At 72.6% G+C, this 55,919-nt stretch carries 54 protein-coding genes (1 of these 54 cut by a window edge); 27 read left to right on the top strand and 27 right to left on the bottom strand.

Annotated features, from left to right (window positions below; genetic code table 11):
• Both recQ and ACGFI1_RS39045 read right to left on the bottom strand, forming a co-directional pair.
• A protein-coding gene (recQ, locus tag ACGFI1_RS39050) for a DNA helicase RecQ (protein WP_387076637.1) crosses the window boundary here: on the bottom strand, positions 1-1,511 show its 5' portion. Its footprint begins 319 nt before the window's first position; only the first 1,511 of its 1,830 coding nucleotides appear in the window; it begins with the start codon at positions 1,509-1,511; its stop codon lies off the left edge, out of view.
• Positions 1,512-1,555: 44 nt separating this feature from the next.
• A complete protein-coding gene (locus tag ACGFI1_RS39045; RefSeq protein ID WP_387076641.1) occupies positions 1,556-2,215 on the bottom strand; it encodes an HAD family hydrolase in 660 nt (219 codons plus the stop codon).
• Positions 2,216-2,403: 188 nt separating this feature from the next.
• Here ACGFI1_RS39045 and ACGFI1_RS39040 point away from each other — a divergent pair, with 188 nt between their 5' ends.
• The 4 genes from ACGFI1_RS39040 to ACGFI1_RS39025 all read left to right on the top strand — a co-directional run bounded on the left by ACGFI1_RS39040 (position 2,404) and on the right by ACGFI1_RS39025 (position 4,111).
• Positions 2,404-2,880 (top strand): hypothetical protein, encoded by a 477-nt coding sequence (locus ACGFI1_RS39040; protein WP_301173724.1) that lies wholly within the window; start codon positions 2,404-2,406, stop codon positions 2,878-2,880.
• A gap of 93 nt (positions 2,881-2,973) precedes the next feature.
• A complete protein-coding gene (locus tag ACGFI1_RS39035) occupies positions 2,974-3,351 on the top strand; it encodes a phage holin family protein (protein ID WP_138639033.1) in 378 nt (125 codons plus the stop codon).
• Positions 3,352-3,383: 32 nt separating this feature from the next.
• Positions 3,384-3,701 carry a hypothetical protein gene (locus tag ACGFI1_RS39030; RefSeq protein ID WP_392792719.1) on the top strand — a complete coding sequence of 106 codons (318 nt, stop codon included), beginning with the start codon at positions 3,384-3,386 and terminating at the stop codon, positions 3,699-3,701.
• On the top strand, positions 3,698-4,111 hold the full coding sequence (locus ACGFI1_RS39025) for a helix-turn-helix domain-containing protein (protein WP_392792718.1): 414 nt from the start codon (positions 3,698-3,700) through the stop codon (positions 4,109-4,111). Before ACGFI1_RS39030 ends, ACGFI1_RS39025 begins: the two co-directional genes overlap by 4 nt.
• On the opposite strand, the gene ACGFI1_RS39020 is transcribed toward ACGFI1_RS39025, so the two are convergent.
• The 5 genes from ACGFI1_RS39020 to ACGFI1_RS39000 all read right to left on the bottom strand — a co-directional run bounded on the left by ACGFI1_RS39020 (position 4,064) and on the right by ACGFI1_RS39000 (position 11,332).
• Positions 4,064-4,711, bottom strand: a complete 648-nt coding sequence (locus ACGFI1_RS39020) for a class I SAM-dependent methyltransferase (protein WP_392792717.1) — start codon at positions 4,709-4,711, stop codon at positions 4,064-4,066. The genes ACGFI1_RS39025 and ACGFI1_RS39020 overlap by 48 nt on opposite strands.
• A gap of 58 nt (positions 4,712-4,769) precedes the next feature.
• Positions 4,770-7,772: a hypothetical protein gene (locus ACGFI1_RS39015; protein WP_392792715.1), complete on the bottom strand. Its 3,003-nt coding sequence runs from the start codon at positions 7,770-7,772 to the stop codon at positions 4,770-4,772.
• A 79-nt stretch (positions 7,773-7,851) separates the two neighbouring features.
• The gene (locus tag ACGFI1_RS39010; protein ID WP_392792714.1) at positions 7,852-8,799 is read right to left on the bottom strand and encodes a cation diffusion facilitator family transporter; all 948 of its coding nucleotides are present in this window, start codon (positions 8,797-8,799) and stop codon (positions 7,852-7,854) included.
• Positions 8,800-8,984: 185 nt separating this feature from the next.
• Positions 8,985-10,001 carry a hemolysin family protein gene (locus ACGFI1_RS39005; RefSeq protein WP_138639028.1) on the bottom strand — a complete coding sequence of 339 codons (1,017 nt, stop codon included), beginning with the start codon at positions 9,999-10,001 and terminating at the stop codon, positions 8,985-8,987.
• Positions 9,998-11,332 (bottom strand): hemolysin family protein, encoded by a 1,335-nt coding sequence (locus ACGFI1_RS39000; protein ID WP_387076655.1) that lies wholly within the window; start codon positions 11,330-11,332, stop codon positions 9,998-10,000. Before ACGFI1_RS39000 ends, ACGFI1_RS39005 begins: the two co-directional genes overlap by 4 nt.
• Positions 11,333-11,689: 357 nt before the next feature.
• On the opposite strand from ACGFI1_RS39000, the gene ACGFI1_RS38995 reads away from it, so the two are divergent.
• Together ACGFI1_RS38995 and ACGFI1_RS38990 are read left to right on the top strand one after the other, a co-directional pair.
• A complete protein-coding gene (locus ACGFI1_RS38995) occupies positions 11,690-12,904 on the top strand; it encodes a hypothetical protein (RefSeq protein WP_301173732.1) in 1,215 nt (404 codons plus the stop codon).
• Positions 12,901-15,399, top strand: a complete 2,499-nt coding sequence (locus ACGFI1_RS38990) for a serine/threonine-protein kinase (protein ID WP_392792713.1) — start codon at positions 12,901-12,903, stop codon at positions 15,397-15,399. The genes ACGFI1_RS38995 and ACGFI1_RS38990 overlap by 4 nt, the downstream gene beginning before the upstream one ends.
• A 45-nt stretch (positions 15,400-15,444) precedes the next feature.
• On the opposite strand, the gene ACGFI1_RS38985 is transcribed toward ACGFI1_RS38990, so the two are convergent.
• A complete protein-coding gene (locus ACGFI1_RS38985; RefSeq protein ID WP_392792711.1) occupies positions 15,445-15,789 on the bottom strand; it encodes a zinc ribbon domain-containing protein in 345 nt (114 codons plus the stop codon).
• Positions 15,790-15,899: 110 nt separating this feature from the next.
• Here ACGFI1_RS38985 and ACGFI1_RS38980 point away from each other — a divergent pair, with 110 nt between their 5' ends.
• The 5 genes from ACGFI1_RS38980 to ACGFI1_RS38960 are packed head-to-tail and all read left to right on the top strand — an operon-like array spanning position 15,900 to position 20,506.
• A complete protein-coding gene (locus ACGFI1_RS38980) occupies positions 15,900-16,154 on the top strand; it encodes a hypothetical protein (RefSeq protein WP_392792709.1) in 255 nt (84 codons plus the stop codon).
• Entirely contained in the window at positions 16,151-17,437 is a 1,287-nt protein-coding gene (locus ACGFI1_RS38975) for a VWA domain-containing protein (RefSeq protein ID WP_392792707.1), read from the top strand. Before ACGFI1_RS38980 ends, ACGFI1_RS38975 begins: the two co-directional genes overlap by 4 nt.
• 5 nt (positions 17,438-17,442) lie before the next feature.
• Positions 17,443-18,129: an FHA domain-containing protein gene (locus tag ACGFI1_RS38970; RefSeq protein WP_392792706.1), complete on the top strand. Its 687-nt coding sequence runs from the start codon at positions 17,443-17,445 to the stop codon at positions 18,127-18,129.
• Positions 18,126-19,655, top strand: coding sequence for a hypothetical protein (locus tag ACGFI1_RS38965; protein WP_392792704.1), 1,530 nt, complete (start codon positions 18,126-18,128; stop codon positions 19,653-19,655). Before ACGFI1_RS38970 ends, ACGFI1_RS38965 begins: the two co-directional genes overlap by 4 nt.
• A 20-nt stretch (positions 19,656-19,675) precedes the next feature.
• Complete coding sequence (locus ACGFI1_RS38960) at positions 19,676-20,506, top strand: glutamate ABC transporter substrate-binding protein (protein ID WP_138636171.1); 831 nt, start codon at positions 19,676-19,678, stop codon at positions 20,504-20,506.
• 21 nt (positions 20,507-20,527) lie between these two features.
• On the opposite strand, the gene ACGFI1_RS38955 is transcribed toward ACGFI1_RS38960, so the two are convergent.
• Positions 20,528-20,881: an STAS domain-containing protein gene (locus ACGFI1_RS38955; protein ID WP_138636170.1), complete on the bottom strand. Its 354-nt coding sequence runs from the start codon at positions 20,879-20,881 to the stop codon at positions 20,528-20,530.
• Between the two features lie 410 nt (positions 20,882-21,291).
• Between ACGFI1_RS38955 and ACGFI1_RS38950 the strand changes: the two genes are divergently transcribed.
• The 7 genes from ACGFI1_RS38950 (at position 21,292) to hisC (ending at position 26,697) form a co-directional block, all read left to right on the top strand.
• Entirely contained in the window at positions 21,292-21,963 is a 672-nt protein-coding gene (locus ACGFI1_RS38950; RefSeq protein WP_171068965.1) for a lysophospholipid acyltransferase family protein, read from the top strand.
• A gap of 53 nt (positions 21,964-22,016) precedes the next feature.
• Positions 22,017-22,712 (top strand): hypothetical protein, encoded by a 696-nt coding sequence (locus ACGFI1_RS38945; RefSeq protein WP_138636169.1) that lies wholly within the window; start codon positions 22,017-22,019, stop codon positions 22,710-22,712.
• Between the two features lie 90 nt (positions 22,713-22,802).
• Positions 22,803-23,006 (top strand): hypothetical protein, encoded by a 204-nt coding sequence (locus ACGFI1_RS38940; RefSeq protein WP_138636168.1) that lies wholly within the window; start codon positions 22,803-22,805, stop codon positions 23,004-23,006.
• A 148-nt stretch (positions 23,007-23,154) separates the two neighbouring features.
• Positions 23,155-24,492: an SPFH domain-containing protein gene (locus ACGFI1_RS38935; protein WP_138636167.1), complete on the top strand. Its 1,338-nt coding sequence runs from the start codon at positions 23,155-23,157 to the stop codon at positions 24,490-24,492.
• Positions 24,493-24,577: 85 nt separating this feature from the next.
• Complete coding sequence (locus tag ACGFI1_RS38930; protein ID WP_301173742.1) at positions 24,578-25,252, top strand: NUDIX hydrolase; 675 nt, start codon at positions 24,578-24,580, stop codon at positions 25,250-25,252.
• 50 nt (positions 25,253-25,302) lie between these two features.
• Complete coding sequence (locus tag ACGFI1_RS38925) at positions 25,303-25,578, top strand: DUF6401 family natural product biosynthesis protein (protein WP_392792703.1); 276 nt, start codon at positions 25,303-25,305, stop codon at positions 25,576-25,578.
• Positions 25,579-25,617: 39 nt separating this feature from the next.
• Entirely contained in the window at positions 25,618-26,697 is a 1,080-nt protein-coding gene (hisC, locus tag ACGFI1_RS38920) for a histidinol-phosphate transaminase (RefSeq protein WP_138636165.1), read from the top strand.
• Here the strand turns inward: hisC and ACGFI1_RS38915 are convergent.
• Positions 26,694-28,097: a DHA2 family efflux MFS transporter permease subunit gene (locus tag ACGFI1_RS38915; protein ID WP_392792701.1), complete on the bottom strand. Its 1,404-nt coding sequence runs from the start codon at positions 28,095-28,097 to the stop codon at positions 26,694-26,696. The two genes, hisC and ACGFI1_RS38915, sit on opposite strands and share 4 nt — an antisense overlap.
• A 96-nt stretch (positions 28,098-28,193) precedes the next feature.
• Here ACGFI1_RS38915 and ACGFI1_RS38910 point away from each other — a divergent pair, with 96 nt between their 5' ends.
• The 3 genes from ACGFI1_RS38910 (at position 28,194) to ACGFI1_RS38900 (ending at position 30,909) form a co-directional block, all read left to right on the top strand.
• Positions 28,194-29,141, top strand: coding sequence for a sigma-70 family RNA polymerase sigma factor (locus ACGFI1_RS38910; RefSeq protein ID WP_392792700.1), 948 nt, complete (start codon positions 28,194-28,196; stop codon positions 29,139-29,141).
• Between the two features lie 130 nt (positions 29,142-29,271).
• Complete coding sequence (locus tag ACGFI1_RS38905) at positions 29,272-29,745, top strand: MarR family winged helix-turn-helix transcriptional regulator (protein ID WP_392792699.1); 474 nt, start codon at positions 29,272-29,274, stop codon at positions 29,743-29,745.
• 249 nt (positions 29,746-29,994) lie between these two features.
• Entirely contained in the window at positions 29,995-30,909 is a 915-nt protein-coding gene (locus ACGFI1_RS38900) for an LLM class flavin-dependent oxidoreductase (RefSeq protein WP_392792697.1), read from the top strand.
• Between the two features lie 60 nt (positions 30,910-30,969).
• On the opposite strand, the gene ACGFI1_RS38895 is transcribed toward ACGFI1_RS38900, so the two are convergent.
• The gene (locus tag ACGFI1_RS38895) at positions 30,970-32,298 is read right to left on the bottom strand and encodes a transcriptional regulator (protein WP_138636161.1); all 1,329 of its coding nucleotides are present in this window, start codon (positions 32,296-32,298) and stop codon (positions 30,970-30,972) included.
• Positions 32,299-33,073: 775 nt separating this feature from the next.
• A complete protein-coding gene (gene murA / locus ACGFI1_RS38890; protein WP_138636172.1) occupies positions 33,074-34,360 on the bottom strand; it encodes a UDP-N-acetylglucosamine 1-carboxyvinyltransferase in 1,287 nt (428 codons plus the stop codon).
• A gap of 276 nt (positions 34,361-34,636) precedes the next feature.
• Here murA and ACGFI1_RS38885 point away from each other — a divergent pair, with 276 nt between their 5' ends.
• Positions 34,637-35,680 carry a suppressor of fused domain protein gene (locus tag ACGFI1_RS38885; protein ID WP_392792695.1) on the top strand — a complete coding sequence of 348 codons (1,044 nt, stop codon included), beginning with the start codon at positions 34,637-34,639 and terminating at the stop codon, positions 35,678-35,680.
• Between the two features lie 35 nt (positions 35,681-35,715).
• Here ACGFI1_RS38885 and ACGFI1_RS38880 read toward each other — a convergent pair whose 3' ends face one another.
• From ACGFI1_RS38880 to purD, 3 genes are read right to left on the bottom strand one after another with little or no spacing between them, the layout of a single operon-like run.
• On the bottom strand, positions 35,716-36,498 hold the full coding sequence (locus ACGFI1_RS38880) for an MOSC domain-containing protein (RefSeq protein WP_392792694.1): 783 nt from the start codon (positions 36,496-36,498) through the stop codon (positions 35,716-35,718).
• Between the two features lie 16 nt (positions 36,499-36,514).
• Positions 36,515-37,825, bottom strand: coding sequence for an adenylosuccinate lyase (gene purB, locus ACGFI1_RS38875; protein WP_392792692.1), 1,311 nt, complete (start codon positions 37,823-37,825; stop codon positions 36,515-36,517).
• A gap of 15 nt (positions 37,826-37,840) precedes the next feature.
• Positions 37,841-39,100 carry a phosphoribosylamine--glycine ligase gene (purD, locus tag ACGFI1_RS38870; RefSeq protein WP_392792691.1) on the bottom strand — a complete coding sequence of 420 codons (1,260 nt, stop codon included), beginning with the start codon at positions 39,098-39,100 and terminating at the stop codon, positions 37,841-37,843.
• A 374-nt stretch (positions 39,101-39,474) separates the two neighbouring features.
• Here purD and ACGFI1_RS38865 point away from each other — a divergent pair, with 374 nt between their 5' ends.
• On the top strand, positions 39,475-40,560 hold the full coding sequence (locus ACGFI1_RS38865) for a magnesium and cobalt transport protein CorA (RefSeq protein ID WP_392792689.1): 1,086 nt from the start codon (positions 39,475-39,477) through the stop codon (positions 40,558-40,560).
• Positions 40,561-40,586: 26 nt separating this feature from the next.
• Here the strand turns inward: ACGFI1_RS38865 and ACGFI1_RS38860 are convergent, their stop codons facing one another.
• From ACGFI1_RS38860 to ACGFI1_RS38850, 3 genes are all read right to left on the bottom strand, one after another.
• Entirely contained in the window at positions 40,587-41,414 is an 828-nt protein-coding gene (locus ACGFI1_RS38860) for a glycerophosphodiester phosphodiesterase family protein (RefSeq protein WP_392792688.1), read from the bottom strand.
• Between the two features lie 44 nt (positions 41,415-41,458).
• Positions 41,459-42,742: an adenylosuccinate synthase gene (locus ACGFI1_RS38855; RefSeq protein ID WP_386874338.1), complete on the bottom strand. Its 1,284-nt coding sequence runs from the start codon at positions 42,740-42,742 to the stop codon at positions 41,459-41,461.
• A 119-nt stretch (positions 42,743-42,861) separates the two neighbouring features.
• Complete coding sequence (locus ACGFI1_RS38850; RefSeq protein ID WP_386874339.1) at positions 42,862-43,983, bottom strand: helix-turn-helix transcriptional regulator; 1,122 nt, start codon at positions 43,981-43,983, stop codon at positions 42,862-42,864.
• 120 nt (positions 43,984-44,103) lie between these two features.
• Between ACGFI1_RS38850 and ACGFI1_RS38845 the strand changes: the two genes are divergently transcribed.
• Entirely contained in the window at positions 44,104-45,537 is a 1,434-nt protein-coding gene (locus ACGFI1_RS38845; RefSeq protein ID WP_392792686.1) for an FAD/NAD(P)-binding protein, read from the top strand.
• Here the strand turns inward: ACGFI1_RS38845 and ACGFI1_RS38840 are convergent.
• From ACGFI1_RS38840 to fbaA, 5 genes are all read right to left on the bottom strand, one after another.
• Entirely contained in the window at positions 45,524-45,946 is a 423-nt protein-coding gene (locus ACGFI1_RS38840; RefSeq protein WP_138636151.1) for a DUF3151 domain-containing protein, read from the bottom strand. The genes ACGFI1_RS38845 and ACGFI1_RS38840 overlap by 14 nt on opposite strands.
• 124 nt (positions 45,947-46,070) lie before the next feature.
• On the bottom strand, positions 46,071-46,934 hold the full coding sequence (locus tag ACGFI1_RS38835; protein WP_392792682.1) for a hypothetical protein: 864 nt from the start codon (positions 46,932-46,934) through the stop codon (positions 46,071-46,073).
• 152 nt (positions 46,935-47,086) lie between these two features.
• The gene (locus ACGFI1_RS38830; RefSeq protein ID WP_392792680.1) at positions 47,087-47,602 is read right to left on the bottom strand and encodes a GNAT family N-acetyltransferase; all 516 of its coding nucleotides are present in this window, start codon (positions 47,600-47,602) and stop codon (positions 47,087-47,089) included.
• A gap of 48 nt (positions 47,603-47,650) precedes the next feature.
• Positions 47,651-48,100 carry a winged helix-turn-helix transcriptional regulator gene (locus ACGFI1_RS38825; protein WP_301173755.1) on the bottom strand — a complete coding sequence of 150 codons (450 nt, stop codon included), beginning with the start codon at positions 48,098-48,100 and terminating at the stop codon, positions 47,651-47,653.
• Positions 48,101-48,180: 80 nt separating this feature from the next.
• Positions 48,181-49,203, bottom strand: coding sequence for a class II fructose-bisphosphate aldolase (fbaA, locus tag ACGFI1_RS38820; protein WP_392740984.1), 1,023 nt, complete (start codon positions 49,201-49,203; stop codon positions 48,181-48,183).
• 171 nt (positions 49,204-49,374) lie between these two features.
• On the opposite strand from fbaA, the gene ACGFI1_RS38815 reads away from it, so the two are divergent.
• On the top strand, positions 49,375-50,100 hold the full coding sequence (locus ACGFI1_RS38815; RefSeq protein WP_386874343.1) for a DedA family protein: 726 nt from the start codon (positions 49,375-49,377) through the stop codon (positions 50,098-50,100).
• Between the two features lie 72 nt (positions 50,101-50,172).
• Positions 50,173-50,571 carry a RodZ domain-containing protein gene (locus ACGFI1_RS38810; protein ID WP_386874502.1) on the top strand — a complete coding sequence of 133 codons (399 nt, stop codon included), beginning with the start codon at positions 50,173-50,175 and terminating at the stop codon, positions 50,569-50,571.
• Positions 50,572-50,578: 7 nt separating this feature from the next.
• Here the strand turns inward: ACGFI1_RS38810 and pyrE are convergent, their stop codons facing one another.
• Positions 50,579-51,115, bottom strand: coding sequence for an orotate phosphoribosyltransferase (gene pyrE, locus ACGFI1_RS38805; protein ID WP_138641899.1), 537 nt, complete (start codon positions 51,113-51,115; stop codon positions 50,579-50,581).
• 72 nt (positions 51,116-51,187) lie between these two features.
• Between pyrE and ACGFI1_RS38800 the strand changes: the two genes are divergently transcribed.
• On the top strand, positions 51,188-51,712 hold the full coding sequence (locus ACGFI1_RS38800; RefSeq protein WP_392792678.1) for a hypothetical protein: 525 nt from the start codon (positions 51,188-51,190) through the stop codon (positions 51,710-51,712).
• Positions 51,713-51,759: 47 nt separating this feature from the next.
• On the opposite strand, the gene ACGFI1_RS38795 is transcribed toward ACGFI1_RS38800, so the two are convergent.
• The 3 genes from ACGFI1_RS38795 to ACGFI1_RS38785 form a co-directional block, all read right to left on the bottom strand.
• Complete coding sequence (locus ACGFI1_RS38795) at positions 51,760-52,407, bottom strand: tetratricopeptide repeat protein (protein ID WP_386874345.1); 648 nt, start codon at positions 52,405-52,407, stop codon at positions 51,760-51,762.
• Positions 52,408-52,487: 80 nt separating this feature from the next.
• Entirely contained in the window at positions 52,488-53,849 is a 1,362-nt protein-coding gene (locus tag ACGFI1_RS38790) for an NYN domain-containing protein (RefSeq protein ID WP_392792676.1), read from the bottom strand.
• Between the two features lie 381 nt (positions 53,850-54,230).
• Positions 54,231-55,853: an alkaline phosphatase D family protein gene (locus ACGFI1_RS38785; RefSeq protein WP_449202390.1), complete on the bottom strand. Its 1,623-nt coding sequence runs from the start codon at positions 55,851-55,853 to the stop codon at positions 54,231-54,233.
• Between the last annotated feature and the right edge of the window lie 66 nt (positions 55,854-55,919).

Below are 55,919 nucleotides of genomic sequence, written 5' to 3'. Positions count from 1 at the left end.
CCGCGCAGGACCTCGCCGCTCGTGTCGGTCTGGAGCAGGGTGCCGTGGTTGCTCTCGACGGCGATGAGGCCCTGCGCGAGGAGCTGGCGGATCACGCCGCGCCACTCGGCCTCGCGGAGGTCGGCGCCGACGCCGAAGGACTTCAGCGAGTCGTGGTCGAACTGGATGACCTTGGCGCTCTTCTTGCCGAGCAGGATGTCGATGATGTGCCCGGCGCCGAACTTCTGGCGCCGCTCCCGGTCGAGGCGCACGATCACCGACAGGACCTTCTGGGCGGCGACGGTCGCGTCCCAGGTCTCGGGCGGGGTGAGGCAGGTGTCGCAGTTGCCGCAGGGCTCGCCCGACTGGCCGAAGTAGTCGAGGAGCTGGACGCGGCGGCACTCGACCGTCTCGCAGAGGGCGAGCATGGAGTCGAGGTGCATGGCCTGCCGGCGCCGGTGGGCGGCGTCGCCCTCGCCGCCGTCGATCATCTTGCGGAGGTTGACGACGTCCTGGAGGCCGTAGGCGAGCCAGGCGGTGGACGGGAGGCCGTCGCGCCCGGCGCGGCCGGTCTCCTGGTAGTAGCCCTCGACGGACTTGGGCAGGTCGAGGTGGGCGACGAAGCGGACGTCGGGCTTGTCGATGCCCATGCCGAACGCGATCGTCGCGACGATGACGAGGCCGTCCTCGCGGAGGAAGCGCGCCTGGTTCGCGGCGCGGGTCTGCGCGTCGAGGCCCGCGTGGTACGGGAGGGCCTCGATGCCGTTCTCGGTGAGGAACGCGGCGTGCTTCTCGACCGAGTTGCGGGACAGGCAGTAGACGATGCCCGCGTCGCCCTTGTGCTCGGTCTGCAGGAGGCGCAGCAGCTGGCGCTTGGCGTCGGTCTTCGGCTCGATCCGGTACTGGATGTTCGGACGGTCGAAGCTGGCGATGAAGTGCTTGGCCTGGTCGAGCTGGAGGCGGGCCGCGATCTCCTTGCGGGTGGCCTCGGTGGCGGTGGCGGTGAGGGCGATGCGCGGGACGTCCGGCCAGCGCTCGTGCAGGCCGGACAGCATCAGGTAGTCGGGCCGGAAGTCGTGCCCCCACTGCGACACGCAGTGCGCCTCGTCGATCGCGAAGAGGGAGACGTCGCCGCGGTCGAGGAGGTCGACGGTGGCGCCGAGGCGGAGCCGCTCGGGCGCCAGGTACAGCAGGTCGAGCTCGCCCGCGACGAACTGGGCCTCGACGACGCGGCGCTCGTCGATGTCCTGGGTGGAGTTGAGGAAGCCCGCCTGGACGCCGGCGGTGCGCAGGGCGTCGACCTGGTCCTGCATGAGGGCGATGAGCGGCGAGATCACGATGCCGGTGCCCTTCCGGACCAGCGCCGGGATCTGGTAGCACAGCGACTTGCCGCCGCCGGTCGGCATCAGGACGAGCGCGTCCCCGCCGCCGACGACATGGTCGATGATCTCCCGCTGGCCGTCCCGGAACGTGTCGTAGCCGAACACGCGCCGCAGTGTCTCGAGCGTCTCCGGGATCTCGGCGGAAGTCATCGGCCCATACTATGAACCGCCGACGACACCCGCCGCCCGAACGGCTACCTGTGGATGACCTCCATCAGGTCCGGGGTGACCTCGTCCAGGTCGGACGCGACGTGCGAGGCGAGGGCCAGGGCGTCCTCGGCGGCCGGGTGCGCGGGGCGCGGGATCGCGATGACCGTCATCCCGGCGGCGTGCGCGGAGCGCAGCCCGTTGCTGGAGTCCTCGATGGCGACGCAGTTCTCCGGCGTGACGTCCATCTGGGCGGCGACGGTGAGGTACCCGTCCGGTGCGGGCTTGCCGTTCTCGACCTCCTCGGTCGACACGGTTGTGCGGAACAGGCCCTCCACGCCGAGCTTGCCGAGCACCAGGTCGATCAGCGCGCGCGGGGACGAACTAGCCAAGCCCAGAGGACGGTATTGGGCAAGCCTCCGGACGGCGTCCTCGGCACCGGGCAGCAGGGGCAGCCCCTCGTCGTACCGCTGCGACATCTGGTCGATGACCTCGTAGGCGACCTCCTCGGCGGTGACGCCGTCCACGAGGTCCGTAGCGATGTAAGACGCCCACTCCTCGGTGCTCATGCCCATCAGCCGCTCCTGGGTGTCGGGCAGCCAGCGCCCGTCGTGGGCGGCGACGTAGCTGCGGCGCACCTCCTCCCACACCGGTTCCGAGTCGATCAGGACCCCGTCCAGGTCGAACACGATGGCCTGCAGGGGCATGGCTCCTCCATGGGGGTTCTCGTCGCGATGACACGTCCACTACCCGGTACGGCAGGCCGGAACCCGCACGTCCCCCAGCAGACGGGCGTAACGGATTTATGCCGCGAATGCGACATGGTCCCGTTTCAATCTGGCATCGTGGTGAACCTCCGTCCCCCCTCCGGAGTCACTGCAGAGGAGATCCGCCCATGGTGTTCCTCGGTTTTCTCCTGGTCGCGGCCGCCATCGCAGCCGGTGCCGGCGTCGTCCTCGACAACACCGACGCAGCCGACCTCGTCGTCTTCGGCCAGAGCGTGCCGGGCGTGAACAACGAATGGCAGGTGTTCCTGACCGGCGCCGGCGTGGCCGTCGTCTTCGTCATCGGCATGATGCTCACCTTCACCGGCGCCGCCCGCCGCATCCGGAACCGGCGGGACCTGCGCGACCTGCGCGAGGAGCACCAGGAGTCGCTGACCACGCTGGAGTTGGAGAAGCGCCGCCTGGAGCGCGAGCTCGCCCGCGTCCGGCAGAGCGGCGGCCGGCGCCCCGCGCAGCCCCCGCAGGCCCCCCAGCCCCCGCACCCCGGTCGGCCCGAGCCGGCCGCCACCGCGCCGGGCGGCGTCCGCGTCGCGGGCGGCCGGCCGCGCATCTCCGCCACGTCCCCCTTCTTCGAGCGGAACGACTGAGGACGCGCTAGTACCTGGTGATGACCCGGACGCCCGTCCGAATCGTCACCGGGAGGGATGCTGTGCGCCCCGCGCCCCGGAGATCCTCGTAGTGTGCGGATTCTTCTCAAGGTGGGCATCACCGCGGTCGCCCTGTGGGCCGCCACGGTCCTGATCGCCGGCATCTCGCTCGGCGACCAGACGACCGGCCGGCGCGTCCTCACCCTCGTCGCGGTCGCCGCCATCTTCGGCCTGGTCAACGCCGTCCTCAAACCGATCATCAAGACGCTCGGCTGCGCGTTCTACATCCTCACGCTGGGGCTGATCGGCCTCGTCGTGAACGCACTGCTGCTCCTGCTGACGAGCGAGGTCGCGCAGCGCCTCGAACTGCCCTTCCACGTGGACGGCTTCTGGCCCGCGTTCTGGGGCGCCATCGTCGTCGGCGTGGTCGGCTGGCTGCTGCACCTCTTCATCCCGGACGACGACGACTAGGGCACCGGCCGCCCGTCCACCCCTGTGGAACCATGACGCGCGTGGACGGGATGGGGCGGCCGTACTTCACCATCGGCGACGGCTACGCGCTCTACCAGGGCGGCGTGACGGAGGGCAGTCTCCATCGTCACGCCGCCTTTCAGGTGGCCATCGCCGTCCAAGGTGAGGTCGCCATGGACGACGCGTCCGGAACCCGTCACAGCGATGTGGCGCTGATCGTGCCGCCCATGGTCGGTCACCGTCTCCTCCAGGCACAGGCGTTGCGCATCTTCTACGTCGAACCCCACTGCGCGTTCGCCGACGACCTACGCGCCCTCTGCGGCACCGGCATCACCCCGGCCCCGCCATGAGCGGTCTTAGCGAGGAGGACGTGCGGGCCGCCGGGGGCCGTCCGTCCAGCGAACTCGACGGACGGCTGCTGGAGGCCATGCGCACCCTGCTGGACGAGCAGACCTCAATGCCCGCCCTGGCCGCGCAAGTCGGCCTCTCCCCGCAGCGTCTACGCGCCCTGGCGCGGACGGAACTCGGCATGCCGCTCACCCGCTGGCGCATCTGGCGGCGCCTGGCCCGCTCGGCGGAGGCACTGCGTGAAGGGCGGCCGTTGAGCGTCGCCGCACTCGCGGGCGGTTTCGCCGACCAAGCCCACTTCACCCGGGAAATGCGCCGGATGATGGGCCTCACGCCTGCGGAGGCCGTCCGGGCGCTGGAGGCGTCAGCCGCGGCGAGCCGTGTAGAGCGAGATCGAGCCGGTGACCGTTGAGACCGTCCCCGCCTCCCGCACCTGGCGGAAACCGACCTCAGACATGAGCCCCGGCAGGGCGCCGTCAGCGTTGAACTGCGTGTCCTCACGGCCGTCCGTGAACTGCACCATGCGAAAGGCCAGCCGCATCGGCAGGGTGCGCTGCGCCCCGTAATCGGCGACCACGAGCCTGCCGCCGGGCCGCAGCGTTTCGAGAATCGAGACCAGGATCGCCTGCTTCACCGCCACCGGGCACTGATGCAGAACAAGGCTGGACACCACCGTGTCGACGGACCCGGCGTCCACGATGTCCGTGAGCGCGTCCCCCATGCCGGCCCGCCATTCGACCGCGTCGGCGCCGGGCTTGCCTTGGGCGATCGCCAGCACCTCCGGGTCGGGATCGACGCCGATCACGCGGGCGCCCGGCTCGATCCGGTGCAGCAGCAGGGCCAGCGACCCCGTGCCGCAGCCGACGTCCACGACGACGTCACCGTCCCGCAACGCCGCGTGCATGGCGACCATGCTCCGCCACAGCCGCTCCCGCGTCAGAGTGATCACCGAGTCGTAGAGCCGGGGCAGCGCGAAGCGCCCCAGGGCGGGCGTGAAGGTCTGTTCGGTCATGGCGGCCAGTGTCGGGCGCCGCACCGCACCCGGTCTTGAACGAACCGCTCGCGCGCCGCTAGCCCTCCGCGGCGACGGCGGCGCGCTCGAACGGGCTCAGCTCCAGCCCCCCGGACGGCCCGCCCGCGTACTCGCGGTACTCCGGCGGACGCGACCCGGGCGCGCCGACCAGCACCCAGCGGCGCGCCCGGACCGCCCCGATGAGGAACTCGGCGTCCGTCAGCGCCCCCGCGTCCGCGGCGATCAGCGCGTCGAACTCCTGGTCGGGCGCGGTGAGCGCGGCACCGAGCGGCGTCCCCACGACGACGTCGGCGGTGCGGAGCAGGACCTCGCCGTCCGCCGCCCGCGTGCCCTCCAGATACCCGGTGAGCTGCTCGATCCGGGCCATCGCCCGCCGCTGGTGCGCCGGGACGGCGTCGGGGTCCTCGCCCGGGTCGGCGCCGCAGATCTCCGCGACGTTCTCCCGCGTCCGGGCCTCGGCCTGCGCGACCGTCTCCAGATCGTCCTCCCGGACCGACATCTCCTCGGCCGCCTCCGCGCTGCGCCGGTCGAGCACCGTCGCCGTCTCCGCCGCCCGCGCCGCCGCGGCCTCCGCGTCCGCCCGCGCCCGGACCGCCGCCGCGAGCGCCGCCTCACGGGACGTCCGCGCGGCGGTCGCCCGGCCCTCGATCTCCTGCGCCGCCTGCTGCGCGGCCCGCGCCTGCACGCCCGCCTCCGTCGCCCGCTCCACGGCCTCCGACGCCCGCCGCGCGTGCTCCTGGTGCTCCGCTCCGGCCTTCTCCCGCTCGCCCGCCAGCCAGGTCAGCTCGGTGCCGAGCCGCTGCTGGGCCTCCTGTGCGTGCTTCAGCCGGGCCCCGCCCTCGGACACGAACGACGCCAGCCCGCGGCGCACCCGCTCCGCGTGCTCGGCGACGTCCTTGGCCTCGCGGGCCCGCCTGGCCGCCTCGTCCGCCTCCCTGGTCCGCGCCTTGACCTCGGCGCGCAGGCTCTTGAGGTCGGACGGCGGCGACGCCACATGGAGCTTCTGCCCCAGCGTCATCTTCCTCCGGACCGCCGACAGCGCCGACTCCGCCGACACCAGCCGGTAGTAGGCGGCATGCCCCTCGGCGGCGGCGTCCGCGTCCGCCGCCGTCAGCCGGTGCGCCTCCTCGGCCGCCCCCGGCAGCGCCTCGCGCGCCCGCGCGAGCTCATCCGTGAGTGACGCCTCAGCCTGCCGCGCCCCCTGCAACTCGGCCTGCGCCGTCTTCGCCCGCTCGTCCAACTGCGCGCACCGCGCGTAGGACGCCTCGGCCGTCCGCGTCATGGCGGTCGCCTCGTCCGCCGCCTGATCGGCCTCTGCCTGGAGCCGCTCCGCCTCCGCGCGAGGCTCCACCAACTCGGCCTCGGCCTCCGACTGGACGGTTTCGAGCCGCTCCGCCTCCGCCTCGGCCTCCACCGCCGCCTGCTCGGCCTCCACGGCCGCGGCACGCGCCTCCTCGATGGCGTCCCGCAGCGCCGCCTGCTCGACCTCCAGCTCCTCGCTCCGCCGCAGATTCTCCGCCTGGACGGCCTGGAGCGCCGCCGCGTCCCGAGGCCACTGCTCCAGCCACATCAGGCCGCGCCGCAGCATCCGCACCTCGGTGTCCCAAGCCTGCCGCCACGCCTCCCCGACCGGCCGCAACGTCGCCGCCCGCACGCGGGCCTCCGGCGCCGACGGCCCTTGCGGCGGCACCTCTGCGTGTGCAGCGCCGGACGCATCTCCGGCTTCCTCTGCCTCCACAGCGGACACGCCCTCGCCCGGCAGGACGGGCAGCGGCTCGACGCGGGTGACGTCGGACGCACTCTCGTCTGTGTCCTGGCCTTCGCTCGGCGGCACGGGCGGCGGGTCGGCCAGCGTGACATCTTCAGCCGGTAGGGCACTCGGCGTCTGGTCTTGCACGGCGGGTGCGGCCCTGTCTTCGCCCAGTTCGTCCGGGAGCGACGGCAAGGGCTCCGCACGGGTGATGGCGGAGGCGTTGTCGCCATCCTGCGGCAGTGGCTCGGCGCGGGTGATGTCGGACGCGCTGCCGTGTTCGTCCGGCTCGGGCGGTAGGGAAGGGATCGGCTCGGCGCGTGTGGCGGTGGACGCACTGTCGACTGGCGCGGACGGCCCGCGCAAGGGCTTGAACTCGACCGTGCCGTGGGAGCCCGACTCCCGCACCGGCGGCGGCTCTGCCACAGGCTCGGCGACGGGCGGCTCGACTGCTTCCTCGTCCTCGATGGGTGGCAATGCCCGCGTCTGGACCGATTGGGCTTCCGCGGTCTCCGGACGCGTCTCGATCAGCAGCGAGAAGACCTCGGGGTCGTCCTCCATGGCCCGCAGCAGGTCGGCGGCCTGCTCCGGCGTGGGGGCGATGAGCAGGGCGCGCTCGTCCGACGACGTCAGCTCCTTGATCACCTTCCGCACGGCCTCGGCTTCGCCGCCCGGCTCCACGTGGACGAGCCGCAGGTCCTCGGTCTCTTCCAGCGACGCGGGCGCGACCAGGAAGCGGGCGAGCACCTCCCAGTCGCCCGGGACTCGCTCGTCCCGCAGCGCTCGCAAAGCGGCGATGTGCGGCGCCCAGCCCACCGGAGGGGCGTCTTCGGGCGCCTCCCGGAGCCGCGCGTCGATCTGCTCGTAGAACTCGCTCAGCGGTCCGTAGACGCTCTCGACCAGTTCGGCGCCGCCCCAGTCGGCGACTTCCGTGCCCAGCAGCGGCGTGGAACCCTCGCCGTCGAGCGGCACCGTCTCCAGCGCGGCCCGGACGTCGACCTCGGGTTCGTCCTCCAGCGCGGCCTCCGCCTCCTCCGCGGGCGGCTCCTCTTCGGCCGGGAGATCGTCCGCCTCCTCGGAGGCCGGGGTGTCGGCGGCGAGGTCGGCGGGAGGCTCGTATTCGGCCGTGGGAAGGTCGCTGGCCGGCGTGGGCGGCAACTCCTCCTCGGCGGCCTGAGGCGTGTCGGATTCCGCGTCGTCGAGCGGTGGTTCGCCTGTGGCGGATGGGTCGGCCGGTGCGTCCGTCGGCTGCCGCTCGTCCGGATGGTTGGCGTCTGCCGGCTGTTTCACGACTTCATCCCGTCCCAGATCGACCCTCCGGGGCCCTTTTTCCCCTTCTGCCGAGGACTAACGTCTCACAGGTCAGGGATCAGCGGTGGCCCGCGAGGGCGGCGTGATGATCTTCACCGGGGCCCGGTTCGGGGTCGGGGTGGACGACGGCGCCGGACAGGCGCGGCAGCGCGTGCAGCAGGCTGTGCTCGGCGTCCACGGCCACCTTGTGGGCCCGCACGACGGTGTTGGCGGCGTCCACGACCACGTCGCATTCGGCGCGCAGATTGTGACCGATCCAGCGGAGGCGGACGTCGCCCACGGCGAGGACGCCGGGGGTGGCGGCGAGGGCGGCTTCGGCGCGGTCGACGAGGTCCGGGTCCACGGCGTCCATGAGGCGGCGCCACACTTCACGGGCCGTCTGCCAGAGGACGAACGAGATCGCGACCGTGATGAGCAGGCCCACCACCGGGTCGGCCCAAGGGGCACCCAACGCGATGCCCCCAGCCCCCAGGAGGACGGCCAGCGAAGCGAAGCCGTCCGTGCGGGCGTGAAGGCCGTCCGCGACGAGGGCCGCCGAGCCTATGCGGCGTCCTACACGGATGCGGTAGCGCGCCACGATTTCGTTGCCCAGGAAGCCGACCAAGGCGGCGCCGACCACGGCGGGCAGATGGTCCACAGGCTGTGGATGAGCCAGCCGGTCAATGGCCGCATAGCCCGCGATCACACAGGACGCGGCGATCGCCAGCACGATGACGACACCGGCAAGGTCCTCTGCACGCCCGTAGCCGTAGGTGTAGCGGCGTGTAGGCGGGCGCCTGCCGAGGAGGAAGGCGATCCCCAGCGGGACGGCCGTCAGTGCGTCCGCCGCGTTGTGGAGGGCGTCGCCCAGGAGCGCCACCGAGCCGGTGAGCGCGACCACCGCCGCTTGGAGGACGGTGGTCGCGCCCAGGCCCGCGAGGGAGATCCACAGGGCGCGCATGCCCTGCGCACTGGCCTCCAGCGCCGAGTCGACCTTGTCGGCCGCCTCATGGGAGTGCGGACGCAAACCGTGCCCACGCCCGTGCCCACGCCCGTGCCCACGCCCGTGCCCACGCCCGTGCCCGTGCTCATGCCCGTGCTCATGTCCGTGACCGTGGCCGTGACGGTGCTTCCTCATGGCTCCACGATGAACCACGAATCCCGTTGCAGCATCTCGACAACTGCGCTGTCATCGCAGGTACGCGGCCTGTGTCAGTGCGGATTCGTCGCCAGAAGCTCCGCCAGGAGGTCGTCCAGCGTGACGATGCCCGCGAACTCGCCGCGCTCGTCGTTCACCACGGCGAGCTGGGCCCGGTCGCGGCGCATGCGGCTGACCGCGTCCAGCACGGTCGTCTCCGCCGTCAGGACGGGCGCCGGGTGCGCCAGATCGTCGGCGCGGCGGTCCCCGTCCGGCTCGGTGATGGCGGCCCGGACGTGCACGATGCCGGTCATCGCCCCGTCCCCGGACCGGACGAGCAGCCGGTTGTGGCCGCTCGCGGTGGCGGTCCGGCGGATCTGCGCGGCGGTCGCGTCCGCGCCGATCGTCGTGACGGACGTGGCGGGCACGACGAGCCGCCCGACGGTCGCCTCCCGCGCGGAGATGGCGCGGCGGAGCAGCTCGTGGTCGTGCCGCCCGATGAGGCCGAGGCGGCGCGACTCGCCGACCAGGTGGCTGAGCCGGGCCGGGTCGGTGTGGCTGTCCAGCTCGTCCTTCGGGGTGATGCGGAACAGCCGCAGCAGCGCGTTCGTCGTCGCGTTCAGCGACGACAGGATCGGCCGCGACACCTTCGCGAACGCGCGGAACGGCAGCGCCAGGATCAGCGCCGACCGCTCCGGGTGCGCGATGGCCCACGACTTCGGCGCCATCTCCCCGATGACCATGTGCAGGAACGTCACGACGGCGAGCGCGGTGCCGAGCGCGATGGCCTTCACGCCCGCCTCGGGGACGCCGAGCGCGTGCAGCGGCGGTTCGAGGAAGTGCTCGAACGCGGGCTCGGTGACGATCGCGAGGCCCAGCGAGCACATCGTGATGCCGAACTGCGCGCCGGCGAGCATCAGCGACAGCTCCCGGACGCCCGCGACGGCGGCGACGGCGGGGCGGCTGCCCTTGGCCGCGGCGCGTTCCAGCTGCCCGCGGTTGGCGGCGACGAGTGCGAACTCGGCCGCGACGAAGAAGCCGTTCCCGAGCAGCAGCAGGACGGTGATCAGCAGTGACGGCAGCGGGCTCATGACACCTCCACCGACGGCGACCGCGGCGCCGGGACGGCCGCCGGGGCCGTCCTGATCAGGATCTTCTCGGCGACGCGGCGGGCCAGGCTGACGACCTCCAGCTCGACGGAGCCGTTGTCGAGGGCGACGGTCAGGCGGTCGCCGGCGCGCGGGAGGCGGCGCAGCTCCGCCATGACGAGCCCGCCGATCGTGTCGTAGGCGTCGCCCTCCGGCAGGCCGAGCCCGGTGAGGCGGCCGACCTCGTCGATGCGCATGCCGGCGTCGACGAGCCAGGACCCGTCCGGCCCGGACGTCGGGACGACCTCGAACCCGTCGGTCTCGTCGGTGATCTCGCCGACGAGCTCCTCGGCGACGTCCTCGAAGGTGAGGATGCCGGCGAGGCCGCCGTACTCGTCCACCACGCAGGCGAACTCCTGCCGGGACTCGCGCATGTGCTCGATGACCCCGTACAGCGGCTGGCTGCCGGGGACGAGCAGCGCCGGGCGGGCGATCCGGCCGACCGGGGTGGCCGGGTCGAGGGTGTCGTCGGCGACCTCGCGGACGCCCGCGACGCCGACGACGTCGTCGACCTCCGTCCCGTAGATCGGGTAGGCGCTGTGCCCGGTCTCCCGGATCAGCTCGATCAGCTCGCCGGCGGTCGCGGTCGAGGGCAGCGCGCGGACCTGCGGGCGCGGCACCATGACCTCGTCCGCCGTCAGGTCGCCGAAGGACAGCGCGCGGTCGAGCAGGCCGGACAGGTCGGCGGGCAGGTGCCCGGTGCTGCTCGACCTGCCGATGATGTCGCCGAGCTCCTCCAACGTCGCTCCGCTGTGCAGCTCCTCCACGGGCTCGACGCCCACGGCGCGCAGCAGCCGCGTCGCGGCGCGGTCGAACAGCCGGATGATGGGGCCCGCGACCGTCAGGTACACGAGGGTGGACGAGGCCAGAGCGCGCGCGAGCGACTCCGCGCGCGCCAGCGCGAGGTTCTTGGGGAACAGCTCGCCCAGAAGCATCTGGATGAGCGTCGCCAGGACGAAGCCCGTCGCGAGGGCGATCGCGCCAGTGGCGCCTACGGGGACGCCCAGCACCTCAAGCAGCGGCTGTATCAGCTCCGCGAGGGCGGGCTTGGCGATGAAGCCGACGACCAGAGTCGTCATCGTGATGCCGAGCTGGGCGCCCGACAGCATGAACGACACCCGGCCGATGACCTTCAGCGCTCTCTTGGCGGACGTGTCGCCGCTCTCGGCGGCCTGCTCCAGGGTCGCGCGGTCCGCGGCGACGTAGGCGAACTCCTGGGCGACGAAGTACCCGGTGGCGGCGGTGAGAAGGATCACCGCGAGCACTCCCAGCACCGCGGTCAGCATGGGGCACCGGGTCTATGACTGGGGTCCGACACTGCGGACTCACCACTCCTCTCGTAGACGGACTACCTGTCGTAACGTCACTTCGCTCAACGACGTTCCCGGTCCAAAGGGTACGGCTCGGCGCCCGCCCGCGCCTTGCCGCATGCGCACGGCTTGCGCCGCGGGCATGGGCGAAAGCACCTTGTCTGGGTTAGTGTCACGGATCACACTTGTATGCGAGCGAACGTCCGATAGTGGTCCGGTCCGTGCTCCCAGACCGGCGCCGCCGCAGGGCATGCTCGGGGGACCGGAGAAGCGAACGCGGGGCAGACGTTGGACCAGAGCGGGGCCGGGGCCGCCGCGCCCATGAGTCGTGAAGGCGTCGACCATGCCCTCCGCACGCTGCGCGACGAGCGCGAACGCATCGCCGCGTCCCTGGTCGAACTCGACCGCCACCCCGGCGTCCGGCTGCTGACGGGCGCCCGCCTCACCGGCGAGACGTGGCGCCGCTGGGAGGACGCCCAGGCCCGGCTGACCACGCTGTGGCGGCTGTTCGACGCCTACCAGAGCGTCCTGGACGAGGCGTGCGAGCTGCGCGACCGGTCGCCCCGGCCGGACGCGGCGACGCTGACGGAGCTGTCCGGGCTGCTGTCGGGATGCTCGGTGGAACTGCCCGACGGGGAGATCCCGCTGGAGCACCGCACGCTGCTCGGACCGCAGGAGGAACGGATCACCTTGGACGAGGCCGTCGCGATGATGTCGGACGCGTACGAGTTCGTCGCGGGCGAGGTCGCCGCCGCCGACGCGGCCTGGACGGCGCTGCTGGTCCCCTTGGAGGAGGCGGAGGAGAGCTGGCGGGCCGCGACGCGCCTCGCGCACACGCTGGACGGCACCCGCCACCCCGAGCTGGACCGGGTCGGCCGGGAGCTGACCGCGCTCGGCCGCGTCGTCCGCACCGACCCGCTGTCGCTCGTCCGCGACGGCCGCCCGGACACGACCCGCCTCGACCGCGTCCGCACCGTGCTGACCGCGCTCGGCGACGAGCTCGCCGGGGTCGCCCGGATGCGGGACGAGTACGCCGACCTCGTCGCCCGGATCACGGCCGTGATCGAGGAGACGGAGGAGACCGAGCGGCGGGCCCTCGACGCCTACGCGACCGTCCTCGCCAAGATCCACTCGCCGAACCTGCCGGCGCCGCCGGAGGGCCTCGGCACCGCCCTCCGCGACCGGCTCGCCGCCCTCGAACGGCTCCGCGAGGCGGGCCGCTGGGTGGAGATGGCGGGCCGCTTCGCCGAGCTGGAGCGCGCCGCCGAGGACGCGCTGGAACGGGCGCGCGGCGAGCTGCGTCTCAGTGCCGGCCTGCTGGACCGGCGCGGCGAGCTGCGCGGCCGCCTGGAGGCGTACCGCGCCAAGGCCGCCCGGCTCGGCCTGTCCGAGGACGAACTGCTCACCGGCCTGTACGGGGAGGCCCGCGAGGTGCTGTGGACCGCCCCGTGCGACCTGCGCCGCGCGACGGCGCTGCTGGCCGAGTACCAGCGGGCCATCAGGGCGAGCGAGACCGGGACGGGGACGCGGCGATGAACCGATGCACCCAGCCCGGCTGCACGGGCCAGGTGGACGCGGACGGCTTCTGCGACGTCTGCGGCATGGCCCCCGCCCCCGCCGCCGCCCCCGCCGAGTCTGCGCCGTCCCAGCCCCAGAGCGCCGCCACCCCGGCCGCGAGCCCCGCGGCGGGCGCCGTCCCGGCCCCCGCACCGCCCGCCGAGGGCCTGCCCTCGAACGGTCCCGCCCCCGCGAGCCCGGCCCCCGCCGGCTCCGCGCGCACCGGCTACTCGCGGGCGGCGCCCGCGCGGGTGCCGGTCGCCGCCGTCACCACGCAGACGCCGTTCGCGCCGCCGACGAGCAGGGAGCCGCGCTCGTCCGCGCCGAGCGGCACGGCCGGCGGCTCGGCGGGATCCGGCCGCGGGACGGTCGGCTCCGGCCGGACCGCCTCGCGCGGCGGCACCCGCGGCACCGGCTCCAGCGGCTCGTCCCGGCGCGGGATGCTCGGCGCCGGGCTCGTCGAGGTCCCGCCCGTCCCGGCCCGCGACCCCGCCTCGGCGATCATGGAGAACCCGGAGGTGCCGGAGAACCGACGCTTCTGCAGCCGCTGCGACGAGAAGGTCGGCCGCAGCCGCAACGGCCGCCCCGGCCGCACCGAGGGGTTCTGCCGCAGCTGCGGCCACCCGTTCTCGTTCACCCCGAAGCTGCGCGCGGGCGAGCTGGTCGGCGGCCAGTACGAGGTGCTCGGCTGCCTCGCGCACGGCGGCCTCGGCTGGGTGTACCTGGCCCGCGACCACAACGTCAGCGAGCGCTGGGTCGTGCTGAAGGGCCTGCTCGACACCGGCGACGCCGACTCGCTCGCCGCCGCGACCGCCGAGCGCGCGTTCCTCGCCGAGGTCGAGCACCCCAACATCGTCAAGATCTACAACTTCGTCCGGCACGGCGACTCCGGCTACATCGTGATGGAGTACGTCGGCGGGCGCTCGCTGAAGGACATCCTGCTCAGCATCCGCGCCGACCACGGCGACCAGGCGTCGCTGCCGCTCGGCCAGGTGATCGCGTACGGGCTGGAGGTGCTGAGCGCCCTCGGCTACCTGCACGGCGTCGGGCTGCTGTACTGCGACTTCAAGCCGGACAACGCGATCCAGTCCGAGGAGCAGCTCAAGCTGATCGACCTCGGCGGCGTCCGCCGCGCCTTCGACGTGGACAGCCCGATCTTCGGGACGCCCGGCTACCAGGCCCCCGAGATCGGCTCGCAGGGCCCGTCGGTCACGTCCGACCTCTACACGGTGGGCCGGACGCTCGCCGTCCTCAGCTTCCCGTTCCGCGGCTACACCGGACGGCACCTGCGCAGCCTGCCGCCCCGCCACGAGGTCCCGGTGTTCCAGCGGCACGAGTCCTACCACCGGCTGCTGCGGCGCGCCACGCACCCCGACCCGGCCCGGCGGTTCCAGAGCGCCGCCGAGATGGCCGAGCAGCTCACCGGCGTCCTGCGCGAGGTGCTGGCCGCCGAGGACGGGCGGCCCCGCCCCGCGTCGTCGCCGCTGTTCGGGCCCGAGCAGGCCACGGCCGGCGCCGAGATCGTCACCGCCCCGGACGGCGCGCCGCCGGCCATCCTGGCGCCGCTGGAGCCGCGGGCCGCCGCCGCGGCGCTGCCCGTCCCGCTGGTGTCGCCCGCCGACCCGGCCGCCGCGTTCCTGTCCGGGCTCACCGCCCGCGACCCGGCCGAGCTGGCCGCCGCGCTCGGCTCCGCCCCGGTCGCGTCCCGCGAGGTGCGGCTCGCGCTGGTGCGCGTCCGCATCGAGCTGGGCGACCTCGACGGCGCCGCCCGGCTGCTGGAGGAGATCGCCGCCGAGGCCCCCGACGACTGGCGCGTCGACTGGTACCGGGGCGTCCGCGCCCTCGCCGGCGGGCAGGGCGGCGAGGCCGTCGCCGCGTTCAACGACCTGTACGACCTGGCCCCCGGCGAGCAGGCGCCGAAGCTGGCGCTCGCGTTCTGCTACGAGACCCTGGGCGACATGCGCGGCGCCAGCCACTACCACCAGACGGTCTGGCGCACCGACCCCACGCACGTCAGCGCCGCGTTCGGGCTGGCCCGCACCTGCCTCGCCGCCGGCGACCGCGCCGGCGCCGAGCGCGTCCTGGACTCGGTCCCCCGCATCTCCAGCCACTACCTGGCCGCGCAGCTCGCCGCCGTCGCCACGGTCGTCCGGGGCCGCAGCCCCGGCGAGCTGAACGCCGCCGTCCTCATCGAGGCGGGCCGCCGCCTGGCCTCGCTGCGCCTCGACACCGAACGGGCCGCCGCGTTCACCGCCGAGGTCCTGTCGGCCGCCCTCGCCTGGCTCCGCGCGGGCCGCGCCCCGATCCCGGCCGGCGTCCGGCAGCGGATCCTCGGCACCGACATGGCCGAGCCCGCCCTGCGCGCCAAGCTGGAGGACACCTACCGCGTCCTCGCCAAGCTCGCCGACGACGCCGAGCACCGGCACGCGATGGTCAAACGCGCCAACGCCGTCCGCCCGAGGACGCTCTTCTGACCTTGACGTCCTCCCCGCCCGAAGGCGGGGCTTCTAACCCGTCCCCTACGAAGGGAGGAGAGCAGGTTGAGGTTCGCGGTTCACCGGCCGGGCCATCGCCCTGCCTCCCCGTGCGGCCACCGTGTGTCCCACGGCGGTGTCTTTGATGTTGCGGGCGGCGTTGATGTCGGTGTTGGCCCGGTGCCCGCAGGCGACGCATCGGAACACCGCTTGGCTCTCGCGGTTGTCCGGGGCGCGGTGCCCGCAGGCGTTGCAGGTCTGCGACGTGTAACGCGGGTCGACCCGGACGACGCGGCCGGGTGCCTTGTGCTCCAGCCGGGTGACGTGCGAGCAGTGCTCCAGCAGCCCCGCCTCCTGGGCAGGGGTCGGGCACAGCCGGTACCGGGACACGCACCGACCGTACCGACCGCCACCGACAGAACCCGGAGAGTCAACGTGCCCGAGCATCCCGCGTTTCCTCCCCGCCCTGAAGGACGGGGTCTCCACGCTGCAGGTATCAGATGAACGCCCCCCAGCGCACCCCCATCGCCCCCTGCCCCGCCTGCGTCGAGCCCGCCCAGACCCGAGACCGCTACCGCGACGTCGGGCTGCGGCGGCGGTGGAACGAGGACGCGGTCGCGCGGGGCGGGGACGGTCCGGCCGGGGCGGCGCGGCTGCTGCTGCGGGCGGCGCTGGACGCGGGCGGCCACGACAACGTGACGGTGGCGGTGCTGCCCAGCCCGCCGCCGGGAGCCGGGAGGGAGCGGGGCAGATGAGCGGGTTGCCGGAGTTCACCGTCCGCGTGGACCAGAACGCCTACCTTCCGGCGGGCGGGCGGGAGATGCACGCGATCGTGACCGTGGAGGCGCGCTCGTCCGGCGGCGGCGCCGTCCCGGCGGCGGAGGTCATCCTCGTCGACACGTCGGGGTCGATGTCGTACCGGGGGAAGATGGCGGCGGCGAAGCGCGCCGCGCGGGCCGCGGTGAACGTGCTGCGGGACGGCGTGCACTTCGCGGTCGTCGCGGGCGCGAACCGGCCGCGGATGGTCTACCCGCAGGGGGAGCGGCTCATCGCGGCGGACGAGGCGTCCCGGCGCGGCGCGGTGAACGCGATCGGGCGGCTGGAGGCGGCCGGCGGGACGGCGATCGGGTCGTGGCTGCGGCTCGCCGAGCGGCTGTTCGCCGGGCACGACGGCGCCGTCCGGCACGCGATCCTGCTGACGGACGGCAAGAACCAGCACGAGTCGGCGGAGGAGCTGGACGCGGCGCTGGCGGCGTGCGCCGGGCGGTTCCTGTGCGACGCGCGCGGCGTCGGCACCGACTGGGAGGTCGCCGAGCTGCGCAAGATCACCTCGGCGCTGCTGGGCGGGTTCCTGGACGTCCCCGACCCCGCCGACCTGGAGGCCGACTTCCTGGCGATGACGCGGGCCGCGATGGGCAAGGAGGTCGCCGACGTCGCGCTGCGCGTGTGGACGCCGCAGCAGGCGCGGCTGCGGTTCGTCAAGCAGATGGTCCCGGCCGTGGAGGACCTGACCGACCGCCGGGTGGACTCGGGCGCGCAGACGGGCGACTACCCGCTCGGCGCGTGGGGGAGCGAGGCCCGCGAGTACCACTTGTGCGTCGAGGTGCAGCCCGGCGACGTCGGGCGGCAGATGCGGGCGGCGTGGGTGAAGCTCCTCGCGGGCGACCAGGTGCTCGGGTCCGGGAACGTCCTCGCCGAGTGGACGGACGACGAGGCCCGCTCGACGTCGATCAACCGGCGGGTCGCGCACCACACCGGGCAGTCGGAGCTCGCGGAGGCGATCCAGGAGGGCTTGGAGGCGCGGCGCCGCGGCGACGAGGACACCGCGACCGCCCGGCTCGGCCGCGCGGTGGTGCTGGCGCGGGAGGTCGGCAACGAGCAGATCTCCGGCCTGCTCGACCGGGTCGTGGACGTGGTGGACGGGGCGTCCGGCACGGTCCGGCTGAAGCGGGACGTGGCGAAGGCGGATGAGATGTCGCTCGACACCCGTTCCGTCCGGACCGTCCGCACCCGGCACGGCGACGAGGCGGGAGGCTGAGGCCCATGCCGGTCTGCCCGAACGGGCACACGTCCGCGGACGGTCGGTTCTGCGACGTCTGCGGCGACGCCATCGCGGCCCCGCGGTCCGCCGAGCCGGCCGAGCCGCCGGTGTGCCCGCACTGCGGGACGCCCCGCTCGGGCCGCTTCTGCGAGGTCGACGGCTACGACTTCGACACCGGCACCCTCTACACGGTCGAGCTGTCGATCGACCGCGCGGCGCGGGCGGTGCCGCTGGTGCCGCAGCCGCGCACGGGCAGCGCCCCGGCCGTGGCGTCCGGGCCGGCCGCGCTGGTCGCGGCGGACCGCACCTACTTCGACGCGGTCCTCGCCGAGATGGGGCCGGACGCGGCGGGCCTGACGTTCCCGCCGTACTGCCCGGAGCGCCGCGTCCCGCTGCGCGGCGGGCAGGTCAGGATCGGGCGGCGCAGCGCGTCCCGCGGGCTCCTCCCGGAGATCGACCTGGGCACGCCGCCCGAAGACCCCGGCGTGTCGCATCTGCACGCCGTCCTGCTGGCGCAGCCGGACGGCTCCTGGAACCTCGTCGACCCCGGTTCGACGAACGGCACCACGGTGAACGGCGGGACCGAGCCGATCCCGGTGAACGTGCCGGTGCCGATGGGCGACGGCGACCGCATCCATGTGGGCGCCTGGACGACCATCACGCTGTCCCTGCAGGAGGGCCCGCCATGACGATGAGTCCCGCGCAGCCGGCGGTTCCCGCTCCCCGGACGCCCCCCGCCCCGGTGCCCCCCGCCCCGCCTCCCGCCGACGCGAAACCGCAGCGCGGCGGCCGGGTGCGGGCGTTCTTCCGGGGCGGCTGGACGCGGACGATCCCCGGCCGCGTCCGCGCCCACGCCGTGCTCTGCCTCGCCGCGCTGATCTCGCTGCTGGCCGTCCTCGCCGTCGCGATCGGGAACGCCCGCGACTCCGTCCAGACGATCGGGCACGACGCGGGTCCGCAGGTCGTCGCGACGGGCACGCTGTACTTCGCGCTCAGCGACATGGACGCGCAGGTGTCGAACATCCTGCTGATCGGCCGCGAGCACAACCTCGGCATCGGCTACGACGCGTCGCTGCGGACGTACGAGAAGCGCCGCGCGGACGCGCACGCCGCCGCGGTGCAGGCCGCGCAGCTCGCCGGCCGCGACCCCGCGCTGAAGCTGACCGTCCAGGAGGTGCTGGACGGCCTCGGCCGCTACGAGTGGCTGGTCGGCCGGGCGATGCAGCTCGACGCGCAGTCGAACCACGCGCCGGGGGAGCTGCCGCCCCAGGTCATCGACGCCTACCGCGAGGCGAGCGACCTGATGAAGCTGCAACTGCTCCCGAAGGCGTACAACATCACGCTCGACAGCGGCGCGCACGTCCGGCAGTCGTACGAGACGAAGAGGTCGGCGGTGCTCGCGGGCCGCACCTGGGTCGCCGTCACCGGGCTGCTCGTCCTGCTGCTCCTGATCGCGACGCAGCTGTACCTGGCCCGGACGTTCCGCCGCGTGCTGAACCCGGCGCTGGTGCTGGCGACGCTCGGCGCGATCGCCCTCACGACCGTCGGCGCGGGCCTGCTGACGGCGCACGCGGGCCACATCAAGAAGGCCAAGGAGGACGGGTTCGACTCCATCCTCCAGCTGTCGCGGGCGCGGGCGATCAGCCACAGCGCGTTCGCCGACGAGAGCCGCTACCTGCTCGACCCGGGCCGCGCCGACACCTACGAGCAGACCTACCTCGACAAGTCGCTGGCGGTGATCTACCCGGACCTCGGCGACAAGCCGGTGAACCTGGAGAACTACTACGCGGGCCTGGAGCAGAAGGTCGCCCCGTACAAGGCGGGGCAGGGCGCCGTCCCGTTCCTCGGCTTCTTCGGGGACGAGGCGCGCACGACCGACAGGGGCCGTGAGGCGGACACGCTGGCGAAGACGCTGGCGGCGTACCGGGTCGTCCAGCGCAACGACGCGGAGATGCGGCGGCTCGCGGCGTCCGGGAACCGGGCCGGGGCCATCGACCTGCGGATGGGGCGCACGTCCAACGCCATCCGCGACTTCGGCGCCTACGACGCGGCGCTCAGCGCGCTGACGGCCGTCCACCAGGACGCCTTCGACGAGGCGATCGAGGACGCCGACGGCGGGCTGCGCGGCTGGAACGCCGTCCCGCCCGCCGGCGCCGCCGCCATCGCCCTGCTGGTGCTCGCGGGGATCCGTCCCCGGCTGGCCGAGTTCCGCTGACCGGAGGAGAGCAGCAGACCATGCGCGCCACCACCACTACCGTCCGGGCCGCGGCCGCCGCCGTGCTGGCCGCCTCGGTGCTCGCGGGCTGCGGCCTCGGCGGCGCCGAGAAGGAGTCCGTGGCCGGCAAGGACTCGCTGGTCATCGGCGTGAAGGAGGACCAGCCCGCGCTCGGCGTCAAGCGCCCGGACGGGACGTACGAGGGCTTCGACGTCGACGTCGCCACCTACATCGCGGGCCGGCTCGGCGTCCCGAAGAGCCGTATCACGTGGCGGACGACGAACTCGTCCGTCCGCGAGGAGGCGCTCGCCAAGGGCACCGTCGACATGATCGTCGCGACCTACTCGATCACCCCGAAGCGCAAGATGAAGGTCACCTTCGGCGGCCCCTACTACGTCGCCCACCAGGACACCTTCGTCCGCGCCGACGCCGCCGCGATCCGCGACGTCCGCGACCTGAAGGACAAGCGGATCTGCGAGGTGACCGGCTCCAACTCCTGGCGCCGCGTCATCGAGGAGCGCAAGGTCGCCGCGAAGCCGGTCACCGTGGACACCTACGGCGCGTGCATGGACGCCCTCGCCGCCGGCCGGCTCGACGCCGTGTCGACCGACGACCTGATCCTCGCCGGGTTCGCCGCCGGCCGCCCCGGCCGCATGATCAACGCGCCGTTCACCGACGAGAAGTACGGCGTCGGCCTCAAGAAGGGCGACCTGAAGGGCTGCGAGGAGGTCAACCGGGCCATCACCGCGATGTACCAGGACGGCACCGCCGAGCGCCTGCTCAAGAAGTGGTTCGGCGAGTCGGGGCTGAAGCTGACGACGAGCGTCCCGCAGTTCGAGGGCTGCACCTGACCGCCGCCGGCCCCCCGCGTGTCAGGGGGTGGTGGTGGACGGGAACGAGACGATCGCCTCGCGCAGCGTGTCGTAGATCGGGATGAACTTGTCGATCCCGGTGATGCGGAAGACCCGCTGGACGCGCGGCGGCAGCGCCACCAGCGCGATGTGGGAGCCGCGTTCGATCGCGCGGCGGTTGGCGGCGACGAGCGCGTTCAGGCCCGTCGAGTCGCAGAAGGTCACCTCGCGCATGTCGACGGCCATCGGCTCGCCCGTCTCGACCACCTCGAAGAGGGCCTCCTCGAAGCGCGTCCGGGACACCACGTCGATGTCGCCCTGCACGCGGACGACGGTGCAGCGGTCGTCGCGCATCAGGCTGATGTCGAAGTCCATGGTCACCTCACGCCCCACTCCGGTGGTACCCGGCCATCTCAGGTGACTCCTCAGGATCGCGCACCCGTGCCCGCATTCCAAGCTCTCACCGGGAATGGGGACCGGGCCCGCCGCCCGCGTCCCGGACCGTAACGCCGTACCGGACGCCCCTGCCGGTCCCACGTCCAGACTCTACCCGACATGCCGTCCGGGGCGTCCGGATGCGTCCGGGGTCATCCGGGAAACGGAGGCAATAACTTACTCAAGAGAAACTTACTGAAGGGTAAGAATGGCCCGGCAATCCCGTCCGCAGCCCGTTTGACCTGGGCTTTGGCCATTTCTTACCCGCCTCCAGGCGGGAAAGACCGACGCTGACTCGGGCTCGGATCGGCGCAGAGGTTACAGTGGCGGTGGCGAATTCGGGAGGCTTGGTGTTCTACACGTTCATGACGCGGGTCGTACGCCCGATCCTCTGGCTGCTTTTCCGGCCCCGGGTGATCGGCGGCGAGAACGTGCCGAGCTACGGGCCGCTGATCGTGGCGAGCAACCACCTGTCGTTCATCGACAGCTTCATCATCCCGCTCGCGGTGCCGCGGCCGGTCACCTACATCGCCAAGGCCGACTACTTCGAGGGCGGCGGGCTGAAGAAGGGCTTCGTCCGCTGGTTCCTCACCAACCTCGGGCACGTCCCGGTCCGGCGCGGCGCCCGCCGCGCCGCGATGGGCGCGCTGGAGCAGGCCGCCGAGGTCCTCGACAACGCCGGCGCGTTCGCGATCTACCCGGAGGGCACCCGCTCCCCGGACGGCCGCCTCTACCGCGGTCGGACGGGCGTCGGCTGGCTCGTCCTGGAGTCCGGCGCCCGCGTCCTGCCGGTCGCCCTGGAGGGCACCGAGAAGATCCAGCCCATCGGCGCCGGGTTCCCGCGCGTCTTCGGCCCCCGCCCCACCGTGCGGATCGGCCCCCCGATGGACTTCTCCCACTACCGCGACCTGCCGCCCGCCAAGGCCCGCCGCGCCATCACCGACGAGATCGTCGAGACCATCCAGAAGATGTCCGGCCAGGACTACGCCGCCGAGTACAACGACCGGGCCGAACAAAGCTGACCGCGCGCGTGTCGGCGGCGGAGCCGGGCGGGTTCGGGCCGTAATGTCGCGGGATGGCGCAGAGGAGTCTGGCGATCGTGCTGGCCGCCGTGTCCGCCGCCGCGGTCGCGTGCGGGGACGGCGGGGAGCGGGCGCGGGAGGTCGGCGGCACCGCGCGGGCCGAGGTCGCGGGCATCGGGTTCACCTCCGACCAGCTCGCGCAGGCGCTGCTCGGCGAGGCCCCCGGCTACCGGCGGGCCGGTGAGCCCGACTCCGGCGAGTACGGGTCGCTGAAGGCGATCCAGAACGCCGCCAGGCTGCAGCGCGAGGCGACCCTGGACAAGCCCCGGTGCGGGACGGCGCGTCCCGGCGGCACCGTGGCGAGCGACGTCCCGGCCGCCCTCGTCTCCTTCACCGGCACCGCCGGGCAGACCGCCACCGAGACGCTGATGGGCATGTCCGCCGCCGACGCCGAGAAGCAGGTCAACGCGCGCGTCCCGGCCGGCTGCCTGCGGTTCCGCACGAAGGTCGGCTCGCAGTGGGCCGAGCACCGCGTGGTGGAGACGCCGAAGGGCGAGATCGGGGAGGGCTCGCGCACCGTCGGGGTCACCACGACCGGCGGCGACGCCCGGGCCCGCACCTGGTACGTGGTGTTCCGCGGCCGCCACTACCTCGCCACCGTGTCGGTGTTCGGCCCGAACGCCACCCGCGAGGACGCCGAGCGGCTCGCCCGCGAGGCGCACGAACAGGCCGAGCGCGTGCTGCCGTGAGTCACGCGGCTCGCCGCCGGTCTCGCCGAGCGGATACGGTTCGGCTTACACGGGGCGGACGCCCCGGGCTCGTTCCCAGCGGGGGTGTGCTTGATCGGTAAGGAGGGCCGGGTCACCGGCCGGATCGGTCCGGGGCTCGTCGGCGAGGTCATGATCCCCATCCGCGGCGGGGTCGAGGCGTTCTACGCGCACCCCGTGGACCCGCGCGAGGAGATCGGCGTCGGGTCGATCATCGTCGTGGTCGAGTACCACCCGCCCCGGACGGTGTACGTGGCGCCCGCGCTGCCCCAGTGACCGCGGCGCGGCGACCCCCCGGTGCCCGCCTCGCCGCACGGTGGCCCGATGAGGCCACCACCGGGGAGAACCGAACGCGCCGCCCGCGCGTCTGAGGGGAAACGCGGAGGGCCCTGCCCGCCGCACCGACATCTGAAGAGGAGGCCGCATGCCCGTGCTCGCCGTGGCGATCGGCGTCGTCGTCGCCATCATCGTGTTGATCATCTTGTTCAAGATGGTCTGGCGGGTCGCCGAGCCGAACGAGGCTCTGATCATTTCCGGGCTCGGCGCCAAGTCCAAGCCGCTTGACGGCGTGGACAGCCTCGGATTCAAGATCGTGACCGGTAAGGGGACGTCCGTCCTGCCCGGCTTCCAGGTCGCCCGGCGGCTGCGGCTCGACAGCCGCGCCGCCAACCTCGAAGTGAACTGCGTGACGCAGCAGGGCATCCCGGTCAAGGTGCGCGGCGTGGTCATCTACAAGGTCGGCGACGACCTGGTCTCGATCGCCAACGCGGCGCGGCGCTTCCTGGAGCAGCAGGCGTCCATGGACGGCGCGATCCACGAGCTGTTCACCGGCCACCTGCGCTCCATCATCGGCAACCTGACCGTCGAGGACCTCATCCTCAACCGGGAGCGGCTCACCAGCGAGACGCGCAGCTCCGCCGCCGACGAGATGAGCAAGCTGGGCCTGGTCGTCGACTCCCTGCAGATACAGGAGATCGACGACGAGACCGACTACATCACCAACCTGGGCCGCCCGCACGCCGCGAAGGTCGCCGCCGCGGCCCGCATCGCCGAGGCCGAGCGCAACCAGGAGGCCACCGAGCGGGAGCAGGAGACCGAGCGGCAGAACGCCGCCGTCATCCGCGACACCGAGATCAAGAAGGCCGAGTACGAGGGCCAGGTGCAGCAGGCCGCGCAGCAGGCCCGCCAGGAGGTCATCCTCAAGGAGACCCGCAACGCCGAGCTGGAGGCCGAGCGCACCGAGAAGCGGCTGGAGAGCGAGATCCGCAAGCCGGCCGACGCCCGCGCGTACGAGCAGGTGAAGCTGGCCGAGGCCGAGCGCGAGGAGCGCATCGCCCAGGCGCAGGCCGCCGCGACGGAGATCCAGCTGCGCGCGCAGCGCGAGGCGGAGGCGACCCGCATCCTCGGTGAGGCCGAGGCGGACGCGACCCGGCAGAAGGGTCTCGCCGAGGCCGAGGCGATCAAGGCCCGCGCGCTGGCGCTGGCGGAGAACACCGACGCCGTCATCGCGCAGCAGCTCGCCGAGCAGTGGCCGCAGATCGTCGAGGCCGGCGCGGGCGTGTTCGGCAACGTCGACAACATGGTCGTGCTGAACGGCGCCGAGGGCATCGAGGACATGCTCGCCAAGGCCCTGACGCTCGGCGGCACCGGCCTCGGGGTGGCGCGGCAGCTGCTCGCCAACCTGAACGCCCAGCCCGCCGCCAACGGCCACAACGGCCCGGCCCCGGCCGTCCCGGTCGTAGAGGTCCCCAAGGAAGACTGACACCGTCCCCCCGACACCGCTGAAGGCCCGGCACCGCCGGGCCTTCTTGGCGTTAGGGGACGTCCACTGACGCTAAGTTCGAAGCATGTCCGTGCCCCGGCTCGCCGTCTCCGTCGATCTTGTCGTGCTCACCGTGCGGGAGCAGCGCCTGTGCGCGCTGATGTGGCGGCGCGACCGGGCGCCCTATGACGGAGCGTGGTCGCTGCCCGGCGGTTTCATCCAGCTGGACGAGGACCTGCCGGTCGCCGCGTCCCGGCTGATGGCGGAGCGGGCCGGCCTCGCGGACGTGCGCATCCACCTGGAGCAGCTCGCCACCTACGGCTACCCCGACCGCGACCCCCGGCAGCGGGTCGTGAGCGTCGCCTACCTGGGGCTGGCGCCCGACCTGCCCGCCTCCAGCCGGGCCCAGGTGCTGTGGACGGCCGTGGACGAGCTCGTCCACCACGACCGGGCCGCGTTCGACCACCGGCGGATCCTCTGCGACGGGATGGAGCGGGCGCGCGCGAAGCTGGAGTACACCTCGCTCGCCGCCGCGTTCTGCCCGCCCGAGTTCACCGTCGCCGAGCTGCGCCGCGTCTACGAGATCGTGTGGGGCACCAGCCTCGACCCGCGGAACTTCCACCGGAAGGTCACCGGCGCCGACCGGTTCCTCATCCCGACCGACCGGACCACGACGCGCGACGGCGGGCGCCCCGCCCGGCTGTACCGCCGCGGCGACGCCCGGCAGCTCCGCCCGCCGATGCTGCGTCCGCGGGCTTGACCTGGGGCGACGTCGCGCCCACCGGAGGGCGGTTGCTATTTTCGGCTCCTGTGAACGGTGACGAAGCGCTCGGCCTGCTCGTCCGCGACATCGGGGACGCCGGCGTCGAGGAGATGGCCGGCTCCCCGGGCCTCGCGGCCGCCGTCGACCAGCATGTGGCCGCGCTCCGCGACGAGCTGGGCTCCCCGGGCCCGGACGAGCTGATGGGCTACCTGACGGAGTTCGCGGAGGACGCCTTCAACCGGGGCTGGTGGCCGCACGACCCCGGCGACTGGGAGTTCGTCCGGATCGTGGCCGTTTGCTGGATGATGAGGGACGCTGCGTAGGCTGAGGGTCATCACCCCTGTGCAATCTGGAGGACAACGGTGTCCGAGGCAACCACTCCACGCTTCCGCTCCGTCCTCGACCGGTTCGTGGCTTACAAGCCCGGCAAGGTCGTGGTGTCGCCCGAGGGCCGCTCGTACAAGCTGTCGTCCAACGAGTCGCCGCACGGCCCGCTGCCGTCGGTCGTGGACGCGATCGCCGAGGCGGCCCGGAACGTCAACCGCTACCCCGACAACAACGCGACCGCGCTGACCGAGGAGATCGCCGCGTTCTGCGGCGTCCCCGCCGACCACGTCGCGGTCGGCTGCGGCTCGGTCGGGATGACGCAGATGCTGCTGGAGGCCGTCGCCGAGCCGGGCGCCGAGGTCGTGTACGCGTGGCGGTCGTTCGAGGCGTACCCCCTCCTCGTGTCGCTGTCGGGCGCGACGGGCGTCCAGGTGCCGCTGAAGGACGAGACCCACGACCTGGAGGCGATGGCCGACGCGATCACCGACCGCACCCGGCTGGTCTTCGTCTGCAACCCGAACAACCCGACGGGCACGATCGTCCGGCGCGCCCAGCTGGAGGCGTTCCTCGACCGCGTCCCCGCCGACTGCCTGGTGGTGCTGGACGAGGCGTACCGCGAGTACATCCGCGACGACGAGGTGCCGGACGGCCTCACCCTGCGCGGCGACCGACCGAACCTCGCCGTCCTGCGCACGTTCTCCAAGGCGTACGGCCTCGCGGGCCTGCGCATCGGCTACCTCGTCGCGCACCCGGACGTGGCGGGCGCGATCCGCAAGACGTTCCTGCCGTTCAGCGTGAACTCCGTCGCCCAGGCCGCCGGCATCGCGTCCCTGAAGGCCACCGACGAGCTGATGGAGCGCGTCGAGGGCACGGTGAAGGAGCGCGACCGCGTCCGCGGCGCCCTGCTCGCCGACGGCTGGACGGTCCCGCCGACCGAGGCGAACTTCGTCTGGCTGCGCCTCGGCGACCGGACGATGGAGTTCTCCGACGCCTGCGACGCCCACGGGGTGAGCGTCCGCCCGTTCGCCGGCGAAGGCGCCCGGGTCTCCATCGGCTCCCCGGAGGAGAACGACGCCTTCCTGACCGTCGCCAGGGCCTTCCCCCACCGCAACTAGGGACGACCGGCCGCCGTCACCGTGCGGCGCATGGCCGGGGCGGGAGCAGCGTGGCGGCCCGGGATGGCCAGGGCCGCCACAGCACCGGCCAGCGACAGCAGACCGCTGATCGCGGTCGCCGCGACGTACCCGTCGGTGAACGCGCCCGGCCCCGCGTAGCCGCCGGCCTGGCCGAACACGAGGGCCAGCACGGCGACGCCGAACACGCCGCCCAGTTGGCGTCCGGTGTTGAACACGCCGGACGCCTTGCCGATCTGCTCGGGCCCGACCGCGTTGAGCACGGCGCTCTGGGCGGCGAGCATCGCCGTGCTCACGCCCGCCCCCGCGATGAGCATGGGCGCGATCAGCTCCCAGTACGGCACCGAGGGCGTCGCGACGAGCGCGAGCCAGCCCATCCCGGCCGCCTGCAACGCCAGGCCCGCCGCGGCCAGCGGCCGGGCCCCGACCCGGTTCACCAGCCGTCCCGCCCCGGCGGCCACGAGCGAGACCGAGCCGGACCACGCGAGCAGATGCACACCGGCCGCCAGCGGCTCGTCACCGCGCCCCGTCTGGAAGTACTGCGCGGCGAAGAACAGCGAGCCGTACAGAGAGGCGTACAGGAAGAGCCCGGCGGCGTTGCCCGCCGCGAACCCGCGCAGGCGGAACAGCCCCAACGGCACCATCGGCTGCGCGGCGGCCCGCTGCCAGACCACGAAACCGACGCCGCAGACCACACCCGCGACCAGCGACCCGGCGACCTCGACGCTGCTCCATCCGGCGGCCTGCGAGCGGACCAGCCCCCACACGAGCCCGAGCGCGGCGCCGCTGACCAGCAGCAGTCCGGCCGCGTCCACCCGGGCCGCGCCGCCGCGGCTCTCCGGGATCCGGCGCAGCGCCAGCGGGACGACGACCAGGCCGATCGGCAGGTTCAGCCAGAAGATCCACTGCCAGGCGAGGCCCTCGGTGACGGCACCGCCCACCACCGGCCCGGCGACGACCGCGAGCCCGGTGAGCCCGGCGAAGAGCCCGAGCGCCTGCGGCCGGTCCTTCGGCGGATAGGCGGCGCTGAGCAGCGACATCGCCAGCGGCATCACCAGGGCCGCGCCGGCGCCCTGCACCGCCCGCGCGCCGATCAGCCAGCCGACGCCCGGCGCCAGCGCGCACGCCACCGAGGCCGCGGTGAACAGCCCCAGCCCGAGCGTGAACACCCGCCGCCGCCCGAACCGGTCGCCCAGCACGGCGCCGGTCATCAGCAGGACGGCGAAACTCAGGCTGTAGGCGTTCACCGTCCATTCGAGCTCTTCGATCGAGGTGCCGAGATCCAGCCGGATCCGGCTCAGCGCCGTCGCCACCACGGTGCCGTCCAGCGCCACCATCACGGAGGCCGCCGAGGCGAGCCCGAGAACCCATCTTCTGTCCATGTCCGTACCGACCGGCGGCGCGGCGGAATCGGCCGGGCACGACCCGACGAATACGCCCCCGCACGGGTGTCCGTACAAGCGAGGGAGGCGTATCACATGACCATGGTCGAACAGCCGCATGACGAGTTCGCGCGCTTGACCGAGCCGTTCCGGCGCGAACTCCTGACGCACTGCTACCGGATGCTGGGGTCGGTGCAGGACGCCGAGGACCTCGTCCAGGAGACCTACCTGCGGGCCTGGCGCTCGTACCGCGACTTCGAGGGACGCGCCTCGATGCGCACCTGGCTCTACAAGATCGCCACCAACGCCTGCCTCAACGCGCTGCGGCACAGCAGCCGCCGCGTGCTGCCGGCCGGACTGGGCGGCCCGTCCACCGACCCGACCGCGCCCAGCCCCCGCGACACGGAGGTCCCCTGGCTGGAGCCGATCCCCGACGCGCAGGCCGACCCGGCGGCCATCGTCGCCGGACGGGCCGGGCTCCGCCTGGCCCTGATCGCGGCCCTGCAACACCTGCCCGCGCAGCAGCGGACCGTCCTGATACTGCGCGACGTACTCGCCTGGCCGGCCGAGGAGGCCGCCGACGTCCTGGGCGTCACCCCGGCGGCCGTCCACAGCGCCCTCCACCGGGCGCGCGCCCGCCTGGATCGCCTGGAACCGGCGGCAGACGAGATCGCCGAACCCGCCGAACGAGAGCAGCGCGCCCTGCTGGACCGCTACGCCGACGCCTTCGAACGCGCCGACATCGCCACGCTGACCAGGCTGCTCACCGAGGACGCGGTGTGGCAGATGCCGCCCAACCCCGCCTGGTTCGCGGGCCGCGACAAGGTCATCGGGCTGCTCGCGGCCAGACTCCGGGCCAAGCGCGTCCGCCTGCTCCCGCTCCGCGCCAACGGCCAACCGGGTTTCGCGATGTACGTGGACGGAGAGGCGTTCGCCGTCCAGGTCCTCACCCTGCGCGGCCCGTCGATCGCCGCCGTGACCGCCTTCCACGACCCCGACCTCCTGGACCGCTTCGGCCTCCCAGCAACAATCGCCCCTCGGTGACATCTGCTCAGCACCACTGACAGAGCGGCGAGCGCGGTGGCGATGTCGGTGAGCATGTCGGGGAGCCGGGGCGCATCGGCGCCAGTTCGTTGCGCGAATTATCGAAGGTGCCCGGTGTTAGCCTGGCCATGTGGCTGAGCAAGAAGATGGGCGGATCGGGGTCGTGGCCGCGCTCGTGCGGTCCTCGTTCCTGGTGAACGCGGTGTACGCCGAGTCGGGCCGGGAGTACGGGGTGACCCCGCAGCAGGGGCAGTTGCTCTGCGTGCTGATGTCGCGGTCGTACGGCATGAGCGAGCTGGGCGCGATGCTGCGGCTGGCCAAGTCGAGCCTCACCGGGCTGGTGGACCGCACCGAGCGGAACGGCCTGGTCAGGCGGGAGGCGGACCCGCGGGACACGCGAGCGGTGCGGGTCGCGCTGACCGAGCGGGGCGCGGAGCTGGCCGGCGAGTTCTACGCCGAGACCTGCCGGCGGATCGACGAGCTGCCGGCGGGCCTCAGCCCGGAGGAGCGCGAGCTGCTCGCCCGCCTGCTGGGCCGGATCGTTCTCGACAATGAGGCCCCACTGGTCTTCAAGGAACCGGAAGAGGGGACGCCCGCAGTCTGAGCCGAAGCCGTTTCCGTGGTCGTGGTCTTGTTGTTCGTAGGACGAACTGTTATGGTTCGTACTACGAACTTAAGCCTTCGTTCGTGACGTGTGCGGCCTGCGCGAGGAGTGCGAGGGCGGTGCGTCCCGTGGCGCGAAGACGCCCTGGCTCGGCCGGACGCGGTGTTCTCGGCGCCTGGGCCGAGCACGGGCGAGCGCGCGCTTGAGGCGTAGGCGTGGTGAGGGCCCAAGTGAACGAAAGGCACGGCAATGACCGCACATGATGTTGTTTTCGGTTTCGGAGCGCACAGCACCTTTGACGACCAGCCCGCGCTGATGCGCATGGTGGAGCGGGCCGATCGGGACGGGTTGGACCTGTTCTCGCTGTCCGACCACCCCTACCTCGGTGAACGGCTCGACGCCTACGCGTCCATCGGCTTCCTTCTCGGACGGACGAAGCGCATCGCGGGCTTCGCCAACGTGACCAACCTGCCGACCAGGCCCGCGCCCATGCTCGCGCGGACGGTGACGTCGCTGGCCGCGCTGTCCGGAGGCCGCGTCGTCGTCGGCATGGGCGCCGGCGGCCTCTGGGACCGCATCGCCGACATGGGGGTGCCGCGGCTCTCCCCGGCCGAGGCGGTGGACGCCTTCGAGGAGGCGATCGTCCTGGTCAAGAAGCTGTCCGGCGGCGGTCCGCCGGTCACCTTCGCGGGCCGCCACTACCGGGTGGACGGGATCGCGCCGGCCCCGGCGGCCGCGCCGCCGGTGTGGACCGGGTCCGTCGGCCGCAAGTCGCTGGCCGCGACGGGCCGGGCGGCCGACGGCTGGATCCCCGGCCACGCGGCGGACTGGCTGAGCGAGCGGTACCGGACGTCGCGTCCGGTCATCGATGAGGCGGCCGCGGCGGCGGGCCGCGACCCGCACGAGATCCGCACGGTCTTCAACTTCCCTGGGCGCATCACCGATCGTCCGCTGCCAGCCACCCGGGACGACGCCGGACGCTGGATCGGCGGGTCGGCCGAGCAGTGGGCCGAGGAGTTGACCGGTGCGGTGTTGGAGCACGGCGCGTCCGGCTTCATGCTCTTCTCCCCGGACGGCGGCACGCCGGACGCGGCCTCCCTCAAGCGCTGGGCGGGGAAGGTCGTTCCGGCGGTGCGGGAAGCGGTCGCCAAGGAGAGGGGCTGAGCGGTCTCGCGCCGTGACGGGCTGATGAAGCGCGGGGCTGCGCTCCATCAGCCCTCACCGTCACGTCGTCTTGGCGGGGCCCAGTTTCTCCACGATCAGGCGGTACAGCTGGCGAGGGCGGCCCGGCTGCGGGGTGCGGTTCGGGGGGAGCGGCCAGGCCAGGCCCTCCTCGACCAGGGTGCGGAGCAGGCGGCGGGCCGTGCGGGGGGTGACGCCGAGCATCTTGCCGGCGTTCTCCGCGTCCACGATGAGGGGCTGCTCCTGGTCGCCCAGCTTGTCGGCCAGGCGGGCCAGGATCTCCAGGCCCTTCGGCTTCGCCTGCGGCTGGGTGCGCGGGGGCGTGCGCGGAGCGGGGACCAAGGCGCGGCCATCGCGGTCCAAGGCGAAGCCCTGCGCGCGCTGGGAACTCTGGGAACGGGCCAAGGCAGCGCGGGCGTGGTTCTCGGCTTCGTGGGCCGTGCGGCCCATGCCGATGCCCACTTCTATGGCGAGGCCCAGTTCCTCACGGACGCGCTCCACGAAGGGCGGTGTGCGGAAGCCCTCGGTGGACGTCGTTACAGAGCCGCGTGTGGCGATGACCAGGTAGCTGTGGTCGTCCAAGGGCCAGACCGAGGCGTTCATCCGGTGCGCCTCTTGGAGCAGGACGCGGTGGAGCGCGAGCTTCAGCTCGTCCCGCCAGTAGCGGGGCGTGACGCGGCGGGGTGTTTCGCGGAGGGTCGGGACGTCCACCAGGACGACGACGAGCTGCGACTCTTCGAGGCGGTGGTGCGCGCCGAGGAGCGCGGCCGTCTGGAGGGAGCTGCGGATCGCGGCGCCGGTCGGGCGGACGCGGATGGTCGGGACGCCCGCCATCTCCATCCGCTCGGCGGTCGCGTGCACGCAGGTCATCGCGACGGTGGTGGCGCCGCGCCGCCACAGCCGCTCGTGGAACGCGGCGAGCGTGCCGGGGCCGGCGGCCTCCTCGCGCAGGTGCACCTGCTCGGTGCCGAGGCTGATCTCGGAGTACGCCTCCTCGACCTCGGCGCGGCCGAGCACGTCGATGCTGACCCGGGCCGGGTCGAAGCGCTCGTCGAGGGACGCCCGCAGCAGCGCGCCCTGGAGGGCGGCGCCGTTCAGCGGGACGTACGTGGCGGGCATGGTGAGCACGCCGGCCTTGCGCGCGAAGTCGTAGGGGACGGGGCTGGCGAACAGGCAGACGTCGACGCCCGACCCCAGCCGCACGACCTTGTCGGCCGCCTCCTGCTCGTCCCGGTACGCGGCGGCCACCAGCCGGCTCGGTACCGGGGTGGGGCCGTGGCCCATCAGCATGACCCGTTCGACGAGGTCGTGGGGGCCCACGACGCCGATCGTGAGATCGGGCGTGACCGACCCCGTGCGTGCCGCCGTCATCGATGATCGCTCGCTTCCGGTCCGTCCTCTCGGCGGGGGCACCGCCCCGACCACCTGTCCGCGCACGTCTCGCCCAACGGTTGACTCATGGCTTGTCGCCCCTGCCTTCTGACCCAGCACCGCGTTCCGTGCGATTCGCCTTCCCGCGGCCCCTCCCGCCTCCGCGGAGGCGGACGGAGCCGTCCCGTGGGCCCCGCCCCCAGCGGACGGAGGCCCTCTGCCTGGCAGATCGGGTCAAGGCGACGAGATGTGACGCCCAGACGCGAAATCGAATCAAGAGTGCGGCGAAAAAGTAACCTACGCGACCCCCTGGTCAGTAATTTGTCACCATTCGGGCAGTCTCGATCCAGCATCTTCGGACGTCCGAAGTTGAAAAACAAGACCCGAAATCATGGCGAAGGGCCCCTCCTGACGCTCTCATGTACAGGAGGGACCCCTGCGGTGCCGGTTTGGTTTACCTGGGGGCCGAAATACGGACGTGTCGATGTCGACGGCAGTCGAAAGACGCGTGATCCGTCCGGGCGGGTCCAGTGATCATCGCCGGCGCTTTATCACCGGATGACGAACCGGCCGGATCCGGCGCGCTTTTCGGGATTCCTCCCAGGTCAGGGCGCCGGTCCGGCGGTGCGTGCGAGAAGGGGCGGCGGCGGTGCGTAGTCGTCCGGTAACGCTTGGCTCCGGAAATTCCAGTCCGGGCGTTACACGCCCCGTCAGGTGCGAACCCGGAGTTGGTCAGGGCGGGGCCACATTCGGCCGCTTCCGGGCCCGCGAGGGGCTAGCCCTCCTCGCGGACGATCTCCGCGCCGAGCTGGGACAGCCGCTCGGCGGTGTGGGCGTGCCCGCGGTCCAGGTAGTAGGCGGAGGTGATCGTCGTCTCGCCCTCGGCGGCGAGGCCGGCCAGCACGAGCGCGCTGCCGCAGCGCAGGTCGTGCGCCTCGACCTCGGCGCCGCGCAGCGGACGCGGGCCGTTGACCTTGGCGCGGTTGCCGTCCACCTCGATGTCGGCGCCCATCTTGCGCAGCTCGTCGGCCAGCTTGAACCGGCCGTCGAAGATCCGCTCGTAGATGTAGGACGGCCCCTCGGACAGGCACGACAGCGCCATGATCGGGGACTGCAGGTCGGTGGCGAAGCCCGGGTACTCGTCGGTGATGACGTTGATCGGGCGGAGCGTGCGGTCGCGGCGCACCTGCAGGACGGCGCCCTGCTGGTGGAACTCGACGCCCATCTGCTCCAGCTTGTCGGCGGCGACGCCGAGGTGCTCCAGCGAGGCGCCGACGAGGCTCAGCTCGCCGCCGGTGATCGCGGCGGCCATCACGAACACGCCGGCGTCGATCCGGTCGGGCATCACGGTGTGCTCGACGGCGGTCAGCTCGTCCACGCCCTCGACCGTGATGAACCCGGTGCCGCCGCCGCTGATCTTGGCGCCCATCGCCTGCAGGATCGCGATGTTGTCGAGCACCTCGGGCTCCAGCGCCGCGTTCTTGATCAGCGTGGTGCCGTGCGCCAGCGCCGCCGCCATGATCAGGTTCTCGGTGCCGGTGTGCGAGGGGGTGTCGCAGTACAGCGTCCCGCCGCGAAGGTCGCCCGCCTTGATGTGGATGATGCCGTCGCCGTTGTCGGCCACCTGCTCGGTGACCGTGGCGCCCATCCGCTTGAAGCCGTTGTAGTGGAAGTCGAGGTTGCGGCTGCCGAGATTGCAGCCCCCGACGCCCTCGATGACCGCCTCGCCGAGGCGGTGCAGCAGCGCCGGGACGAACAGGAACGAGCCGCGGAACCGGGACGCGATGTCCGCGGGCAGGACGGGGCTGTTCAGCGACGAGGCGTCGATGACCAGGGTGCGCTCGGTCTCGTGCAGCTCGGCCTTCGCGCCCACGGCGCGGGCGAGCTCCACGGCCCGCCGCACGTCCTCGATGATCGGGACGTTGCGCAGCACGGTCCGTCCCTTGGCGGCCATCAGCGAGGCGCCGATCATCGGCAGGACGGCGTTCTTCGCCCCCTGGATGAAGACCGTGCCGTGCAGCTGCCGGCCGCCGCGCACGCGGTAGCGAACCTCGTGGCCCATGCTCATGCCGCCTAACTCCTTCTCGGGTGCGGGTAGGTGCCTGCGATCAAGTGGGAGCACGAGGGCCGAGCGCGCCGAACGGTGTCCCCCCTCTGCGCCAACGCGACCCCAGTAAACCACCGGCTCGGACATGTGCCGTCCGGTCCGCGCCACCCTGGCGCCAGTCTGCTAGGTGAGACCTCCGCGACACGTCAAAAGTTCGCACTCCCCCAGGAAATTTCCCAAGGTGAGCCTAGGGGCGGCGCATCACCGCAGGGACGGTTATCGTGATCATTCATGGACGAATCGCCCGGCTGGGACGCCATCGACGCCGCCCTCCGCCCGCTCTACGGCGACACAGAGCCGTACCATCTCGGCACCATCCACAAATGGGCGCTGGGCGGTCCGGACCCGCTCGACGGGATCAGCATCTACGCCCGGATGGAGCCCGTCCCGCACTGGCATTTCGTGTCCTACGGCATGACCGAGCTGTACACGAAGGAATCGGAGGACCCGGACGAGTCGGGCTGGGGCTTCGAGTTCACGTTCCGGCTCGCCCGCGACCCCGCCGAGGAAAAGCCGCCGGTGTGGGCGGCGAACCTGCTCCAGAACCTCGGCCGGTACGTGTTCACGTCCGGCAACTGGTTCGAGGCCGGTCACCACATGAACGTCAACGGGCCGATCGCCGCCGACCGCGACGACTCGGAGATCCGCGCGGTGACTTTCGTCCAGGACCCGGAACTCGGCGAGATTTCCACGCCGCACGGCAAGGTCGTGTTCCTCCAGGTCGTCGGGCTCGCGATGGAGGAGTACGACGCGCTGCGCCGGTGGAACGCCGACGGGCTGACGGCGGCGCTCGCCCCGCATCTGCCGCTCTTCGTGACCGACATCGACCGCCGGTCCCTGCTGGCCGACCCCGAGGTCGCCCGCGCCGTCGAGGAGGGCATCGCGCGGGACGGCTCCAGCGGCGGGATGCTGTACGTGTCCACGGCGCACTGGGAGCGCGACGGCGGCTCCACGACACTGCGGCTCGGCGCGCTGCAGGCCCCGGCGATCGCCGACTCGCTGCGCGGCCGCCTCCCGTTCGGGCGCGAGCTGGTCCTGCGGACCGAGGACACGGTGATCGCGTTCCTGCCCGCGGACGCGTTCGCCGTCGCGGAGCCCGAGGAGGGCGTGCTGGAGGTGCACGTGCCCCCGGCCGCGCTGGACGACCTCACGGCCGCGATGCCCGCCGCTGCGGGCCGCACGGCGATCGCCTCGCTCCCCGGGCTCACCGTCGAGATCGTCCCGACCGCGATGAAGGACCGCTACGGCGAGGAGACCGGCGAGGTCATCGGCTGAGCCCTAGCCTGGGCGGGCCCTCAGCCTGGTCGGCCTCAGCGGGCTTCCAGGACCTCGACCTCGTCGCCCACCGTGAGCGTGCCCAGAGCGCGCGGTACGGCGTTGTAGCCGAACTGGATGCCGCGGTCCCGGCTGCGGTAGGCGGCGAGCGTCCGCAGCGGCTCACGGCCGCGCTCGGCGGTCTCCTGGTCGGTCGTCGTGATGAGGCACCGGGTGCAGGGCTTGACCATCTCGATGACCGCCTCGCCGACGCGCAGCAGGCGCACGTCGTCCTCGCCGTAGGGGCCGAGGCCCTCGACGACGAGGCTCGGACGGAACCGGTTCATCGGGAGCGGCTCGTCCAGGCGCGTGTTGAGGTCGTCCAGGGACTCCTCAGAGATGATCAGCAGCGGGTACCCGTCGGCGAACATGACCTCACCCCCGCCCCTGGACGTCTCCCTGCGGCCGGTGAAGCGCACAAGGCGGCACTCTTCGCCGAGGTACTCCGAGAACCAGGCCGCGGCCTCGTCGCCCTGGTCGATGCCCAGGCAGTCCTTGCGCTGGACGCGGACGTCCCGGACCTCGCCGTGGTCCACGGCCTTGTGGACGAACGGCGCGGCCCCGGAGGTGCGCACCGCCAGGACCTCGCCGTCGTAGGACGGGCGCAGCAGCGCCATCCGCGCGAACTCCCGCTGCGACAGGTAGCGGCCTCCGGGGCTGACGAGCATGAACTCGCGGTCGAACGGCAGCCCCCGGGCCGTCAGCTCGGCGCTGCGCAGCGCGGTGCCGCCGCCGCTCTTGAGCGGGTAGGCGTTCAGCTCGGTCAGGGTCCCCTTCAAGGCCCCCTCCTTGGTCTCAGCTCAGGTCGGCGAGCCGGTCGAAGACCGGGCCGAGGCGCTCGACGAAGCGCTCCGGGCGGCAGACCTCGTCCAGGCGCTTCTCGTCCAGCGCCAGGCCCGCCTCCGAGGCGTGCTCGCGGAGCGTCTCGCGGAACGGCGTCCCCGTCTCCCAGGTCTCCATGGCGGCCTTCTGGACGAGCGGGTACGCCTCGTCGTCGCGGGACATGCCCGCCTCGACCAGCTCCAGCAGCACGGTCGAGGTGTAGATCAGGCCGCCGGTCGACTTCAGGTTCTCCGTCATCCGCGCCTCGTCCACCACGAGCCCGGACATCAGCCGGTTCGTGAGGTTCAGCATGTAGTCGAGCGCGATGGACGCGTCCGGCAGCGCGATCCGCTCGGTGGACGAGTGCGAGATGTCGCGCTCGTGCCACAGCGGGATGCCCTCCAGCACCGGGACGATCTGCGCCCGCACGATCCGCGCCATCCCGGCGAGCCGCTCGGAGATGATCGGGTTCTTCTTGTGCGGCATCGCGGACGAGCCCTTCTGGCCCTTCCCGAACGGCTCCCACAGCTCGCGGACCTCGGTGCGCTGCCCGTGTCGCACCTCCAGCGCGATCGCCTCGCACACCGTCGCCATGATCGCCAGCGCCGACACCCACTCGCTGATGCCGTCGCGCATCACGACCTGCGTCGACACGTCCGCCGGCCGCAGGCCCAGCTTGCGCGCCACGTGCAGCTCGACCGCGGGGTCGATGTTGGAGTACGTCCCGACCGCGCCGGAGATCGCCATCACGCCGACGGCCTCGCGCGCCCGGCGCAGCCGGTCCCGCGAGCGGGCCATCGCGAACGCGAAGTCGGCGACGCGGTGCCCCCACACGTCGGGCTCGCCGTGGATGCCGTGCGTCCGCCCGACCCGCAGCGTGCCCTTGTGCGCCAGCGCGTGGTCGCGCAGCGTCGCGACGAGCGTGTCGGCCTTGGCGAGCAGGATGTCGGTGGCCTCGGCGAGCTGCAGCGCGAGCGCCGTGTCCAGCAGGTCGGACGACGTCATGCCGAAGTGGACGTACCGGGCCGCCTCGCGCGGCTCGGTGTTGTCCGCCCACGCCGACAGGAAGGCGATCACGTCATGCTGCGTGACCGCCTCGATCGCGTGCACCGCCTCCGGGGTCGGCGGCGGCGCCTTCCGCACGGGCTCGACCACCTCCGGCGGGATGGTGCCTGCCTCGGCGTGGGCCTCGACGACGAGGACCTCCACCTGGCACCACAGCTCGTACTTGTGCGCGTCGCTCCAGACGCGCCCCATCTCCGGAAGTGTGTACCGCTCGATCACCCGACGATTGTCCCATTACCCAGCGACGACGTTGCGCGCGGCCTTCTCGGCGATGTCGGAGCGGTGGTGGGAACCGCGCAGCGAGATCTTGGAGACGGCCTCGTAGGCGGCGGCGCGGGCGGCGGCGAGGTCGGGGCCGGTGCCCACCACGTTCAGGACGCGGCCGCCGCTCGCGACCAGGCGGCCCTCCCCGCCCGGCTTCGTGCCCGCGTGCAGGATGTAGGCGCCCTCGACCTCGGCGGCCTCGTCCAGGCCGGTGATCTCGTCGCCCTTCACGGGGGCGGACGGGTAGCCCTCGGCGGCGACGACGACCGTGACGGCGGAGCCCGGGTGCCATTCGGGACGGAACTCGGGGTCGAGCCCGCCGATCGCGCACGCCTGCAGCAGCTTGGCGAGGGGAGTGGCGAGCCGGTCGAGGACGACCTGGGTCTCGGGGTCGCCGAAGCGCGCGTTGAACTCCACCACCCGCACGCCCTTGGACGTCAGCGCCAGACCGGCGTACAGGGTGCCGACGTAAGGGATCTCACGGCGGCGCATCTCGTCCACTGCGGGCTGGACGACCGTGGACATGACCTCGTCCACCAGCTCTGGGGAGATCCAGGGGAGCGGCGTGTAGGCGCCCATACCGCCCGTGTTGGGGCCGTCGTCGCCGTCGTAGGCGCGCTTGAAGTCCTGTGCGGGGAGCAGCGGGACGGCGTGCTGGCCGTCGCACAGCGCGAACAGGGAGACCTCGGGGCCGTCGAGGAACTCCTCGATGACGACGCGCTCGCAGGCGGAGGCGTGCCGGGACGCGGCGTCGCGGTCCTCGGTGACGACGACGCCCTTGCCGGCGGCGAGACCGTCGTCCTTCACGACGTAGGGCGGGCCGAACGCGTCGAGCGCCTCCTCGACCTGCGCGGTCGTCTCGCAGACCCGCGCGTCGGCGGTCGGCACCCCGGCCGCTGCCATGATCTCCTTCGCGAACGCCTTGGACGCCTCGATGCGGGCGGCGGCGCGGTCCGGGCCGAAGCAGGGGATGCCGCGCGTGCGCAGCGCGTCGCCCACCCCGGCGACCAGCACCGCCTCGGGGCCGATGACGACGAGCTCGACCCGCAGCCGTTCGGCCAGCTCGGTCACCGCCGTCGGGTCGCACGGGTCGAGCTGGTGGTTGTCCGCGATCTCGGCCGTGCCCGGGTTGCCCGGGGCGCAGTGGAGGGCGGTGACGGTGGGGTCGCGGTGCAGGGCGCGGGCGAGCGCGTGCTCGCGGCCACCCGATCCAAGGACGAGTACTCGCACGTCACGCGAGCTTACAGATCCGGGCGCGCGCGGGGAGGGCGGGCATAAGCCCCGGCGCCGCGGGCGTTGGGACGACTGAGGTGACCGTCACACCCCGGGCGCGTGAACCTCGCCGTTATGGGCAGCGTCCTAAATGTCGGCTGGTAAGCTGCGACGGGCTTGACCGCCCGGTGTCGAGGTGTGTGAAAGGAGGTGGTCGGGATGAGTCCTGGTGATACTTGCAGTTCGCCGGAAAACCCTCACAGTCCGCACAGGACTGTTCCTCCGTCCGCCTCCGTCTGGCGCCCGGCCGTCGCCTTCGCGCGCTCCCTTCGCTGATCAGCCTGGGTTGAGCGCGCGCTGCGCGCGTGTGGCCGGCGGGTTAGGAGCACCTCATGGCCATGACACGAGTCCGTCCGGGCCGCGCTCTCTTCAAGACGCGCGGCCGCCCCAGCGGCGTGCAGGCTCCGAACCGCGATTCGGCCGTCATCGACTGGGCCGCCTACATCGACGGTCACCGGGTCTGCACCGACACCGTCGCCGACGCCGTCCGGATGATCCGCGACGGCCGGCTGACCCCCGGCGGCGACAGCGCCGGCTTCGTGTGGGTCGGGCTCCACGAGCCGTCCGCCACCGAACTCGCCGACATCGCCGAGGTCTTCGGCCTGCACCCGCTCGCCGTCGAGGACGCGATCCACGCCCACCAGCGGCCGAAGCTGGAGCACTACGACGACGTGCACTTCGTCGTGATGAAGACCGTCGGCTACGTGCCGAGCGAGCCCGGCGGCGCCGAGGTCGTCGTGACCGGCGAGATCATGCTGTTCTGCGGGCCCGACTTCGTGGTGACCGTCCGGCACGGCACCCACGGCGAGCTCGGCACCGTCCGCCGCGACCTGGAGCGCGACCCGGCCCGGCTCGCCCTCGGCCCGGCCGCCGTCCTGCACGCCGTCGCCGACCGCGTCGTGGACGGCTACGTCGGCGTCGCCGACGCCGTCATGGAGGACATCGACGAGGTCGAAGAAGCCGTCTTCTCCCCCGAGCGCACCGACGAGTCGCGCCGCATCTACCGCCTCAAGCGCGAGGTCATCCAGCTCAAGCGCGCCGTGGGGCCGCTCGCCGGGCCGCTGCGCAACCTCTCCGGGCGCCGGTTCGTCCCCGCGGAGATAAAGGAGTACCTGCGCGACGTCGAGGACCACCTCACCCGCGTCCGCGAGCAGGTCGAGTCCTACGACGAGCTGCTCAACCCGATCCTTCAGGCGCACATGACCCAGGTCACCGTCGCCGACAACAAGGACATGCGCAAGATCTCCGCCTGGGGCGCCATCTTCATGGTCCCCACCGCCATCGCGGGGGTCTACGGCATGAACTTCAAGTTCATGCCCGAAACCCAGTGGCACTACGGCTACCCGCTGATCCTCGGCGTCATCGGCCTGGCCTGCCTGTCTCTCTACAGGGGCTTCCGCCGCAACGGCTGGCTCTAGACCACGCCTCTCGACCGTTCGCCCGCCTAGACCGCAGCCAGGACGTCCTGGAGGCGGTCTGGGTAGTCGGTGACGATGGCGTCCACGCCGTACTCGATGAAGCGGACCATGTCGTCGTGGTCGTTGACCGTCCACACGATGACCGGCAGGGCCAGCGCGTGGGCCTGCTCCACCAGCTCCGGCGTGGTGATGGCGTGCTCCGGCGAGACGGCGGTCGCACCGGCCGCGAGGGCGGCGGCGACCGGATCGGCCGGGGAGAGGCCCGCCAGCCAGGCCGTGCCCGGGACGAGCGTCTTGCGCTCCATCAGCGCCACACGTCCCAGCTCCGGGTAGTGGCTGCGCGCCTCGGCCAGGATGCGCCAGTCGAACGCCAGCAGCCGTGCACGACCGGCCAGGCCATGCGACCTCAGGATGTCCACCACGACGGCGGTGAAGAGCTCGACCTCTTCGTCCGTCCATGTCGGATCGGTCTTGAGTTCGACGGAGAGGGCCACCTCCGCCTCCGGGGCGAGCAGCGCGCACGCCTCGGCCAGCGTGGGGATGCCCGTGCCGGGCATCCCCAGATGCGCGCCCGCGTCCACCGTGCGGAGCTGCGCCAGCGTCAGCTCCCGGATCGGCCTGCCCACGTAGGGGAAGTCGGGGTCGTCGGGCTGGGCGGGGCCGCGGTCCACGAGGTTGCGCGCCGACAGCACCTGGTCGTGGTTCAGCACGACCACGCCGTCCGCGGACAGGCCCACGTCCAGCTCGATCGCGTCCACGCCCAGGTCGAGGGCGTGGACGAAACCGGGGAGGGTGTTCTCCGGGCGGAGGCCGCGCGCGCCCCGGTGCCCGTGCACCTCGACGGTAGAGATCACCGCACGCACGTTACCGTCCGTGACTGAACGCCGGGTGAAGAACGTCAGGCAAGGGGGCGGAGGGAGAGTGTCTGGTCGCGGCCCGGGCCGACGCCGATGGCCGAGATCTGCGCGCCGGACATCTCCTCCAGCGCCCGGACGTACGCCTGCGCGTTCGCCGGCAGGTCCTCGAACTTCTTCGCGGCGGTGATGTCCTCCTGCCAGCCGTCCAGGTACTCCAGGATCGGCTTGGCGTGGTGGAACTCGGTCTGGGTGGTGGGCAGCTCGTCGACCCGCTCGCCGTCCACGTCGTAGGCGACGCACACCGGGACCCGCTCCAGCCCGGACAGGACGTCCAGCTTCGTCAGGAAGTAGTCGGTGATGCCGTTGACGCGGGTCGCGTACCGGGCGATGACGGCGTCGAACCAGCCGCAGCGGCGGTCGCGGCCCGTGGTGACGCCGTACTCGCCGCCGGTCTTGCGCAGGTACTCGCCCTGCTCGTCCAGCAGCTCGGTGGGGAACGGCCCGGAGCCGACGCGGGTCGTGTACGCCTTCAGGATGCCGATCACGCGGGTGATCTTCGTGGGGCCGACGCCGGAGCCCGCGCACGCGCCGCCCGCCGTCGGGCTGGACGACGTCACGAACGGGTACGTGCCGTGGTCGATGTCCAGCAGCGTGCCCTGCGCGCCCTCCAGAAGGACGACCTTGCCGTCGTCCAGGGCCTTGTTCAGCACGAGCGTGGTGTCGGCGACGAACGGCTTCAGCCGCTCCCCGTAGGCCAGGTACTCCTGGACGATCGGGCCCGTCTCGATGCGGCGCCGGTTGTAGACCTTCGTCAGGACCTGGTTCTTCTCGCGCAGCGCCAGGTCGAGCTTCTGCGTGAGGATGTTCGGGTCGAACAGGTCCTGGACGCGGATGCCCATCCGGTTGATCTTGTCGGCGTAGGTGGGGCCGATGCCCCGCCCGGTCGTGCCGATCCGGGCCTTGCCGAGGTACCGCTCGGTGACCTTGTCGAGGGCACGGTGGTGCGGCATGATCAGGTGCGCGTTCGCCGAGATCATCAGGCGCTCGCAGGAGATGCCGCGCTCGCGCAGGCCGTCGATCTCCTGGAGCAGCACGGCCGGGTCGATCACCACCCCGTTGCCGATCACCGGGACGACGTCGGGCGACAGGACCCCGGACGGCAGCAGGTGCAGCGCGTAGCTCTTGTCGCCGATGACCACCGTGTGGCCGGCGTTGTTGCCGCCCTGGTAGCGGACGACGTAGTCGACGTCCCCGCCGAGCAGGTCTGTTGCCTTGCCCTTGCCCTCATCTCCCCACTGGGCACCGACAAGAACGATGGCAGGCATGCCACTCTTCCTTCCCACGACGAAGGCCCCGGTCGCCGCAAGCGCGAAGGGGCCTCTTGCGATCAAAGCGTACCCGCACCTCGGCCGCAAGGAAACCGGAGCCAGGTCCGCCCCGCTGGTCAGCGCCCCGGACGGCGTGCGGCGCGGCGCTCGGCACGGCGCGGCCAGTAGTTCTCCGCGAACAGTTTCGCGACGAGTTCGCCGCGGCTCGTCACGCCCGTCTTGGCGAACACCGCCTTGACATGGTCGCGGACGGTATGTGGGGAAATGACCAGCTCAGCGGCGATGTCGCCGGTCGCCAGGCCCCGCGCGACCAGCTGGGTGATCTCCAGCTCGCGGGCGGACAGCCCGTACGCCTCCGCGATGACCGGCGCCATGTCGGAGCCGGTGGCGGGCTGGACGACCACGGCGGTCGGGCCGGGCCCGCCGCCGGGGGCGCCGTCCAGGCAGGAGGCGTGGACGACGAGCCACTGGCCGTCGCGGGCGCGGATCCGGATGCGGGCCGCGCCGCGGTCGTGCCCGGCGGCGACGGCGCGGGCCTGCGCGGCCGTCCCGGCGAGCCAGACCGGCAGGGGCGGGCCCAGCGGGGACGGGACGGTCGGGCCGTCCGGGAGGCGGTCGAGGTGGTGGCGGGCCTCGGCGTTGATCGAGATGGGCGTCCCGGCCGCGTCGAACAGGATGAGGCCGGGGTCCTGCGCGGCGGCGGGCTCCGCCGTCCGGACGGGCCGGGCCAGCTCCCGCAGCCGGTCGGCCAGCGGTGCCGAGAGCCCGGCGACCAGGGAGATCTCCGCCGGGCCGAACGGCTCCCGGCCCTTCTCGCGGAACAGGCTGACGACGCCCCAGGGCCGCCCGCCGGTCCGCAGGACGGCGCGGAGCTCGTCCCCGACGCCCTGGCGGTCGAGGAGCTTGCGGAACTGGGCGCTGCGCGCGGGCAGCCCGTCGGTGCCCGCCGCCAGCCCGGCGGCGGGGACGGCGGCGCGGGCCAGCTCACGGAACGGCAGCACGGTCTCCTCCAGGAGCGCGCACTCCCAGTAGGCGAAGCAGTCCTCGCCGCGCCCCAGGTTCTCCACCCGCATCGGCGCGGTGACGAGCCCGGTCTCGGGGTCGGTGGCCGACCAGGCCGCCGCCTGGAAGCCGACCAGCCGTCCGAGCCGCGCCGAGGCGGCGGCGAAGAGGTCCGACGCGTCCCCCGCGCGTGCGGCCGCGTCGAGGAGGGCCCGCCGTTCCCGCTGGTCGATCATGGTTTCAGTCTGCCCGCCGGGCCGCGCCGCCGTACCCCCTCAGACGGGGGATTCCGGCGTGGGCGGGTCCCCCGCCCCGCGGGATGGGCCGGGCGCGGCCGGGCGGCGAGGCTCGGCGGCATGGACATCGCGATCATCGGGGCGGGCGCGGCGGCCGTCGCGCTGCTGGACGCCCTCGACCCCTCGGACGTGCGGACCGTCACCGTCTTCGACCCCTCGGACGCGCCATGGCGGGGCCGCCCCTACCGGACCGACCTGGACTCCGTCCTCGTCAACGCCCCACCGGCGATCATGTCGATCCGGTTCGGGGACCGGGAGCACTACGCGCGCTGGCTGGACGGGCGGGCCGCCGACTACACCGACGAGCGCCTCGGCAGCCCGATCCCGCCCCGCGCCGTCTACGGGCGGTACCTGGCCGACACGGCCGAGGCCGCACTGGCCCGATTCACCAACACGGAAGTCATTTCTTCGCAGGTGACCGGTGTGTCCCTCGAAGGCCGTCCGGACGGCCGCCCGACCGTCCGGACGGCCGACGGGCGGACTCGGACCGCCGACCAGGTCGTCCTGTGCGTCGGCGGCGGCACGCCCCGCGACCACTACGGGCTGGCGGGCGCGCCCGGCTTCACCGCCGACCCCTACCCGCTGGAACGGACCCTCGCGGACATCCCGTCCGGACGGGACGTGGCCGTCATCGGCGGCGGCCTGACCGCCGTCGACATCGTGGTGTCGCTGGCCGCGCGCGGGCACACCGGCCGGATCAGCCTGGTGTCGCGAAGCGGCACGCTCCCGTTCGTCTGGCAGCGTCCGGCCGAGACGAACATCCGGCACCTGACGCCCGAGCGCCTGCGCGCCCTGGAGGGCCCTGTCAGCCTCGACGGATTCGCCGACCTGATCCGCGCGGAGCTGGCGGACCGCGGTGAGAGCTGGGACGACCTGGCCGCCTGGATCGCCGCGGCGATGCGCCGGGACCCGGCCGAGAACCTGCGCGAGCAACTGGCCCTGGTGGACGCCCCGCAGCTCGGCCGCCGCATCGTGCAGGAGGCCGCGCACACCGCCGGCCCCCTCGCATGGCGGCTGCTACCGGCGAGCGACCGGGAGCGGCTCCGCGCCCGCCACTTCCGCACGGTCACGAGCCTGGCCTCGCCGATGGTGCCCCGCAACGCCGCCGTGCTCCTGGAGCTGTTCGAGGCGGGGACGCTGGAGTCGCTGTCCGGGATCGAGAAGATCGAGGCCGGCCGCCGGTTCCGGATCACGCACGCGGCGGGCGTCCGCACCGCCGACGCCGTGATCAACGCGATCAACCCGCCGCCGCACGCGATCCCCCGGGCGGCGGAGGCGCTCGCCTCGTCCCTGCTGGCCCAGGGCGCCGCGCAGGACCCGGACGGCGGCCTCGCGATCGACCCCGGCACGGGCCGGCTCCTCCTCGGAGACCGCCCCGATCAGCGCCTGCACGTGGTCGGCGACCTGGCCGGCGGAGGGCCGTTCCTCGTGTCGGGCGTTCCGGGCGTGGCCGCCCGGGCGCACCGGGCGGCCCGCTCGATCAGGAGCCGTTGAGGGCGTCGGCGGCCGCGGGGCTGCTGTCGCGCAGGAACGCCTTGCAGCGCTCGGCCTCGTCCTCCTCGCCGATGGCGGCGGCGGCGCGGCCGAGGGCGTGCAGGGCGCGCAGGAAGCCGCGGTTGGCCTCGTGCTCCCACGGGACGGGCCCGTGGCCCTTCCAGCCGGCCCGGCGCAGCTGGTCCAGGCCCCGGTGGTAGCCGGTGCGGGCGAAGGCGTAGGAGTCGATGACGGAGCCGTTGGCGAAGGCACGGTCGGCCAGCTCGGCCCACGCGCCGGGGTAGTCCGGGTGGCGCGCGGCGACTTCGAACGGGTCGACGCCGTTCTCCAAGGCCGTCCGGGCTTCGGTGTTGTCCGGGAGTTCGGTCGGAGGAGGGCCGCCGAGCAGGTTCTGGGTCATGCGGGCCATCGTAAGCAGGCGCGACGCGCGCCCGGCAACCCGGGGCGCGGCACGAGGGACCGGGCCCGCGGGCGGCGGGACGAGTGCGCGGACGCACCCCGGAGCCGAGGCGCGCCCGCGCGCATGGCGTCCGTTACTTGGTGGTCTTGAACAGGGACGAGACCAGGTCGGTCAGCTTCGGCGCGGCGGTGGCCGTGGCGGCCTTGGTCCGCATGGTCGGGAACAGTTCGGTGTAGCTCTTGCTCGTCAGGTACATCTGGAAGTTCGCGGAGTTCTTCCCGGACGCCGACGGCAGCCCGGAGCGGAAGTCGACGAGCCAGCCGAGGAGCCCGCAGCTGCTCGCGGGCACGGAGAACGTCGTGTCGTTCATCTTCATGGCGATCGCGTTGTCGAACCACTCGACGGAGTCGCCGTCGCCGATGAGCCTGAGCGAGACCGGCGCCTTCTTGGAGCCGATGTAGCAGTCGTCGCCGAGCAGGTCGTTCTTGAGCTTGATCCTCATGTCGATGGTGGAGGCGTACTCGCCCTGGTCGGTGGTGAAGAGGCTGAAGTTGCCGACGTAGTTCGTCTTGACCTTGAGGCCGAGCAGCGGGAGGGTCTCCGATCCCGGGATGCCGAGCGCGCCGCCGGGCACGGTCATCGCCTTCGACCGCATGCTCACGAAGATGTTGATGGGCTCGGAGGTCGCGGGGTCGAAGCCGCCCTGCATGGTGATCGAGATCGGCTCGGTGATCTCCTGCGTCATCGAGCCGAGCTTCATGGTGCCGCTGCCGAGGACGATGACCGCGCACTGCCAGTTCGCGGGGTCGGCGCCGACGGGCAGCTGGTCGGGGCAGTCGCCGAAGTCGAAGGTGACGGGCGCGTTCTCGCCGGGGGCGGCGGCCGCGGGCGCGGCGCCGAGGGCGAGGACGGCGCCCGGCACGGCCAGGGCGAGCGCGGACAGCAGGCGGGCGGAGCGGCGCAGGGACCGCAGCCGGGCACGGGGGAAGGTCTTCACGGGGGTGGGGGTGCCTTTCTCGCAAACGCCCCGAGCGGGCGCATGAGAACGTTCCAAGCGCCTGCAGCGTAAAGATCCACTTGCCTCCGCTTCAAGATCCTTTTGCCCGACAGGAAGCTACTGGCCAGTATCGGCCGCCCGGCGCGGCGCACTCACGCCAGGGCCTGCGCGGGCATGGGCAGCGGCAGGGTGAAGTGGGCGGCGCCGCCGTCCAGGCTGGAGCGGGCGGCCGGCCACCCCCGGTGGACGAACTGGATCCCCTGCCGGTTCGTCAGGATCACGTCCGCGTCGAACTCGGTGATGCCGCGCCGCGCGGCGAGCTGGGCGAGGTAGCCGACCAGCGCGCTGCCGAGCCCGCGGTGCTGCCAGGGGTCGGTGACGAGGACGGCGACGTCCGCCCGCCAGGGCCGCGCGGAGTCGCGGACGTACTCGGCGATGCCCGCGATGTCCTCGCCGTCCAGGCCGACCATGGCCTCGCGGTCCCAGTGGTCGAGTCGGTCGAGCATGCCCACGTAGTAGTCGGGGATGTGCGGCGTGCCGGAGAAGAAGCGCGTGTAGAGGCTGGCGGCCGAGAGCCGGTCCGACATCCGCCGCACGCGCGGCCCGTCGGTGATCCCGTACGGCCGGATCCGCACGTCGGCGATGCCGTGGACATCGAGTTTCTTCATGCAACTCATTGCAGCGCAGAAAGTTGCGTGAAGCAACCCAAATCTCGGTCAGGCGGCGGGGCCGGGCCGCGGATCCACATCGGACGGCCCGAGATGCGCGCCGCAGGAATCGCACGTGAAGTCCGGCGCCAGTGCGCCGTCGCAGCCGCGGTGGCCGATGATCAGCGGCGGGCCGTCCGGCGCGTAGTGGCGGTCGCCCCACATCAGCAGGGTCATGACCGCCGGCCACAGCTCCACGCCCTTGCGGGTGAGCCGGTACTCGAACCGCTCCGGCCGCTGCTGGTACGGGACGCGGCGCATGATGCCCTCGTCGCACAGCCGGTTCAGCCGGTCGGTCAGCACGTTGCGCGCCACGCCGAGCACGTCCTGGAAGTCGTCGAACCGCCGGACGCCCTGGAAGGCGCTGCGGATCACCAGCATCGTCCACCGGTCGCCGACGACCTCGAGCGACCGCGCGACGGAACAGTTCTGCGACTCGTACGTACGCGGTAGTGCCACAAGTTCGACCCTACCCGAGTTGCATGAAGAAACGGGCCCCGGGGGGAACGCGTCCCCCGGGGCCCGGTGCCGCGATTGCCCTACTTGAGCTTCTTGCCGGCGGACTGGAGGTTCTCGGCGGCCTCGACGATGCGGGCGGCCATGGCGGTCTCCGCGGCCTTGCCCCACGAGCGCGGGTCGTACTGCTTCTTGTTGCCGACCTCGCCGTCGACCTTCAGCACGCCGTCGTAGTTGCGGAACATGTGCTCCGCGACCGGGCGGGTGAACGCGTACTGGGTGTCGGTGTCGATGTTCATCTTGACGACGCCGTAGGAGACGGCCTCGCGGATCTCCTCCAGCGACGAGCCGGAGCCGCCGTGGAAGACCAGGTCGAACGGCTTGTCCTTGCCGTACTCGGCGCCGACCGCGTCCTGGATCTCCTTGAGCACCTCGGGACGCAGCTTGACCGAGCCCGGCTTGTAGACGCCGTGCACGTTGCCGAACGTCGCCGCGAGGATGTAGCGGCCCTTGTCGCCCACGCCGACGGCCTCGGCGGTCGCGAGCGCGTCGCCCGGCGTCGTGTACAGCTTCTCGTTGATCTCGTTGGCGACGCCGTCCTCCTCGCCGCCGACGACGCCGATCTCCATCTCCATGATGATCCGGGCCTTGGCGCACTCCTCCAGCAGCTCGGCGGCGATCTGCAGGTTCTCGTGCAGCTCGACGGCGGACCCGTCCCACATGTGCGACTGGAACAGCGGCTCCTCGCCGCGCGCCACCCGCTCCTGGGAGATCTTGATCAGCGGACGCATGAAGCCGTCCAGCTTGTCCTTCGGGCAGTGGTCGGTGTGCAGGGCGATGTTCACCGGGTACTTGGCGGCCACGACCCGGGCGTACTCGGCCAGCGCGGTCGCGCCGGTGACCATGTCCTTCACCGTGGAGCCGGACAGGTACTCGGCTCCGCCGGTGGACACCTGCACGATCCCGTCGCTCTCGGCCTCGGCGAAGCCGCGCAGCGCGGCGTTCAGCGTCTGGCTGGACGTCACGTTGATCGCGGGGAAGGCGAAGCCGTCCTGCTTCGCACGGTCGAGCATCTCCGCGTAGACCTCGGGCGTTGCGATGGGCATTGTCAGCGTCCTTTCATACGCAGCGGTGCCGCCGGGCGTCCCGCCGGGCGGTAGCACCCGGTGGTCCGCGTACCCAGGCGAGCGCCCAGGTCACGCGGTTTCCGGGTCGGGCATGCCGTCCACCCCCAGTATCCCGCCTCTACGGAGCGGGTTGAAAGGTACGCTCGCCGTGTGGATCTCACGACCCTTCCCCTGAACATCACAGAGTGGCTGCACCCCACCGCATGGTTGCAGCTCTTCGGCACCTTCGCGACGATCGGCGTGCTCGCCATCATCTTCGCGGAGACCGGACTGCTCTTCGGCTGCATCCTTCCGGGCGACTCGCTGCTCTTCACGGCGGGGATCCTCACGGCGGTCTCGACCGTCAACGGGCAGGAGTTCCAGCCGCTGTCGCTGCCCTGGCTGCTCATCGGCGGCCCGATCGCGGCGATCTCCGGCGCGCAACTCGGGCACTGGCTCGGCGCCAGATACGGCCGACGGCTGTTCGACCGCCCCGACTCCCGCATCTTCAAGCAGGAGTGGGTCGAGAAGGCCGAGCACTACTTCAACCGGTTCGGTCCGGCGAAGGCCGTGGTGCTGGCGCGGTTCATCCCGATCGTCCGCACGTTCCTGAACCCGCTCGCCGGCATGCTCGGCATGGACGCCAAGCGCTTCTTCATCTGGAACGCCATCGGCGGCGTGATCTGGACGGACGCCCTGTTCCTGCTCGGCCACTTCCTCGGTTCCGAGGTCCCCGACATCGAGAAGTACATCCTTCCCGGCGTCGCGGTGATCCTCGTTCTGTCGGTGATTCCGATCATCCGGGAGGTGCTGAAGGGGCGTAAAGCGGACCACGGTCCAAATAAGAATGGTCCCGAAGAGTCACGTCCGTCGCTCAGCGGTGACAGTTATCGCTAACCTCCCCATGTGGGACGTCATCGGTCGGACCCTAGGGGTCTCGCGCGCATACTGATCGCGGCATTGGCCGTGGTGGCCGCCTTGGCCCTTCTCGTGGTCGGCGGCATGGCCCTGGTCAACGCGATCACGGGCGAACCCGACCAGACCGGGCCGTCGACGGCCGCCTCGCCATCGAGCGGCGGCAAGACGACACCGAGCGCCAACGAGAAGGAGACGCCGGCGTCCGACGTACCCCTCGTGATCAGCGTGACCGGCCAGCCCACCAGCGTCGTGGTCCGCGTCGCCGACACCGGCGGCAAGGTGCTGACCAACACCACGCTCAACACCGGGGACACCCTCAAGTACGAGCAGGCGCCCCTTCAGGTCGTCGCCGGCAACGGCGGCTCCCTGAAGGTCGTCATCTACGGCGAGGTGCAGCCGCGCAAGACCGCCGGCCAGCGCGGCCAGTGGTTCGTCAAGGCCAAGAGCTGACCGGGCGTCACCCCAGGCCGAGGTCCGCGACGTCATAGGGGTGGCGGTAGACGAGGCCCTCCTCGGCGATGCGCCCGGCGGCGCCCCGCTCCAGGATCGTCGCGACCGCCACGACCTCCGCGCCCGCCTCCCGCAGCGCCTCCACCGCGGTCAGCACGGACCCGCCCGTGGTGGAGGTGTCCTCGACCGCGAGGACGCGCCGCCCGGCGACGTCCGGCCCCTCGATGCGGCGCTGCAGCCCGTGCGCCTTGCCCGCCTTGCGGACGACGAACGCGTCCAGCGCCCGCCCCCGCGCCGCCGCCGCGTGCAGCATCGCGGCCGCCACCGGGTCCGCGCCGAGCGTGAGCCCGCCGACGGCGTCGTACTCCAGGTCGGCGGTCTCGTCCAGCATGACCCGCCCCACCAGCGGCGCCGCGGCGCCGTCCAGCGTCACCCGGCGCAGGTCCACGTACCAGGACGCCCGCTTCCCCGACGACAGCACGAAGTCGCCGTGCACGACGGCCTTGTCCTTGATCTTCTGCAGCAGCTCGTCACGATCGCTCACGGTCAGAGCCTATTGATTCCGCACCGGCGCCCCGGCGCCGCCATGCGCTCCCGCGCGTGTAGGTTCGGCGGCGTGACTCCCGGAACCGTCGTCCTGCTGCACGCCCCGCACGCCACCGCGGCCTCCTGGGGCGACCTGCCGGAGATGCTCCGCTCCTACGGCCTGGACGTGGTGGCGCCGGACGTCCCGGACGAGACCGGCCCGCGCTACATCGCCCGCGTCTCCCTGATCATCACCGCGACGGCGCCGGCACCGCCGCTCGCCCTGGTCGCCCACGGCACCGCCGGCCCGCTGCTGCCCGGCATAGCCCTGGCCCAGCGCGCGGCCCACCGCCCGGTCGCCGGATTCGTCTTCGTGGACGCCGATCTGCCGCGCCGCGGCCGGCACGACCATGCCGACCCCGGAAACGACCTCCCCATGGCCCCAGATTGGCCGGAGGCGCCCTGCGGCTACCTCCGCACCCATGCGGACCGCACCGCCCCCTCCAACCACGATGAGGCCCTCAGAGAGGCGCACCTGCGCGGCTGGCGAACAACCGACCACGAACCCCCGACAACGGTCGCCCAATCCCTGAGCGAACTAATAACCGAGCTTTAGCCGCGCAGGGGGACGCGCCGACTCCGCCCTAACGGGCGGCTGAGACCTCACGCGTTCTTGAGGAGGTCGTCCAGGAGGGCGTCGTAGTCGTCTTCGCCTCGGCCGAGGTCCACGCGGGCGCGGTAGCGGAGGCGGAGGAGCGCTTCGAGGCTGTCTTCGGCGATGGCGGCGTCGTCGGGGCCCGGGGTGAGGGAGTCGGCGTCGGGGGCGGGGGCCTCGTCGGGGCCGCCGCCCATGCCGGTGCCGACGGCGCGGTCGCGGATGGCGAGCACGACGTCGGCGCCGCTGGTGGCCCATTCGTGGGCGCCGGTCGCGTCGCCCTGGGCGTACAGCACCTCGGCGACGGCGCGGTACACCTCGGGGTCGCGGGGGCTGTCGGCGCGGATCTGGTCGAGGAGGGTGCGGGCCTCGTCGGCGCGGCCCAGCTCGAAGAGCGCGTCGGCGAGGTAGGCGCGCGGGTCGCCGTAGGTCTCGCCGCCGTCGTCCATGGCCCTGCGGTACAGCTCGGCGGCCTTCGCGTGGTCGCCGGCGTGCTGCCACTGCTCGCCGGCGCGCAGCAGGACGTTGGCGCGTGACACCCCACCGGAGACCGACTCGGCCAGCTCGGACAGCCGGCGGGCCGCCGAGATGTGATCGCCGGTGCGCAGGGTGTCGAACTCCAGGTCGTCGAGATCGTCTTCCGTCACATGCGTCACGCTTCAACGCTACCCGGCGGCGCGCGGCCGAAGCGGGCGAATCGACGATGATCGCCGAATACCGCCGCGTACCTGTCAGCTCACCTGCGGGAACGTTCTAGCGCGTCCCAGAATCCGCGGCGCAGCGCGTGCCGCACCTCGTCGTGGAGCAGGAAGTCGATCGGCAGCGAGGAGCCCTGCAGCAGCCGCGCCTCCAGATCGGACGGCATGCGCGGCTTGCGGGCGAGGACGGCCTCCAGCCACAGCGCGGGCGCGTCGCGGGCGACGGACTCGCCGAAGTCCTGGCCCTCCTGGTGGGCGGACTTCACGGCGTCCGCGAGGGTCGGGGTGCTCTGCGCCGGGACGGGGAGCTGCTGCGGCCCGGTGTAGGGGCCGTGCTGGCCGCTCGGCTGCGACGGCAGCGTCTGCGGAGGGGGCGGCGGGGACGGCGCGGGGATCGGCGACGAGCCGTACTGCGGCCCGGAACTCGGCGGCGGCGCGGGCATGGGCGGCGCCGAGGGGGCCGGTGCGGAGGGGGCCTGCGTGGAGGACGGCCCGACGAGGGGCGACGGCCCGGTCGTGGAGGCGGGCTGGAGCGGGATCTGCTGGCCGCCGGTGCTGTAGGACGATCCGGCGAGGCCGCTGCCGGGCAGTGGCATCGGCCCGGTGCCGGCGCCGCCGCCGGTGCCGCCGCCGCCGAACCCGCCGGTCATGGCGGGGCCGAGGTCGCGGACGGACGGCATGGACGGCGCGGACGACGGCGCGGACGACGTCGGGACGGGCGGCCCGGTGACCGGGGACGCGGGCGGCGGCCCGCCGTGCGTGGCCGGGGCCAGCGTGCCGAGCGACCCGCTGTGGCCGTTGCCGCCGCCGTGCCCGTTGGACAGGGGGCTCGTCCCGAGGGAGGAGCCGGACGCCGCGTCCATGCCGGCGAGCAGGTTGACGTAGGGGCGCAGGTGGCCGGACCCGATCTCGATGAGGTCGTCGCACTCCTGCCGCAGCACCCGGGAGATCGTCCAGTTGCCGTCGACGGCGACGTGCACGACGGTGACGCGGACGCCGAGGTCCTGGGCGTCGGTGACGATCTGCGCGAGGTCCTCGTCGCCGCTGACCAGGACGGCGTCGGCGAGGGCGCCGTTGCGGGCGAGGGTCATCAGGTCGCGGTGGATCTCGGTGTCGACGCCCTCGCGGCGGCCGGGCCGGACCCGGCCGAGCCGCAGCTTGAGGCCGGGCAGGTCGGCGAGCGCGTCGTGCTCGGGCGAGCGGCGGCCCTCGATCGTCGCCTCGTACCAGTAGCAGCGCAGCAGCGGCATGCCCGTGCGCTCCCTGGCCAGGTCGCCGAGGAGTTGCAGGAGGCCGCCGAAGTCCCACGAGACCGTTTCGCGATGGCGCGTGCCGTGCACAGCCATGGCACCGTCCGCCAGCAGATAGCCGGCGTCAACGAACAGCGCGCAACGATCCATGCGGCACCGTCCTTCCTCAACACGGGAGCTCACAGCGTGCCCACTCGGCGTAGCGACCCCGGGCGCTTATAGCGTAGTGAAGCCCTGCAGCCCAGTAGGCCAATACGGCGATTCGCCACTCTTTCATGGCGACCCGCCCGTTGGCGACTCCCCGGTAACAACGAAATGGGAGCCGCGGCGGACGCTACCAGCCGTTTCGCGCCGGCCCCGCGCTTCCGCCGGATCTTTACGGGAAGAAGCAGCTCACGGGTTCGGAACCGGTATCAGCACCTTACTCGAAACCTTTTCGAGTCTCGCGCATTGTGGTCGCTTGACCACTGACCGTCATACATTTCGGGCGCGATTTCCTTTTCCCGGGGCGCCGCCCGGCCGGGCGGGGGCTCAGGTGATGCTCGCGCGGCCCATCTCGCTGAGGCGGCCGTCGCCGTGCGGACTCTCCCAGCGCACGTTGCAGTCGCGCCCGGACAGCTCGACGGTCGCGATGGCGTTGTGGAACCAGGGGCCCTCGGTCATCCGCCACCGGATCGGCGGGACGGGCACCTTCGCGAGCTTCGCCAGCAGCCGGAAGGGGGCGCCCGCCGCCCGCGAGTACGCGATGCGGTTCGCCCATTTGAACTTGCCCTGCAGTGGGTTCCGCAGCGGCGAGCAGACGATCTGGGACACCTTCGACTGCGTGCCCGGCTCGGTGACCCGAGCCAGGTAGGAGTAGTGGATGTCGCCGGACAAGAAGGAGATGCTCGCCGGCGCGGGGCCGCGCTCACCGCGTCCGACGGCGATGACGTCGGCGGCCACGTCGCGGAACGACCGCTCGAACGCCGCCCAGTGCTCCAGGTCGGCGGCCTGCCGGATCTTCTCCCCGACGCCCGCGCCGCGCTTGCCCCAGGCGCCGCCGGCGACGGCCTCGTTCCACGACTCGGCGTGGTGGATCGCCATGGGGAGCAGGTAGGGCAGGGAACTGGCGATGAGCAGGTGGTCCATGCCGCCCTGGCACTGGCCGTCGAGCCAGTCGAACTCCTCGTCGTCGAGCATCCCGCGCCGGTCGGCGGTGAGGAGCCGCGAGCACCGGCTGTCGACGACGATCAGGCGGGTGCCGCCCCAGTCGTGGGCATAGCTCCAGCGCGTACTGGCAGGCTCCTTGTCGGCCCGCTCCGCGAACTCGTCCAGGACGGCCCCGGCGTCGCCGGTCGTGTCGGACGCCTCGCGCAGCTTCGCGAGCAGCGGGTCGGACGCCCGGTCCTGCGGCGACATGTTCCCGAGGTGCTGGTAGATCCAGTACGACCCGATCCCGCCGGTGATCCGGTCCTTCCACCACGGCTGCGACCACATCTCCCGCCGCCACGCGTAGGAGGTGTTCCAGTCGTCCCGGATGTCGTGGTCGTCGAAGATCGTGAGGGTCGGGACGGTCGACAGCAGCCACCGGACGGCGGGGTCGCCGTGCCAGGCGAGCTGGTAGAGGTGGGTGTAGTCCTCGAAGTCGGCGGCCTCGTCGGCGGGCTGCTCGTCGGGGCCGCGTCGGCCGCCGATGAACGCGCGCATCTCGTCGCTCAGCTCGTCGGCGTACACCTGGTCGCCGACCATGAGCAGGATGTCGGGCCAGGTGACCGCGTCGCCGCCGGTCCGGAGCCGCTCGGCGAACGCGGCGAGCGCGTCGTGGCCGAACTCCGCCACGGTGCCGGGCGAGCGGCGGCAGGACCCGAACGAGATCCGCAGCCCGCCGCTCTCGTCCAGCGTCCTGAGCTGCGACGGCGGGAAGCCGTCGTCCTCGGGCCAGACGGTCTCGCCGTCGGTCCGCACTTCGTAGGGGATGCGCGAGCCCGCCGCGAGCCCGTCGATCTCGACGAGCGCGTAGTGGTGGCCGTGCGCCGTGAACGTCCGGGCGGACGCGTCGACGCCGTGCTCCTCGTTGACGACCCGGACCTCGCAGGGCCGTTCGGTCTCCACCCAGATGGTCGCGGTGTGGTGACTCACATGCCGGAGATGGGGCCCGAGTACCAATGCGCTCATAGGAGGTCTCTCTAGCGGACCGGACCCCGCCGCGTCCACCCGATGCGCGGCGGTCGTGCGTGCGCC

The sequence above is a fragment of the Actinomadura geliboluensis genome, from assembly GCF_043197915.1.
GTDB classification, from domain to species: domain Bacteria; phylum Actinomycetota; class Actinomycetes; order Streptosporangiales; family Streptosporangiaceae; genus Spirillospora; species Spirillospora geliboluensis.
Note: the sequence above shows the minus strand (reverse complement) of the source record. Positions and strands in the feature narration are given on the sequence as shown.

Bases quoted from the DNA above. Each gene is read 5' to 3' on its own strand.
- ACGFI1_RS39045 (WP_387076641.1), bottom strand. From the start codon at position 2,215: ATGCCCCTGCAGGCCATCGTGTTCGACCTGGACGGGGTCCTGATCGAC.
- ACGFI1_RS39040 (WP_301173724.1), top strand. From the start codon at position 2,404: ATGGTGTTCCTCGGTTTTCTCCTGGTCGCGGCCGCCATCGCAGCCGGT.
- ACGFI1_RS39030 (WP_392792719.1), top strand. From the start codon at position 3,384: ATGACGCGCGTGGACGGGATGGGGCGGCCGTACTTCACCATCGGCGAC.
- ACGFI1_RS39025 (WP_392792718.1), top strand. From the start codon at position 3,698: ATGAGCGGTCTTAGCGAGGAGGACGTGCGGGCCGCCGGGGGCCGTCCG.
- ACGFI1_RS39020 (WP_392792717.1), bottom strand. From the start codon at position 4,711: ATGACCGAACAGACCTTCACGCCCGCCCTGGGGCGCTTCGCGCTGCCC.
- ACGFI1_RS39005 (WP_138639028.1), bottom strand. From the start codon at position 10,001: ATGAGCCCGCTGCCGTCACTGCTGATCACCGTCCTGCTGCTGCTCGGG.
- ACGFI1_RS38995 (WP_301173732.1), top strand. From the start codon at position 11,690: ATGAGTCGTGAAGGCGTCGACCATGCCCTCCGCACGCTGCGCGACGAG.
- ACGFI1_RS38990 (WP_392792713.1), top strand. From the start codon at position 12,901: ATGAACCGATGCACCCAGCCCGGCTGCACGGGCCAGGTGGACGCGGAC.
- ACGFI1_RS38980 (WP_392792709.1), top strand. From the start codon at position 15,900: ATGAACGCCCCCCAGCGCACCCCCATCGCCCCCTGCCCCGCCTGCGTC.
- ACGFI1_RS38975 (WP_392792707.1), top strand. From the start codon at position 16,151: ATGAGCGGGTTGCCGGAGTTCACCGTCCGCGTGGACCAGAACGCCTAC.
- ACGFI1_RS38970 (WP_392792706.1), top strand. From the start codon at position 17,443: ATGCCGGTCTGCCCGAACGGGCACACGTCCGCGGACGGTCGGTTCTGC.
- ACGFI1_RS38965 (WP_392792704.1), top strand. From the start codon at position 18,126: ATGACGATGAGTCCCGCGCAGCCGGCGGTTCCCGCTCCCCGGACGCCC.
- ACGFI1_RS38960 (WP_138636171.1), top strand. From the start codon at position 19,676: ATGCGCGCCACCACCACTACCGTCCGGGCCGCGGCCGCCGCCGTGCTG.
- ACGFI1_RS38955 (WP_138636170.1), bottom strand. From the start codon at position 20,881: ATGGACTTCGACATCAGCCTGATGCGCGACGACCGCTGCACCGTCGTC.
- ACGFI1_RS38945 (WP_138636169.1), top strand. From the start codon at position 22,017: ATGGCGCAGAGGAGTCTGGCGATCGTGCTGGCCGCCGTGTCCGCCGCC.
- ACGFI1_RS38935 (WP_138636167.1), top strand. From the start codon at position 23,155: ATGCCCGTGCTCGCCGTGGCGATCGGCGTCGTCGTCGCCATCATCGTG.
- ACGFI1_RS38930 (WP_301173742.1), top strand. From the start codon at position 24,578: ATGTCCGTGCCCCGGCTCGCCGTCTCCGTCGATCTTGTCGTGCTCACC.
- ACGFI1_RS38915 (WP_392792701.1), bottom strand. From the start codon at position 28,097: ATGGACAGAAGATGGGTTCTCGGGCTCGCCTCGGCGGCCTCCGTGATG.
- ACGFI1_RS38910 (WP_392792700.1), top strand. From the start codon at position 28,194: ATGACCATGGTCGAACAGCCGCATGACGAGTTCGCGCGCTTGACCGAG.
- ACGFI1_RS38900 (WP_392792697.1), top strand. From the start codon at position 29,995: ATGACCGCACATGATGTTGTTTTCGGTTTCGGAGCGCACAGCACCTTT.
- ACGFI1_RS38895 (WP_138636161.1), bottom strand. From the start codon at position 32,298: ATGACGGCGGCACGCACGGGGTCGGTCACGCCCGATCTCACGATCGGC.
- murA (WP_138636172.1), bottom strand. From the start codon at position 34,360: ATGGGCCACGAGGTTCGCTACCGCGTGCGCGGCGGCCGGCAGCTGCAC.
- ACGFI1_RS38885 (WP_392792695.1), top strand. From the start codon at position 34,637: ATGGACGAATCGCCCGGCTGGGACGCCATCGACGCCGCCCTCCGCCCG.
- ACGFI1_RS38865 (WP_392792689.1), top strand. From the start codon at position 39,475: ATGGCCATGACACGAGTCCGTCCGGGCCGCGCTCTCTTCAAGACGCGC.
- ACGFI1_RS38855 (WP_386874338.1), bottom strand. From the start codon at position 42,742: ATGCCTGCCATCGTTCTTGTCGGTGCCCAGTGGGGAGATGAGGGCAAG.
- ACGFI1_RS38850 (WP_386874339.1), bottom strand. From the start codon at position 43,983: ATGATCGACCAGCGGGAACGGCGGGCCCTCCTCGACGCGGCCGCACGC.
- ACGFI1_RS38845 (WP_392792686.1), top strand. From the start codon at position 44,104: ATGGACATCGCGATCATCGGGGCGGGCGCGGCGGCCGTCGCGCTGCTG.
- ACGFI1_RS38840 (WP_138636151.1), bottom strand. From the start codon at position 45,946: ATGGCCCGCATGACCCAGAACCTGCTCGGCGGCCCTCCTCCGACCGAA.
- ACGFI1_RS38830 (WP_392792680.1), bottom strand. From the start codon at position 47,602: ATGAAGAAACTCGATGTCCACGGCATCGCCGACGTGCGGATCCGGCCG.
- fbaA (WP_392740984.1), bottom strand. From the start codon at position 49,203: ATGCCCATCGCAACGCCCGAGGTCTACGCGGAGATGCTCGACCGTGCG.
- ACGFI1_RS38790 (WP_392792676.1), bottom strand. From the start codon at position 53,849: ATGGATCGTTGCGCGCTGTTCGTTGACGCCGGCTATCTGCTGGCGGAC.
- ACGFI1_RS38785 (WP_449202390.1), bottom strand. From the start codon at position 55,853: ATGAGCGCATTGGTACTCGGGCCCCATCTCCGGCATGTGAGTCACCAC.